Source organism: Variovorax sp. CF079, from assembly GCF_900101545.1.
Lineage (GTDB): Bacteria > Pseudomonadota > Gammaproteobacteria > Burkholderiales > Burkholderiaceae_C > Variovorax.
Map to the genome: position 1 here is coordinate 1 of NZ_FMZU01000002.1, position 56,876 is coordinate 56,876.

At 65.8% G+C, this 56,876-nt stretch carries 46 protein-coding genes and 7 pseudogenes (1 of these 53 running past the window's edge); 34 read left to right on the forward strand and 19 right to left on the reverse strand.

The window, feature by feature from the left end; genetic code table 11:
* Positions 1–329 precede the first annotated feature (329 nt).
* Positions 330–752 (reverse strand): hypothetical protein, encoded by a 423-nt coding sequence (locus BLS74_RS02405; RefSeq protein ID WP_093102695.1) that lies wholly within the window; start codon positions 750–752, stop codon positions 330–332.
* A 516-nt stretch (positions 753–1,268) separates the two neighbouring features.
* Between BLS74_RS02405 and BLS74_RS02410 the strand changes: the two are divergent.
* The 3 genes and pseudogenes from BLS74_RS02410 (at position 1,269) to BLS74_RS02420 (ending at position 5,982) form a co-directional block, all read left to right on the forward strand.
* A pseudogene (locus BLS74_RS02410) lies at positions 1,269–2,689 on the forward strand (IS1182 family transposase).
* Between the two features lie 479 nt (positions 2,690–3,168).
* Positions 3,169–4,587 carry an FAD-binding oxidoreductase gene (locus BLS74_RS02415; protein WP_093102696.1) on the forward strand — a complete coding sequence of 473 codons (1,419 nt, stop codon included), beginning with the start codon at positions 3,169–3,171 and terminating at the stop codon, positions 4,585–4,587.
* Between the two features lie 753 nt (positions 4,588–5,340).
* Positions 5,341–5,982 (forward strand): MarR family winged helix-turn-helix transcriptional regulator, encoded by a 642-nt coding sequence (locus BLS74_RS02420; protein ID WP_212733611.1) that lies wholly within the window; start codon positions 5,341–5,343, stop codon positions 5,980–5,982.
* A gap of 474 nt (positions 5,983–6,456) precedes the next feature.
* Here the strand turns inward: BLS74_RS02420 and BLS74_RS33615 are convergent, their stop codons facing one another.
* Positions 6,457–8,163 carry a cyclic nucleotide-binding and patatin-like phospholipase domain-containing protein gene (locus tag BLS74_RS33615; RefSeq protein WP_170855475.1) on the reverse strand — a complete coding sequence of 569 codons (1,707 nt, stop codon included), beginning with the start codon at positions 8,161–8,163 and terminating at the stop codon, positions 6,457–6,459.
* The gene (locus tag BLS74_RS34255) at positions 8,160–8,411 is read right to left on the reverse strand and encodes a hypothetical protein (protein WP_170855476.1); all 252 of its coding nucleotides are present in this window, start codon (positions 8,409–8,411) and stop codon (positions 8,160–8,162) included. Before BLS74_RS34255 ends, BLS74_RS33615 begins: the two co-directional genes overlap by 4 nt.
* A 74-nt stretch (positions 8,412–8,485) precedes the next feature.
* Between BLS74_RS34255 and BLS74_RS02435 the strand changes: the two genes are divergently transcribed.
* Entirely contained in the window at positions 8,486–9,970 is a 1,485-nt protein-coding gene (locus BLS74_RS02435; protein WP_093102701.1) for a cyclic nucleotide-binding domain-containing protein, read from the forward strand.
* 36 nt (positions 9,971–10,006) lie between these two features.
* Here BLS74_RS02435 and BLS74_RS02440 read toward each other — a convergent pair whose 3' ends face one another.
* Positions 10,007–11,572, reverse strand: a complete 1,566-nt coding sequence (locus BLS74_RS02440; protein WP_170855477.1) for a phospholipase D-like domain-containing protein — start codon at positions 11,570–11,572, stop codon at positions 10,007–10,009.
* Between the two features lie 219 nt (positions 11,573–11,791).
* Between BLS74_RS02440 and BLS74_RS34260 the strand changes: the two genes are divergently transcribed.
* Positions 11,792–12,400 carry a HAMP domain-containing protein gene (locus BLS74_RS34260; RefSeq protein ID WP_170855478.1) on the forward strand — a complete coding sequence of 203 codons (609 nt, stop codon included), beginning with the start codon at positions 11,792–11,794 and terminating at the stop codon, positions 12,398–12,400.
* A 21-nt stretch (positions 12,401–12,421) separates the two neighbouring features.
* Here BLS74_RS34260 and BLS74_RS02450 read toward each other — a convergent pair whose 3' ends face one another.
* Positions 12,422–13,396 (reverse strand): Bug family tripartite tricarboxylate transporter substrate binding protein, encoded by a 975-nt coding sequence (locus BLS74_RS02450; protein WP_244503723.1) that lies wholly within the window; start codon positions 13,394–13,396, stop codon positions 12,422–12,424.
* Positions 13,397–13,494: 98 nt separating this feature from the next.
* Here BLS74_RS02450 and BLS74_RS02455 point away from each other — a divergent pair, with 98 nt between their 5' ends.
* The 4 genes from BLS74_RS02455 (at position 13,495) to BLS74_RS02470 (ending at position 17,140) form a co-directional block, all read left to right on the forward strand.
* Complete coding sequence (locus tag BLS74_RS02455; protein ID WP_093102705.1) at positions 13,495–14,301, forward strand: IclR family transcriptional regulator; 807 nt, start codon at positions 13,495–13,497, stop codon at positions 14,299–14,301.
* A 92-nt stretch (positions 14,302–14,393) separates the two neighbouring features.
* Positions 14,394–15,608: an alpha-hydroxy acid oxidase gene (locus BLS74_RS02460; protein WP_093102707.1), complete on the forward strand. Its 1,215-nt coding sequence runs from the start codon at positions 14,394–14,396 to the stop codon at positions 15,606–15,608.
* Between the two features lie 219 nt (positions 15,609–15,827).
* Positions 15,828–16,034 (forward strand): hypothetical protein, encoded by a 207-nt coding sequence (locus tag BLS74_RS02465; RefSeq protein WP_244503724.1) that lies wholly within the window; start codon positions 15,828–15,830, stop codon positions 16,032–16,034.
* Between the two features lie 251 nt (positions 16,035–16,285).
* Positions 16,286–17,140, forward strand: a complete 855-nt coding sequence (locus BLS74_RS02470; protein WP_093102710.1) for a PA4780 family RIO1-like protein kinase — start codon at positions 16,286–16,288, stop codon at positions 17,138–17,140.
* A gap of 208 nt (positions 17,141–17,348) precedes the next feature.
* Here the strand turns inward: BLS74_RS02470 and BLS74_RS02475 are convergent, their stop codons facing one another.
* From BLS74_RS02475 to BLS74_RS02490, 5 genes and pseudogenes are all read right to left on the reverse strand, one after another.
* The gene (locus BLS74_RS02475) at positions 17,349–17,585 is read right to left on the reverse strand and encodes a hypothetical protein (RefSeq protein ID WP_093102711.1); all 237 of its coding nucleotides are present in this window, start codon (positions 17,583–17,585) and stop codon (positions 17,349–17,351) included.
* 338 nt (positions 17,586–17,923) lie between these two features.
* Positions 17,924–18,154 carry a hypothetical protein gene (locus tag BLS74_RS02480; protein WP_093102713.1) on the reverse strand — a complete coding sequence of 77 codons (231 nt, stop codon included), beginning with the start codon at positions 18,152–18,154 and terminating at the stop codon, positions 17,924–17,926.
* A gap of 287 nt (positions 18,155–18,441) precedes the next feature.
* Entirely contained in the window at positions 18,442–20,616 is a 2,175-nt protein-coding gene (gene katG / locus BLS74_RS02485; RefSeq protein WP_093103238.1) for a catalase/peroxidase HPI, read from the reverse strand.
* 253 nt (positions 20,617–20,869) lie between these two features.
* A pseudogene (locus BLS74_RS34265) lies at positions 20,870–20,983 on the reverse strand (IS6 family transposase); the annotation flags it as partial.
* Between the two features lie 665 nt (positions 20,984–21,648).
* Positions 21,649–22,569: an MBL fold metallo-hydrolase gene (locus tag BLS74_RS02490; RefSeq protein ID WP_093102715.1), complete on the reverse strand. Its 921-nt coding sequence runs from the start codon at positions 22,567–22,569 to the stop codon at positions 21,649–21,651.
* A gap of 726 nt (positions 22,570–23,295) precedes the next feature.
* On the opposite strand from BLS74_RS02490, the gene BLS74_RS02500 reads away from it, so the two are divergent.
* Positions 23,296–23,841 (forward strand): hypothetical protein, encoded by a 546-nt coding sequence (locus tag BLS74_RS02500; protein ID WP_093102718.1) that lies wholly within the window; start codon positions 23,296–23,298, stop codon positions 23,839–23,841.
* 350 nt (positions 23,842–24,191) lie between these two features.
* Here the strand turns inward: BLS74_RS02500 and BLS74_RS02505 are convergent, their stop codons facing one another.
* Both BLS74_RS02505 and BLS74_RS02510 read right to left on the reverse strand, forming a co-directional pair.
* Positions 24,192–25,217 carry a dienelactone hydrolase family protein gene (locus BLS74_RS02505; protein ID WP_093102720.1) on the reverse strand — a complete coding sequence of 342 codons (1,026 nt, stop codon included), beginning with the start codon at positions 25,215–25,217 and terminating at the stop codon, positions 24,192–24,194.
* Positions 25,214–27,178, reverse strand: coding sequence for an adenylate/guanylate cyclase domain-containing protein (locus BLS74_RS02510; protein ID WP_093102721.1), 1,965 nt, complete (start codon positions 27,176–27,178; stop codon positions 25,214–25,216). Before BLS74_RS02510 ends, BLS74_RS02505 begins: the two co-directional genes overlap by 4 nt.
* Positions 27,179–27,668: 490 nt before the next feature.
* On the opposite strand from BLS74_RS02510, the gene BLS74_RS02515 reads away from it, so the two are divergent.
* From BLS74_RS02515 to BLS74_RS34945, 9 genes and pseudogenes are all read left to right on the forward strand, one after another.
* On the forward strand, positions 27,669–28,136 hold the full coding sequence (locus tag BLS74_RS02515; RefSeq protein ID WP_093102723.1) for a ferritin-like domain-containing protein: 468 nt from the start codon (positions 27,669–27,671) through the stop codon (positions 28,134–28,136).
* Positions 28,137–28,536: 400 nt separating this feature from the next.
* Positions 28,537–29,595 (forward strand): DUF3500 domain-containing protein, encoded by a 1,059-nt coding sequence (locus BLS74_RS02520; RefSeq protein WP_093102724.1) that lies wholly within the window; start codon positions 28,537–28,539, stop codon positions 29,593–29,595.
* 104 nt (positions 29,596–29,699) lie between these two features.
* Positions 29,700–29,888, forward strand: coding sequence for a LysR family transcriptional regulator (locus BLS74_RS34930; RefSeq protein WP_244503725.1), 189 nt, complete (start codon positions 29,700–29,702; stop codon positions 29,886–29,888).
* A pseudogene (locus tag BLS74_RS35495) lies at positions 29,852–30,166 on the forward strand (LysR substrate-binding domain-containing protein); the annotation flags it as partial. The gene BLS74_RS34930 and the pseudogene BLS74_RS35495, both read left to right, overlap by 37 nt.
* A 28-nt stretch (positions 30,167–30,194) precedes the next feature.
* Positions 30,195–30,632 (forward strand): LysR substrate-binding domain-containing protein, encoded by a 438-nt coding sequence (locus tag BLS74_RS35500; RefSeq protein WP_280142601.1) that lies wholly within the window; start codon positions 30,195–30,197, stop codon positions 30,630–30,632.
* Between the two features lie 226 nt (positions 30,633–30,858).
* Positions 30,859–31,284 (forward strand): annotated as a pseudogene (locus tag BLS74_RS35635) (LysR substrate-binding domain-containing protein).
* 42 nt (positions 31,285–31,326) lie between these two features.
* Complete coding sequence (locus BLS74_RS02535) at positions 31,327–31,533, forward strand: hypothetical protein (protein ID WP_093102726.1); 207 nt, start codon at positions 31,327–31,329, stop codon at positions 31,531–31,533.
* A gap of 248 nt (positions 31,534–31,781) precedes the next feature.
* Positions 31,782–32,252: a DM13 domain-containing protein gene (locus BLS74_RS02540; RefSeq protein WP_093102727.1), complete on the forward strand. Its 471-nt coding sequence runs from the start codon at positions 31,782–31,784 to the stop codon at positions 32,250–32,252.
* A 204-nt stretch (positions 32,253–32,456) separates the two neighbouring features.
* A pseudogene (locus BLS74_RS34945) lies at positions 32,457–32,609 on the forward strand (MFS transporter); the annotation flags it as partial.
* A gap of 938 nt (positions 32,610–33,547) precedes the next feature.
* Here BLS74_RS34945 and BLS74_RS02555 read toward each other — a convergent pair.
* Positions 33,548–35,734, reverse strand: a complete 2,187-nt coding sequence (locus tag BLS74_RS02555) for a S8 family serine peptidase (protein ID WP_139191614.1) — start codon at positions 35,732–35,734, stop codon at positions 33,548–33,550.
* 670 nt (positions 35,735–36,404) lie between these two features.
* Between BLS74_RS02555 and BLS74_RS02560 the strand changes: the two genes are divergently transcribed.
* Together BLS74_RS02560 and BLS74_RS02565 are read left to right on the forward strand one after the other, a co-directional pair.
* Positions 36,405–38,486 (forward strand): LTA synthase family protein, encoded by a 2,082-nt coding sequence (locus BLS74_RS02560; RefSeq protein WP_170855480.1) that lies wholly within the window; start codon positions 36,405–36,407, stop codon positions 38,484–38,486.
* A gap of 22 nt (positions 38,487–38,508) precedes the next feature.
* Positions 38,509–38,730 (forward strand): annotated as a pseudogene (locus tag BLS74_RS02565) (ABC transporter substrate-binding protein); the annotation flags it as partial.
* 70 nt (positions 38,731–38,800) lie between these two features.
* On the opposite strand, the gene BLS74_RS02570 reads toward BLS74_RS02565, so the two are convergent.
* Positions 38,801–39,484: a GntR family transcriptional regulator gene (locus tag BLS74_RS02570; RefSeq protein ID WP_212733612.1), complete on the reverse strand. Its 684-nt coding sequence runs from the start codon at positions 39,482–39,484 to the stop codon at positions 38,801–38,803.
* Between the two features lie 144 nt (positions 39,485–39,628).
* Here BLS74_RS02570 and BLS74_RS02575 point away from each other — a divergent pair, with 144 nt between their 5' ends.
* The 9 genes from BLS74_RS02575 (at position 39,629) to BLS74_RS02615 (ending at position 48,413) form a co-directional block, all read left to right on the forward strand.
* Entirely contained in the window at positions 39,629–41,044 is a 1,416-nt protein-coding gene (locus tag BLS74_RS02575) for an FAD-binding oxidoreductase (protein WP_093102735.1), read from the forward strand.
* Between the two features lie 2 nt (positions 41,045–41,046).
* Positions 41,047–41,592 carry a TRAP transporter small permease gene (locus BLS74_RS02580; protein WP_093102736.1) on the forward strand — a complete coding sequence of 182 codons (546 nt, stop codon included), beginning with the start codon at positions 41,047–41,049 and terminating at the stop codon, positions 41,590–41,592.
* On the forward strand, positions 41,589–42,866 hold the full coding sequence (locus BLS74_RS02585) for a TRAP transporter large permease (protein ID WP_093102738.1): 1,278 nt from the start codon (positions 41,589–41,591) through the stop codon (positions 42,864–42,866). The genes BLS74_RS02580 and BLS74_RS02585 overlap by 4 nt, the downstream gene beginning before the upstream one ends.
* A gap of 26 nt (positions 42,867–42,892) precedes the next feature.
* Positions 42,893–43,912 carry a TRAP transporter substrate-binding protein gene (locus tag BLS74_RS02590; RefSeq protein ID WP_093102739.1) on the forward strand — a complete coding sequence of 340 codons (1,020 nt, stop codon included), beginning with the start codon at positions 42,893–42,895 and terminating at the stop codon, positions 43,910–43,912.
* Positions 43,913–43,928: 16 nt separating this feature from the next.
* Entirely contained in the window at positions 43,929–44,708 is a 780-nt protein-coding gene (locus tag BLS74_RS02595; RefSeq protein WP_093102741.1) for an SDR family oxidoreductase, read from the forward strand.
* The gene (locus tag BLS74_RS02600) at positions 44,705–45,505 is read left to right on the forward strand and encodes an SDR family NAD(P)-dependent oxidoreductase (protein WP_093102742.1); all 801 of its coding nucleotides are present in this window, start codon (positions 44,705–44,707) and stop codon (positions 45,503–45,505) included. The genes BLS74_RS02595 and BLS74_RS02600 overlap by 4 nt, the downstream gene beginning before the upstream one ends.
* A gap of 1 nt (position 45,506) precedes the next feature.
* The gene (locus tag BLS74_RS02605) at positions 45,507–46,370 is read left to right on the forward strand and encodes an isocitrate lyase/PEP mutase family protein (protein ID WP_093102744.1); all 864 of its coding nucleotides are present in this window, start codon (positions 45,507–45,509) and stop codon (positions 46,368–46,370) included.
* A 200-nt stretch (positions 46,371–46,570) separates the two neighbouring features.
* Positions 46,571–47,488, forward strand: a complete 918-nt coding sequence (locus BLS74_RS02610) for a dihydrodipicolinate synthase family protein (RefSeq protein ID WP_093102745.1) — start codon at positions 46,571–46,573, stop codon at positions 47,486–47,488.
* 4 nt (positions 47,489–47,492) lie between these two features.
* Positions 47,493–48,413, forward strand: a complete 921-nt coding sequence (locus tag BLS74_RS02615) for a ribokinase (protein ID WP_093102747.1) — start codon at positions 47,493–47,495, stop codon at positions 48,411–48,413.
* A gap of 44 nt (positions 48,414–48,457) precedes the next feature.
* Here BLS74_RS02615 and BLS74_RS02620 read toward each other — a convergent pair.
* Positions 48,458–48,563, reverse strand: a pseudogene (locus BLS74_RS02620) (DUF4440 domain-containing protein); the annotation flags it as partial.
* 68 nt (positions 48,564–48,631) lie between these two features.
* Entirely contained in the window at positions 48,632–49,624 is a 993-nt protein-coding gene (locus tag BLS74_RS02625; protein ID WP_093102748.1) for a GlxA family transcriptional regulator, read from the reverse strand.
* A 147-nt stretch (positions 49,625–49,771) separates the two neighbouring features.
* Between BLS74_RS02625 and BLS74_RS02630 the strand changes: the two genes are divergently transcribed.
* The 4 genes from BLS74_RS02630 to BLS74_RS02645 are packed head-to-tail and all read left to right on the forward strand — an operon-like array spanning position 49,772 to position 52,720.
* Complete coding sequence (locus BLS74_RS02630) at positions 49,772–50,545, forward strand: enoyl-CoA hydratase/isomerase family protein (RefSeq protein ID WP_093102750.1); 774 nt, start codon at positions 49,772–49,774, stop codon at positions 50,543–50,545.
* Positions 50,546–50,554: 9 nt separating this feature from the next.
* Positions 50,555–51,238 (forward strand): glutathione S-transferase N-terminal domain-containing protein, encoded by a 684-nt coding sequence (locus tag BLS74_RS02635; protein ID WP_093102751.1) that lies wholly within the window; start codon positions 50,555–50,557, stop codon positions 51,236–51,238.
* Between the two features lie 2 nt (positions 51,239–51,240).
* A complete protein-coding gene (locus tag BLS74_RS02640; RefSeq protein WP_093102753.1) occupies positions 51,241–51,861 on the forward strand; it encodes a DsbA family protein in 621 nt (206 codons plus the stop codon).
* Position 51,862: 1 nt separating this feature from the next.
* Positions 51,863–52,720, forward strand: a complete 858-nt coding sequence (locus BLS74_RS02645; protein ID WP_093102755.1) for an amidohydrolase family protein — start codon at positions 51,863–51,865, stop codon at positions 52,718–52,720.
* Positions 52,721–52,741: 21 nt separating this feature from the next.
* On the opposite strand, the gene BLS74_RS02650 is transcribed toward BLS74_RS02645, so the two are convergent.
* The 3 genes in view from BLS74_RS02650 to BLS74_RS02660 are tightly spaced (at most 29 nt apart) and all read right to left on the reverse strand, a layout consistent with a single transcriptional unit that may run on beyond the window.
* Entirely contained in the window at positions 52,742–53,731 is a 990-nt protein-coding gene (locus tag BLS74_RS02650) for an alpha/beta hydrolase (protein ID WP_093103239.1), read from the reverse strand.
* Between the two features lie 29 nt (positions 53,732–53,760).
* Complete coding sequence (locus BLS74_RS02655; RefSeq protein WP_093102756.1) at positions 53,761–56,178, reverse strand: efflux RND transporter permease subunit; 2,418 nt, start codon at positions 56,176–56,178, stop codon at positions 53,761–53,763.
* 23 nt (positions 56,179–56,201) lie between these two features.
* A protein-coding gene (locus tag BLS74_RS02660; protein WP_093102758.1) for a WD40/YVTN/BNR-like repeat-containing protein crosses the window boundary here: on the reverse strand, positions 56,202–56,876 show its 3' portion. 414 nt of this gene lie beyond the right edge of the window; only the last 675 of its 1,089 coding nucleotides appear in the window; its start codon lies beyond the right edge, outside the window; it ends in the stop codon at positions 56,202–56,204.

Genomic DNA, 56,876 nt, shown 5'->3' on the forward strand with positions numbered 1-56,876 from the left:
TCCTTGACCTGTGGGGCTGTCTGGGTTGTCGACATTTCCATCTCCTTTGCCAAGAGGTTGAGGAAATCCCGTTTTAGCTAAGCGGGTCTCGCTCGGGTAGTCCCACATAGCATCTTTATGGCATCCACATGAACGGCTGGTGATGGCCGACTCCCGTCTTATAGCGGTCGAAGGGAATCGCGAACTCTGGCATATACGGGAGCGAACTCGGCGCTGCATTCAGCGAGATACGAGAAGGTCAACGTGCTCTAACAGCACCTTGAGGCTCGCCGTCGACAAAGTAGCGGCGAGTGCCGGCCGGCCCGCACAGTTCGAGCCCAGAGGCGCGCTCAATCGTCCTCGTCGTCTTCCAGCGCTACCGCCTCCTCCGGCACGCACTTCTCGTAAGTGAAGGCGTTGCCGTTCGCGTAGCGCGCGATCAGGTAGATGCGTTCGATCTTCTCTTCGCCGAACTCCAGAAGGCAGTCGCAGAACGCCATGCCCTGGCGCTGCACGGAGGCCAGCAGCTTCTGGCCCGGCTCCTTCTTCTTGCGCCGGCTGATCGTCGAATCCGCCAGCAGCGGTAGGTAGTGGTGCACGCCCGCTTGGCTCTTGAAGGTGACGGTGAGGTCCAACTCCGACACCAGGCCGCCGCCCAACTTCCTCATGTCCTTGATGAGCTGGCTGTAGGCGTTCTGAATGAGCGCCAGCAGCTCGCCCGACGGGGCCTGGAGTTTCGGGTCGAGCTTTTTCGGGGTCGCAGGCTGCTTCATGGTGATCTTTCAGTGGCGGACGGGGCTCGATGCTGCGGATCGGCTTGGGTCGCTGCTGCCGCGGGCGCTGTCCTGGGTCAATACAAGGGCCGCGTCGCATCGGGAATCACTGCTGTGGCGGCGGATTTCACCTAGCCGGGAGGGCGCCCGCTCCTCCGAGCTGGGGAGGGTGGCGTGCGGGCTCGGGGCCGTGCATCCATTATTGATGCCGGCCGGGCCGGAAAGCGCTTGGGCCTGTGGATAAGGCTGTGAACAAGCTGAGGAAAAGTGGGGCTTTTTGAGGCTGCTTTCGTCAGTTTCGAATCGCGTTGTTCGGGTGGTAACGGAGCGCTACAAGGCCTTGACGGGCGCCGAAACCAGGGGGTCCGCGCCGTTGGTAGGACCCATGCGGTTGGCATATCTGGGATGGCGCACAAGTTCTTGCGAGCTTGTGAGCGTCCGGTCATGGCCGAGGCTGTGTGGAAACATCTTTGATGGTCGCCTATATAGAGCCAACCCGTCTGAGCGAGGTGGCCCATGAAGCGATTCATCGAAGGCGAGGACCGTCAGCAGGTCACTCTGCTGCCAGAGTGCCTTGACGACTATATCGGTGAAGATAACCCGGTGCGAGTCGTCGATGCTTTCGTCGAGGAGTTGGATCTCTATGCACTGGGCTTCGAAGGCGTCGATCCCGCGGCAACCGGTCGCCCTTCGTACCACCCAGCCGTCCTTCTGAAGCTGTACATCTACGGCTACCTCAATCGCATCCAGTCGAGCCGGCGCCTTGAGCGCGAAGCGCAACGCAACGTTGAACTGATGTGGCTGACGGGCCGGCTGGCGCCGGACTTCAAGACCATCGCCGACTTCCGCCACGACAACGCAACAGGCATCCGCAACGTCTGCCGACGCTTCATCGGCATGTGCCGCGAACTCAAGCTGTTCTCTCAAGCCATCGTGGCCGTCGATGGGAGCAAATTCAAGGCCGTCAACAGTCGCGATCGCAACTTCACGGCTGGCAAGATCGACAGGCGCAAGCAGCAGATCGAGCAGAGTATCCAGCGCTACCTCGACGCCATGGAGACCGCCGATCGCACGCAGGCCGCAGAGGTCGAGGCTAAGACCGAGCGACTGACGGACAAGATCAAGAAGCTGCGCGAGCAGATGCGCCAGCTCGACAAAACCAAGGAACAGCTGAAGCACGAGCCCGACGAGCAGCTCTCGACCACCGATCCCGACGCGCGCTCGATGAACTCCCAGGCCAAGGGCTCGGGCCTGGTGGCTACAACGTGCAGACGGCGGTCGATGCCAAGCACCACCTGATCGTCTCGCACGAAGTGACGAACGCTGGCAACGACCGTGCTCAGTTGAGCAAGATGGCGAAGGCCGCGCGCGAGGCGATGGGCAAGGACAAGCTGAAAGCCTTCGCCGACCGCGGCTACTTCAGCGGCCCGGAGCTCAAGGTGTGCGAGGACGCCGGCATCACGACCTTCGTGCCCAAGCCGATGACATCGAACGCCAAGGCTGAGGGCCGATTCGACAAGAGCGACTTCATCTATATCGCGAAGGATGACGAGTACCAGTGCCCGGCGGGCGAGCGGGCGATCCACCGCTTCGAGACGATCGAGGACAAGCTCGATGTGCATGTTTATTGGAGCAGCAACTGTCCCCGGTGCACGCTGAAGGACCAATGCACGACCAGCAAGTACCGGCGCATCCGCCGATGGGAGCATGAAGCTGTGCTGGAGCGCGTTCAGCAACGTCTGGATCGCAACCCTGACGCAATGACGCTGCGAAGAAGCACCGTGGAGCACGTGTTCGGCACGCTCAAGCACTGGATGGGATCAACCCACTTCCTGACCAAGACGCTGACGCACGTCAGCACCGAGATGAGCCTGCACGTCAGTGCGCTCGCGCGCATGCAGCATGAGGTGCAGGGCTTGCACGCCCTGCACGGATAGAAGTTCGTCCGAGCACTGGCTCGAACGCTCGCCATACCCCGACCTTGGATCAGGATGCATCACCCATGCCACGCCACTGCCTCACCCGCTCAGCAACACGCAGGTGCCGCCATGAACTACCGCCCATCGATTCGTTGATCAAAAAGGCTTGACAAACAAGTCCTCATAGAAGCAGCCGCTCGACGCCGCCCACGACCCAGAGCAGCCTCAAGGTTCAGCGCCCGAAAGCTGACCGTGGACGACTTGCCCGCTGCTGTGCCTTCACGCGCGCTGCATCACCTGCAGCTCGACGATCGCAGCAATGATCTTCAACTCGCCGCCGTAGTCCACCGCAGCGCCGGCGCACCATGAAGTCATCGTCGCCGAGTTCGTCGGCTCAGGGGGCATCGGATTGAAGGGCTTGCCCATTGCTTTGCGTACCGGTAAGTTGGGAACCCCGCCGCACACAAGCGGCATTTGATCATGTCAGGACCAACACCATGGCAGAAGATCCACTAGCTGGCCTCAAAGCCACGCTCCGCGGAGCGCTGATCACACGGGACGACAAGGACGCTTTCACCGCTGCGCGCTTGCGCGGGTGGAACCGGGACCTGAACTCGCGAGCGAACCCGCTGGGCTTCGCCGTCGTCTCGGGTGTGCGGGACATCGTGACGACGGTTGACTACTGTCGCTCGAACAAGATCCCGATCGCGGTGCGAGGAAAGGGCGCGCATTCGCCCTACGGCATGGCCAACGACGCCGTGGTGATCGACCTGATGAAGATGACCGCCGTCAGGGTCGACCCCGAGAAGAAGCTGGCGTTCATCCAGGCGGGTGCCGATGGGGGCGACATCGATCATGAGACGGCCCTGCACAACCTGGTATGTGTGACCGGCTCGGTCTCCCACACCGGATTCGCGGGGGTCGCGCTCGGAGGCGGCCTGGGTCACCTGAGCCGCTGGTTGGGGCCGGTCGTCGACAGCATCGTCGGCTACGAGATGGTCACCGCCGCGGGACAGGTCGTCCGCGTGAACGCGGCCACGCACCCGGAGCTGTTCTGGGGCATGCGCGGCAACGGAGCCAGCTTCGGCATCGTCACCGAATTCGTCGTCCAGCTGCGCGACATGCCCAATGGCGGAATCATCCGCAGCGCCCCGATCTTGTGGCCGGTGGACCGGGCGAGGGACGTGATGGCGTCATGGATGGGGCGGATCGCCCGGGCCGACCGCAAGGACACGGAAACGCTTCAGTTCGTGTTGATGCACGCCCCTGATGGTCAACCGGTGTGCGGTGTGGTCCCGCTGATCGTCGGCGAGACCGAAGACGCGGCCAAGGCCGCATGCGACGAGTTGGCGGCGTTCGGCGGCGGGGCCCTGGTGCGGCAGGACGCGCAGCTGCCCTACACGGCCCTTCAGGCGGCGCTGGACGGATGCTTCCCCTTCAACGCCAACTACTGGGACAAGGGCGTGTTCATCGACTGGGATCCCCGCGACTCCGGCGCGTTGAACAGCATCGTGGATGGGGTCGTGAAGCACTGGAGCGAACAGCCCGAGTTTGCCTCGAAGCTTTCCACGTTCATCCTCTTCATGGAGGTCAATGGAGCGGTGGGCAGGGCTGATCCGGCCTCCACTTCATTTGCAGGTCGCCAGGGGCGCCTCTGGTGCTCCTGCATCACCAGCTGGGCGGACGACGACGTCTCGAAACGAGCGGCGAGCAAGAAGTGGTGCGACGCGTTCGTGGCGAAGCTGAGCCGCTTTCATGTGACCACGTATTTGAACAACGCCATGCCGGAGAGCGAAGCGGAAATGCTGGGCGTGTTCCCGCAGGACACCATGAAACGGTTGCGGGCTCTGAAGGAAAAGCACGATCCCGACAACGTCTTCAAGGTGGGTGCATGGCAGTATGAAGCCAACAAGTAGCTGGCACTCGGCAGCACCACGAGTCGAGCCGGTCTTGCCGGGTATGCGTAGTTGAGCTGCCTGCCAAATTCTGGACGACTTCTGAACCGCTAAGTTTCGACCTTCCCGGGCCACCTCCGGGAGGGGAGAGATGGCAGTGAAGAAGTCGAAGTTCTCGGAGACCCAAGTCGCGGCGGCCCTACGCGAGCGCGAGCGGGCCCGTCGGGCAGGTCAGCTGGGCCGCAAGCGCAGGTCCTCGTCGATGCGCTCAATCGCCGGGGCATCGAAGATGGCGGCGATCATCCCTTGTCGGTCGCCAAGCCGTCGGTCGCGACCGGCAGTTGGTGGCCGTCAGTAACTTTGACGAAGGTCAGCTTCTCTTGATACTGAAAGACCGCAACGGGCCCGGACTGCCACTTCCGCGGCCTGACGAGCGGACGCTCGATCGGCCTTCGATAGCGGGATCGCGCTGCCACTTGAGCGCCCTCGACCGTCTATGTCTGCACCGCTTCGGAACCGGTCGCCGATTCTGAAATTTCGGCGGCACCTGAATGACTGAAATCGGCATCACAGCGTGAGTTCGCCTAGCGGCCGCGAGAGACAGGAACCGCTGCAGATCGGCCATCGCTTCGAATTAGCTTAGCTTAGCTTAGCTATTAATAGTTGATCGTTCATATCAGACTGTTGATGAAGCTGCCTACAGCCAGGCGATCCTGCTCATGCCGGCGCGGTTTCGAGAGTGCTGAGACCGCGATCTCCGCTACAAAACACGCCATGCCGCACAAGGATGAAGCATCGAATCGACGTCCGCCTCAAGGCGATGCGACGCATCGCGACGATTTGGTCGCTTTGCGCCAAACGGACCCTGAGATGGTGGCGGAGGGCGGCGACCTGGTGGAGCGCGGCATTCGGCAGTGGCAGCGCGAGAGGCCAGATATCGACAGCAGCGGCAAGGCCGTGGTTGGACGGTTGCTGCGGCTGGAAGAAGTGGTGCTGCGCACGCTCAATCTCGTGCTGGAGCCTTTTGGTCTGAAGTACCAGGAGTACGCGGTGCTGGCCACGCTGCGCGTGGCGGGTGCGCCCTACAGGCTGTCGCCCTCGCGCCTGCAGGCCACATTGCTGTTCACCTCGGGCGGGCTGTCAAACCTCTTGAAACGGCTGGAGAGGGAGGGCTGGATCAAGCGGTCGATCGATCCGAACGACGGCCGCGGAGTTCTGGTCAAGCTCACGCCCAAGGGGGTTCGTCTGGCCGACGAAGCGATGCCTCGGCATGCCGCGGCGGAGTTGCATCTGTTGCGGATGTTCGATGCGTCGCAGCGCGATACGCTATCGAAGCTGCTCAGCCAGATGATGACCGGCAATGCGCCAGAGTTGGGTCCTGAACCCGGCGCCCCGACCTTCCGCCGATCGCCTTGAATCCGAGCTGCGTCCGCCGCGACAGAGAGCGAGCCACGAGGAACTTCGGCAGTCTCGTCGCTCCTGAAGAGCGCTTGGCAGACCTGAGAGGCTCCCAATTGGCACCGAGCTTCGCATCCTGAAGAGAGGGAATCAGAACGAACCCGAGTGACTCGGCAAGATGTCACGAATTGCGGCACCCACTTGACGGTTCGATCAGGCAGGAGCCTCAACGTAGCGGCGTGTCCATGCTCGTACTTCGTTGGATCGACTCTGAACAGCTTCCCGTCGTGATCGGACGCGGCAGTGATGTCGCCTGCGTTCGCAGGGTAGCTACAGACGACCTATGGACGCTCACTGCCGTCGGGCTACTGTTTGCTCCGGCTTGCCTGCCGGCGATCAAGGCAACTTTGCCCGGAAGCTTTGTTGAGGTTGACCGGTCTATGGCGCAGGTCAACTACTGGGTGCTGGTGACCCACGCCCGGCTGCGTATTGTCAAGGCACCCCTGGCGCCAGCACCTGCTGCATCGCCAGGCGGATCTGCGGCAGACGCTCCAGCGCCGTGCGTCGGCCACAATCGACCATGGCTTCGGCCGCCGCAAAGTTGAAGCCTTCGCCGACCGGGATCGGAACGGTCAGCGACAGGTCGGCGCGATCGGCCTGGGCGGCGGCGTCCCACCAGCCCTGCAAGCGCCAGGCACCGCCCATCGCGGCGCGCAGGCCGAACGGGCGACGCAGTCGCTGTTCGAAGCGATCGGCGGCGCGCGCAGCATCGGGGGGCGCCTCGGGATAGGTGGGTCGGACCAGCGCGGCGAGCCTGAAGCCGCAGCCGCGCGCGGCGAGCAGGTCGACCGGCAGGCGCGACACGACCGCACCGTCGACGAGTACCGAGTCGCCGAGCCGGACCGCGGCGAACACCCCCGGGATCGCCGCCGTGGCCCGTGCCGCCGGCGCCACGGCGCCGCTGTCGAGCACGGCACGCTTGCCCATCGTCAGGTCGGCCGCGACGACCGCGACCGGCAACCGCAACTGCGCAAACGTGGCATCGCCATACAGCTCGCGGGTGAGCGTCGTCATGCGCGATGCGGAGATGAGCGAGGCGCGTGGCAGCCATTGCATGCCCCTGGCGCGCGCGAAGTCCGCGACCACGCGCAGGACGTTCTCGGTCGCCGCGCGCGCGCTGCCGAATCGGGCAAAGGCCAGTGCCACGGCACCCCCCATGCTCGAGCCGCAAAGGAAGTCGATCGGCAGCCCGTCGCTTTCCAGGACCTCGAGCACCCCCAGGTGCGCCAGCCCGGCAGCCGCGCCCACGCTCATGGCCACGCCCACCTCCCGGCCGCAAAGCCGCCGCACGAGGTGATCGAGCGCCGGCTGGCGCGCCCGCGACCACTCGCCGCCCGATGCCGCAGCGTCGATCTCGTCGCGCGGCACCGCGTGGCACCAGCGCTGCAGTGCCGCCGCCCCGGAGAGCGCACCCGGGCGCCAGACGACAGGGGCGGCGTGCGTATCCGGGAGGCGGCGCAGATCGTCTGCGGTGACCAGCAACGCGTCATCGGCATCGAGCTCCGCCAGCAACGCCGCGCTGCCGGCCTGGCCGGTACCGAGCAGCAGCACTGCGTCGCTCGGCCCAACGTCCCGCCAGCGGCGAATGCGCTGCGCGCCGCTTGCCGCGTCGTCGTGCGACTCGTCGTGCTCGGAGCCGGGCGCGTAGTGCTGCAAACCGCGGGCAAGCGCCGCCAGCAGGATCGGGGCGCCTTCCTCCTCCGTCGGCACCAGCACGACGCGCGGCCGCGCCGCCGGCGCACGGCGCGTCCGCTCGCGAAGGCGCAGCCCCAGCAAGGTCGCGACGTTGCGGAAGAACGCGACCTCCTGCGCCATCGCCTCTAAGAGAACGGGGGCCGAGAGGACCCAGGTTCGCACATCGCGCTGGGCGACGACGTTGGCCGAGACCGGATCGCCGGTCAGCGCCGACAGCTCGCCGAAGCACTGGGGCGGCAACAGCAGTAGCCGCCGGCCACCCCCGGCCAGCTCGACGCGCACAGCGCCGTCGATCAGCCCGAACAGCTCGGCCGACGGCACGCCGGCGCGCAGGATGATGTCGCCCGCTTCGAAGCGACGCGTTTGCAGGTATCGTTCAAGGGAGGCGAGCGCCTCGGACGAAATGCCGGCGAACAGCGGGTGCAGGGCGAGCGCAGGCGTCATCGCGCCAGGCCGGGCACCAGGGCGTCCCGGCGCGCGACGTTCTCGATCGGCAGGGCAATCGGCGCGGCGAGCACGCCGAGCAGCAGGAACCCGCAACCTTCGGCGAGGACTGCGAGCGCCTCGGCCGGAAGCGTCCGGCGGCTGCAAAGGGGCGGCGGTTCGGCGAGCATGGCCGCCAGTATGCCGCGGCGCGAGGGCGCCTCGGTGATCGGGTCGGGCGTGCCGTGGGGCAAAATCGTTCGTCCCATCCGCCACGCGTGCAACCCGCCGGCCTTCGGATTCCCGGCGGTTCGACGGGTGGTCCGCAGCGCGCCCGACACCCATGCCGAAGATCGCCAAATCCGCCATCGTCGTCCCGACCAAGCTCGACCCCGCCGCGCGGCAAGAGTTCATCGATGCGCTCTACAAGGTCCATTGCGAGGTGTTTGACGGCGTCAGCCGCGACTCGTTCGCGAAGTACGTGGTCGAGTCCCCGGCCGAGCACACCTGGATCAACGTGCACCGCAACCACGCAGGCGAGATCGTCGGCTACTTCGCGCTGCACATCTTCGAGCGTGAACTGGCCGGCAAGGCGAGCGCCATCTTTCGTGCCGAGGCCGGTATGCTGCGCGCTTACCGGGGTGGCAATACCAACACACGCTTCGGCCTCAAGCTCGGCGTGCCTTACCTGCTGCGCTACCCCGGGCGGCGCGTCTACTACCTCGGCTCGCTGGTGCACCCTTCGAGCTATTGCCTGTTTGCCAAGCACTTCGACGTGATCTGGCCGAGCACCCGGCATCCGCCGCCGCCGGCCGTGGTCGACGTCATGGACGAGTTGGCGAACTCGTTCGGCCTCGAGCGCGTGACCTCCGACAACCCGCTTACTCGCCAGGTGCACTGGATCACGCGCGACTCCGAGGTCGAGCGCTACTACTGGCGCCAATGCGACAAGCCCGCGGCGCGCTTCTTCATCGAGGCCAACCCCGGCTACGGCAAAGGCGACGGACTCGTCACCCTCGTCAGGATCGACCCGCACAACCTCTGGCACATGATCTCGACCTTCTTCGCCGAGCGCTACGCGCGGCGCAGGGAGGGATTGACGGCGATGCTGTACCGCCTGCCCATCGGCGGCCAGTTGCTGCGCCCGGCCGAGGTCGTCCGGCGCCTCGAGGCGACCGCACTGTTCGGCTCATTCGACGCATCCAGCCTGGCCACGCTGGCACGCAGCGCGCAAATCGTTGCGCTTCCCGCGGGAAGGACCGTCTTTCGTGCCGGCGACCCCGGCGACGAGCTCTACGTGATTGCGCGCGGCGCCGTCTATGTGCTGGCCGATCGCGAGGGCGCAGGCGAAGGCGAAGACGCCATCATCGACGAGCTGGCCAGCGGCGACATGTTCGGCGAGATCGCCATGCTCAGCGGCGAACGGCGCAGTGCCACGCTGCGCACCGCCACCGCCACGCTGCTCATCCAGATTTCGCGCGCGGCGTTGTTCTCCATCCTCGAAGCGCACCCGAAACTGAGCGAGATCCTCTGGAAGAACTTCGCGGCGCGGCGCTTCGACGACTGCGTGCGTGGCCTGCCGACGTGGAAGACGATGGAGCGCGCGGCGCGGCTGGCGGTCGTCGACGCGGGGCAGCACCGGCCGCTGGCCGCCGGCGAGCGCGCCGAGGTGAGCGCCGGCGAGCTCTTGCTCGTGCTGCTGGGCACCGTGCAGGTCGAGCAGGTTGGCACATCGACCGTCGTGCGCGCGCCCGCCCTCTTCGATACGAAGCAGGCGATGGCAGTGACGGCCATTGGCGCGGCGCGCATCGTGCGCATCGCGCGTTGATGAACCTCGGATTCAAGGGACCCTGGCCGGGGCCGGCTACAAGTCGTTCTCGGACACGAACAACGATTGCAGCCACAGCGAAATGCCTTGCCATAGGCTCGCGTGCGGCTCGTCGTGCCGCACCTGCGTCTTGCCGCTGTCGTCGCGCAGATGCCATTCGACCGTCTGGCCGTCTTCACCAAGCTGGAGCCGGTACATGCTGGCGAAGGCATCGGCGCGCAGCAGGCCGAGCGCCTGACGCGTGAGCGCCGCGCAGTCGATGGTGACGCCCAACTCGGTGTTCAGCACCGCCGAGCGAAGATCGAGGTTGACCGAGCCCACCACCATCCAGCGCCGGTCCACGCCCACCACCTTGGCGTGCAGGCGCGGCGTGGATTTGCCGAAGACCCCGAAGGTGTTCGACCGCTGGACCAGTTCGGGACCGAACTCGTACAGCTGCACGCCCAGCCGCAGCATGTCGGCGCGGTAGCGTGAGTAGGCGCGGTACACCAGGGGCTCGTCGGTGGAGCCGAGCGAGTTGGTGACGATCAGCACACGCGTGCCGCGCTTTTGGGCCTCGCCCATCATGCGCAGGCCGACCGGGCCGGGCAGGAAGTAAGGATTGACGACGACCACTTCCTCGCGCGCGGCGGCGATCACGTCGAGCTTGGCGCGCATCGCCGGGCTGGCCTTGTTCGTGTCCACGGGTTGGAGCACCTTGTCGGGCGGGTCGTCGTGCACGCGGGCACTGCCGGCCAGCAGTTGCAACCGACCCTGCGCGAGCTGCACGCGGACCGTGCTCTGGCGCAGGTAGTCCAGCGGTGGCACGACCGGCGGTGGGCCGGCGAATTCTTTCAGCCGCAGGTCGAAGTCGGCGCGCCGCTCGGCGGGTTTCGAGGCGCGTTCCAAAGCGTGCAGCCTCTGCTCCAGCGCCCACACCTGTTCGCTGTTCCAGTAGCGGTCGAAGCTCGCCGAGAGGTCGCGCACGACGGCGCCTGCGGAGAGGACGTCGAGGTCGATGAAGTTGGCCTCGCCGTGGCGCGTGAAATATTCGTCGGCGATGTTGCGCCCGCCATAGACGGCGAACTGGTTGTCGGCGACGAAGAGCTTGTTGTGCATGCGACGGTTGACGCGCGTGAACTCGTGCAGCGACAGCAGCAAGCGACGGATCGGCGTGCCGTAGCGCTCCGGCAGCGGGTTGAAGAGGCGCACTTCGACGTTCGGGAACGCGGCCAGCCCTCGCAGCGCGGGGTACAGATCGCCAGCGTGGTAGTCGTCCACCAGCAGCCGCACGCGCACGCCGCGCACCGCGGCATCGCGCAGCGCCGCCAGAAACGCTGCGCCGGCGGTATCGGCATGGATGTGGTAGTACTGCGCGTCGATCGAGCGTGTGGCCGCCTCGGCCAGCGCGAGGCGCGCATCGAAGGCCATTTCGCCGCTGGGCAACAGCCTGAAGCCCGAGCTGCCGCCGGGTGCGTCAGCCAGGCTCGTCGCAGCAATGCGCCCGAGGGGCGTGCCGCCGCCATCGGCGATGGCGCTGCTGGTCGGCGGCGCGATGCGCGGCGGCAGCGTTGTGCAGCCGGCGAGCAGCAGCACGAAGAGGGCGGTCAACCAGCGTCTCATGGCTTCGGTTCCGAACCGCATCGCCTGGAAGCGAGCGTTCGCCGCAATTCTGACGCCATCCACAGGGCAGCGGAAGGTCCTGCTTGTCCAAGCAGCCCGCACGCACCCCATGCCGCCCGCGATCTCGAACCCGCGCGCGTCGATTGCCGCACCCATCCTGCGCCTGGCAGCGGCCGCAGAATTGCTGCGGCGCCAAACCGGTGCCGGATCCGCCAAACCATGTTCTCCTCAACCTTGACCCGCGGTGCCCGCATTCGGAGCTTGGCCGTGCTCGGCACGTTCGTTGCCGCGATCGTCTTCTTTGGCAGCGAACGCCTGATGCGCGACGAACTGCCGCGCCTGATTCCAGGAGGCGAACTGAGCGCTGTGCGCGCGCCGCGGATGCGTGTGCGCACGCGCATGCTCGTGGCATTCCAGCTGCTCGGGTTGCTGCCGCTGGCGGTGCTGTCGATGGCAGCGCTGACGCGCGCCGACGCGCTACGGACCGCCGACGCGGCGACAGCGGCGGCGATCATCCACAACCTCAATCTTGTGATCATCGTGCTCGCACTTGGCGGGGTCGTGGTTTCGGTCGCCTTGGCCCTGCTGGTCGCGGCAAGCGTGGCACGACCGCTGAGCGAGGTGCAGGCAGCCATGGCGCAAGTGCAGCGCGGTGGGCTGGACGCGCGCTGCGGGGTGGTCTCAAACGACGAGATCGGCGCCGTTGCCGAAGGTTTCAACGCCATGGTCCGGGGCCTGCGCGAACGCGAGGGGCGATCCGCGAGACATTTGGCATTTGAACTTGCTGCTGCGGAACGACACTGGACCTTCGTGGAACGCGGCACTTAACTTTCGGGCGCCACCGCTTCTTCAGTTCAGTTCGATGCGGGCGTCCTTGATCACCTTGTCCCAGATGACCGATTCCTTGCGCACGAGGTTGCGCAGTTCTTCAGGCGACGCCAGTGCGATGTCCACGCCCTGCTCGTCGAAGCGATGGGCCAGCGTGGGATTGCGCGCCGCAATCTGCATGGCTTCGTACAGCTTGGCGATAGGGGCTGCAGGGGTGCGCGCGGGCGCAAAGATGGCATTCCAGGTGCTGTAGGTGAAGCCCGGGACGGTCTGGGAAATCAGAGGCAGGCCCTTCAGCGGGCTGGCCTTGCTCGGTGCGGTGATGCCGATGGCTCGTATCCCCCCACGCGAAATCAAGCCGGTGAACGAAGGCATGGTGCCGAAGATCGCCTGGATCTGGCCCGACATCAGGTCGGTGTTGACCTGCGCTGCCCCCTTGTACGGAATGTGCGTAACCTTGATGCCGGCCATCCTGGCGAACAGTTCGGTGCCCAGGTGGGCGAGGCCCCCAACCCCGGCAGAGGCGAAGTTCAGCTCGCCCGGGTGGGCCTTGGCATAGGCGATCAGGTCCGCGACCGATTTGAAGGGCGCGTTGCCGTTCACCACGAGCACATGCGGCGCGGATGCGACCAAGCCAACCGGCGCCACCTGGCTCAGGATGTCGACGCGGTTCTTGCTCAGCAGGGGCTGCGCCGTGATGTTGCCGGACGCGCAGAACATCACGGTGTAGCCATCGGGTGCAGCGCGCGCCACCGTGTTGAGCGCCGGCACGCCCGCGCCGCCGCCCATGTTCTCGATGACGAAGGACTGGCCCAGGCTTTGCGTCATCGCTTGGCCCAGATCGCGTCCCAGGACATCGGTTGCGCCGCCAGCGGCGAACGGGATGATCATCCGGATCGGTTTGCTCGGATAGCTTGCCTGCGCCCTGGCGGCCAGGGGCAGCAGTGCGGCCGCGCTGAGCACGCGGCGTCGGCTGAAATGCATGGGAATGTTCACGGCCTCGTCTCTGTCTGGAGTTGTCAGGGCCGGGATGATGGTGCGAGTTGCAAGCCGGGACAACGTGTTACGACAGGCGTAACAGCTACCATCCGGCCATGGCCCAAAGTACCCGCAGTCGTAACTCCCCAGCCGCGCCAGCTGTCCGCCCGCCGTCGAAGAGCCTGGCCGGCACCGGGCAAGCGCCGGGACGCGACCACATCCAGGCGGTGATCCGTGCCATGTCATTGCTCCAGGCCTTTGATAGCGCGGACGAGGTGTTCCTGACCTTGACCGAGATGGCGCGACGTACCGGCATGCACAAACCCACCGCGCTGCGGCTCGCGCGAACGCTGGCACTGACGCGCTTTTTGGTGCAGCGCGAGGACAGCGCCTGGCGATTGGGGCCGTTCGCTGGCTGGATCGGATCGCGCTATCAGGCGCAGTTCGACGTGGGCTCGGTCATCGAGCCCATCCTGCTCCGGCTGGCAGCGGAAACCGGCGAAAGCTCTTCGTTCTACGTGCACGAAGGCAATCTGCGCAGCTGCCTCATGCGCTGCGACGGACCGAACGCAAGGCCGGACCACCCGCGCTCGGGCGAACTGCTGCCTTTGGAATTGGGTGCACCGGGCCGCGCCATCTTGGCCGCCCTGGGCGAGCCAGGCGATCTGTACGAACGCATCCGGCGGCGTGGGTTCCATTACGCTCGAGCAGAGCGCTCCACGGGCGCAGCGGCCGTGGCGGCAGCGGTCCGGGGTGCCCACGGTGTGGTGCTGGGTGCGGTCAGCACTTCCGGGCCGGTGGAGCGGCTGACCACGCCGGTGCTGCGCCGGCTGGCGCCCATCACGATGGCCGCGGCACGGCAGCTGGGCATTGCGCTGGGAGGCGTTTCCGCGACCTCGCTGCGCGCCACATGGCACCCCTGACGTTACGCTCTGCGTAACAGATTGCCGGCAGGGGCCGACTGGATTCCAATCCGGGCGCTTCCTGCACGATTGCAGGTCCTCGACGGAATCCCATGACGACAAACCCACCGCGGAAACAACTCGGCCCCGCGCCCAATGCGCGCCGCCACCTGCCACTCAGGCTACGCAGCATTCTTTCCCTTGGCGATCTGGAGCCGGCCGCGCGCCGCATCCTGCCCCGCCCCATCTTCGGCTACCTGCAAGGCGGCGTTGAAGACAACGTGACCCTCCAGGCAAACGCTGCGGCGTTCCGCAAGTGGATGTTCCGCACCAATGTGCTGGTGGACGTATCCGAACGCGAGCAGAGCCGTCAGCTGATGGGCCAGACGTACAAGGCGCCGTTCGGCATCGCGCCCATGGGCCTGTGCGCGCTGTTCGCCTTCGACGGCGATGTCGTGATGGCGCGCGCGGCCGAGGCGGCCGGCATTCCCTACGTGCTTAGCGGCGCATCACTGACACGCATGGAACGCGTCGCTCAGGCGGCCCCCACCTGCGGCTGGTTCCAGGCCTACACCCCTGGCGAGCCCGAGCACATCGAAGGCCTGCTGGAGCGCGTCGACAAGGCAGGGTTCAAGACCCTGGTCGTGACGGTCGACACGGCCACGCTGGCCAATCGCGAGAACAACGTGCGGGTCGGCTTCTCCACGCCGCTGCGCCCCAGCCTGCGCCTGGCGTGGGACGGGATGACGCGGCCGCACTGGCTACTGGGCACCTTGGCCCGCACCTTGGCGCAGCACGGCATGCCGCACTTCGAGAACGCCGGTGCCGGGCGTGGTGTCCCCATCATCTCGCGCAGCGTGGTGCGGCAGTTCGGCCTGCGCGATCACCTGAGCTGGCAACATCTGGCATTGATCCGCCAACGCTGGCGCGGCAAGTTGGTGATCAAGGGGCTGATCTCCGCGACCGATGTGAAGCGCGCGGAACAGGCGGGCGCGGACGGCGTGATCCTGTCCAACCACGGCGGCCGGCAACTCGACGGCACCGCACCTCCCTTGCTGGTGTTGCCGGAGGCGGCCAAAGCCAAGGGCGCCATGGCGCTGATGCTGGATAGCGGCGTGCGGCGCGGCACTGATGTGCTCAAGGCACTCGCCCTGGGGGCGGACCATGTGTTCGTGGGGCGGCCCATGGCCTATGCAGCGGCCATAGGTGGGCAGGCCGGTGTCGCGCATGCTGTCGGGCTGCTGCGCGACGAAGTGCACCGCGACATGGCGCTGCTCGGCGTGCAGAGGCTGGCGGATCTGAACATGGAGCAATTGGTCGCCGTGTAGCGTAGACACTGCTTCGACCGCCTCATTCGCGCGGGCAACGAAACCGACGAGACCGGCTTTTGGCGGCTCGCCTGCGCACATGGGCAAGTCGAAACGGTATCCCGACTTGTCGGCTGCTCGCACCGCAGCCGGGGACGACGAAGCCAGCATCGCAGCGCAGATGTACATTGGTCGCCCGATGCACAACTAGCGGAACTCATGGCACGACCGAACGAGTGGGTGAAAAAGGTCCTGGTGCTGCTGCAGGCCGGCAACACTACGGCGGCGATCGCTCAAATCAAGGTGGCGCCGAGCGCGAAGGACGTGCGCGCGCTGCAGTCCGCGCTGGAGGCCGGCAACCTGTCGGCGCGATGGCGCGACGTCAACGAGGCGATCCAGAACAGTTTCGACGCGCTCTCCGCGCCACGCCTGCACCGATCGCCTTAGCGGCACAGCCGGGGCCTGACAGCGACCGGGGGCCAAGCCATGGGGCGGTCGCAAGGTTGCCGCGCAGAGCGCGCGAAACGCGACTTTAGGGTTCCTCTATACAGGGGCCGCGTGTAGCAAGTGGGCAGGGGACAATGCACCATGAACTTCAAGAGGTCCCTGTTTAACGTGATCGAAGCCGACGCCGCGCTGTGCGACGGTCGCCGTCACCTACGGCCCGATGCTGGGCCGGTGCGCGCGGTGGCCGGCCGGTGAGAACGCCGGCACGACTGCAGCCACTGGTTGACGAAGGCCTCGTCGACACGGTGGTGCGCCAGCTGATGAGCGGCAAGGAAGCCATGGTCTACGTGGTGCGCTGTGGCGACGAGACGCGCTGCGCGAAGATCTACAAGGAAGCCAGCAAGCGCAGCTTCCGTCAGGCGGTCGATTACACCGAGAACCGCCGGGTCCGGAACTCGCGCGAGACGCGAGCGATGGCGAAAGGCACCCGCTTCGGCCGCGAAGTGACCGAAGCGGCCTGGCAAAGTGCCGAGGTCGATGCACTCTATCGCCTTGCCGCCGCCGGTGTGCGTGTGCCGGTGCCCCACAACTTCTGCGACGGCGTGTTGCTGATGGAACTGGTCACCGATGCCGACGGTGATGCGGCGCCGCGGCTGAACGACGTCGCCTTCACACCCGAACAGGCGCGCCTCCATCACGCGACCCTCCTGAAGGAAGTGATCCGCATGCTTTGCGCCGGTATCGTGCACGGTGACCTGTCGGAGTTCAATGTGCTGATGGCGGCCGACGGCCCGGTGATCATCGACCTGCCGCAGGCGGTGGACGCCGCGGGAAACAACCACGCCAAGCGCATGCTGCTGCGAGACGTCGACAACCTGCGCGGCTTCTTCGGGCAGTTCGCGACGGAACTGCTGGGCACGCACTACGGCGAAGAGATGTGGGCGCTCTACGCAAGCGGCGGACTGCGTCCCGAGTCGATGTTGACCGGCACCTACGTGAGTGCGAGCGGAGCCGTCGACCTGGGAAATGTCATGCGCGAGATCGACGATGCGCGGGCGGAGGAGGCGGCGCGCCGGCTTCGACTTTCCTCGGAGACCCGGGCCTAACAACCCTGCGGGCGGCGCGGCCGGGCTGCTGAACTGCGGGAGACTGCGCCGAATTTGGATGGCCTTAGCGCCGGCCTCAACTCCTTCGGTCTCGACGAGCACGTCGAACTCGCGCTCGGCTACACGCATGTTGAAGGGGCGACGTCGTGCATCCGTCCAAGCCGCGATGACCATGCACGGTGTGCGCGAGCTGCGGACGCCGTCAGAACTAGCCTCGACCATCGCCGGTGCGGTCGTGCACCCAGCGCACGGCCTGCTGTTCGGCATGCCGCCACGCCTCGGGCGCCGAGGCATACGGATCTGAGTCTTCCGGCAGTGCGATCTGCTCGGTGCCCGGCAGCCCTGTCAGATAGAGCGAAGAGTTCCGGATGCCTGGCGCAGCGCCCTGCGCGTCGATGGTCAAGAGATGGTGGGGCACATCGGTCTTCGCTGAAAGCTTGACCATCCCACCTCGAAACGGCCTTGGGCGGGGGGCGAGGCGTCGACTTGTGCAGGACGAGGGCGCATTTCGAGCAGTCTGGGGACATTTGCTTGCAGACGGCTGTCGCGGGCGGGTGCTCTCCGTTCGTCCTGCCTTGCATGCGGTCGGACCGGTTGGTTGCTTCGGCAGTCGCTTCGAATGTGAGCCGAAGAGCTCGCTGATTGCGAGCCGGAAGGATTCGGATTCCAACCCGCTACAGGTAGCTTTGATACTCGTCTCGCGCCTCAGTCTGGCCCGCATTCCGACCTTTGCCCCGCATCATTCCCGGACGTTGGTCCGCTTGAGTCGAGCACTCGGGATGTCTAGATCAATGCCCGCAGTCGGCGCTGGGCGCGGTCGAGTCCGACGACTAAGCGATTCTCGATACTTTCCGCCTCCGTGATTCGCTCGTCGAGCCATGCTGCATCCGTGCATCCGACTTGGGACATCTTCTGCATCATGACGCCGATGAGGGCGTTTTGATCCGTGATCAACCCATCCCAGAGGTCAATATCCGCCTGGGCGCCTTGTATTTCTACGTAGCTGGCCGTCATCGTTGTCTCCTGCGCGCTTGGCTGCATAGGCGTAGCGGCGTTAACTTGCGAATAGGCCGTGTCCGGACATACGGGGCAAGACCATCTTGCTCGTGAAAATCGCGACCAGACATAGCTTTCGCCTGGCGATCGGCAGGCCGCGTTTGAGGAGGCCATCGTTCGTTGGCCTCCTGCAAGGTCCAGTTGGCGAAGGGCCAGCACCACGGCGTTGCATGCGATGGCGTCGCCGGGCGCTCGCAACGGCGACTGCCTTGAAGCTACGTCGAATCGGCAACCATGAGGATTGTCTAGACCATGTCGAACCGGCCAAGGTTCATCACCTTGGTCCACGCCGCGATGAAGTCCTTCACGAACTTCTCCTGCGCGTCCGAACTGCCGTAGACCTCGGCCAGGGCGCGCAGCACTGAATTGGAGCCGATCGCCAGGTCCACGCGAGTCGCGGTTCCCTTGCGCTCGCCTGTCTTGCGTTCAACTCCCTCGTACAGGTTGTACTCGCCGGGCACAGCCTTCCAGGTCGTGTTCAGGTCGAGCAGGCGCACGAAGAACTCGTTGGTCAACGCGTGCTCCTTCTGGCTGAAGATGCCGTGCTTGGTGGCACCGACGTTGGCGCCCAGCGCGCGCATGCCGCCCACCAGCACCGTCATCTCGGGCGCTGTCAGCGTCAGCAGTTGGGCCTTGTCGATCAGTAGCGCGTCGGCGGGAACCGCATAGTCCTTCTTCAGGTAGTTGCGGAAGCCGTCGGCCACCGGCTCGAGCACCGCCATGGCTTGCACATCGGTCTGCTCCTGCGACGCGTCCATGCGGCCCGGGGTGAAGGGCACCGTCACGTTGTGACCGGTGTTCTTGGCCCCCTGCTCGACGCCGGCGCAGCCGGCCAGGACGATAAGGTCGGCCATCGAGACCTTCTTGCCGCCCGATTGTGCCTTGTTGAACTCGCCCTGGATTCCTTCCAGCGTCTTGAGCACCTTGGCCAGCTTGGTCGGCTCGTTGACTTCCCAGTCCTTTTGAGGCGCGAGGCGGATGCGGCCGCCGTCGGAGCCGCCCCGCATGTCGGAGCCGCGGAAGGTGGAGGCCGAGGCCCAGGCCGTCAACACCAGGTCGGACACCGACAGGCCCGAGGCCAGCACCTTGGCCTTGAGCGCCGCGATGTCCTTGTCGTCGATAAGGGGATGGTCGACCTTCGGAATCGGGTCTTGCCAGATCAGCTCTTCGGCGGGCACTTCCGGGCCGAGGTAGCGCGAGCGCGGGCCCATGTCGCGATGCGTCAGCTTGAACCAGGCACGCGCAAACGCGTCGGCAAGCTGCTCGGGGTGCTCGAGGAAGCGCCGCGAGATCTTTTCGTAGGCAGGGTCGATGCGCAGTGAAAGATCGGTGGTCAGCATGGTGGGCACGCGCTTCTTCGACTTGTCGTGGGCATCCGGAATGTCCGCCGCAGCGCCCTTGGCCTGCCACTGTCCCGCGCCGGCCGGGCTCTTGACCGGTTCCCACTCGAACTTGAACAGGTTCTCGAAGAAGTGGTTGCTCCACTGCGTCGGCGTCTGTGACCAGGTGACTTCCAGGCCGCTGCTGATCGCATCGCCGGCGATGCCGCTGGCGTGAGTGCTCTTCCAGCCCATGCCCATCTCCTCCAGGTCGGCCGCTTCCGGGGTCGAGCCGACGAGGTCTGCTGGGCCGGCGCCGTGGGTCTTGCCGAAGGTGTGGCCGCCGGCGATCAGGGCGACGGTTTCCTCGTCGTTCATCGCCATGCGGGCGAAGGTTTCGCGGATGTCCCTGGCCGCCGAGAGCGGGTCCGCGTTGCCGTTCGGGCCTTCCGGGTTGACGTAGATCAGGCCCATCTGCACTGCAGCGAGCGGGTTTTCCAGGTCGCGGTCGCCGGTGTAGCGCTTGTCCTCCAGCCACGTCGTCTCTTTGCCCCAGTAGACGTCCTGGTCGGGCTCCCAGGTGTCCGGACGGCCGCCGCCGAAGCCGAAGGTCTTGAAGCCCATCGATTCCAGGGCCACGTTGCCGGTCAGGATCATCAGGTCGGCCCACGAGATCTTGCGCCCGTACTTCTGTTTGATCGGCCACAACAGACGCCGAGCCTTATCGAGGTTGACGTTGTCGGGCCAGCTATTGAGGGGCGCAAAGCGTTGCTGGCCCCGGCCGCCGCCACCACGCCCGTCGCCGGTACGGTAGGTACCGGCGCTATGCCAGGCCATACGGATGAACAGAGGCCCGTAGTGGCCGAAGTCCGCCGGCCACCAGTCCTGTGAGTCCGTCATCAGCGCACGCAGATCCTTCTTCAGCGACTCGTAGTCGAGGCTCTTGAACTCCTTCGCGTAGTCGAAGTCCTTGCCCATCGGATCGGACTTGGAGGAATGTTGGTGAAGCAGGTCCACCCGCAACTGGTTGGGCCACCAGTCACGATTAACATTGCCGCGGCCCACCGCATGGTGGAAGGGGCACTTGGCTTCCGCTTGTATCTCGCTCATGGTGAATCTCCAGTTCTTTGATTCAGAACTACACATTCTGGATCCGCACGGACGAATAGGGCAAACGCTTTGCCTATGACGGTGATAGCGCATTGCCACGTTGACGGACCGCGGTCGCAACCATGGCAGGTAGGCGGGGTGGGGACTCAGAAGGCGGTGGACGGATTTTGGGCGCTGGCGGTGAAATCACGTCTGTCGCAACGAGGAGGTTGTAACGAGCGAAGGCGGCTGCGAGGCACTGGGCTCAAAACGCCAGGCTGTAGAACTGGTGGGCAGCGGCCGTGACTTGGCCTTTGGGATACGCCAACTGCCCCATGTTGACCATGTGCATGTCTTCGATGCCGGCGATGTCGATTCTCGGCAATCGCTGCATAGCCGCTGAGAGAAGCGCCCGCTTCGCTTCCACGCGTCCTTCTGTTCAATGCCATCAGCACCACTCCGTCGAAGCAGGGGGCGCGCTTCGGATCTCGAACGCGCAGCAGGCGGGCGGGTGCGGCCGGCTGGCCGCGAGCGCCCTGCGCCTTGGAAATCCAGGGCGGCGGAGCCTTTGCCATTCCGGCTGTGGAGGCTGGGGGCTCGATCTTGGCAGCGCCTGGGGCCTCCAGGGCAGGCGGGGCGAGATGGCGGTTGCACGGTGCCTCGCACGGGCGGCGCTGCGGGCTTGATATGCCTCATCGATCTCAAGGCCCTCAGCGATGCATGGCCTAGGTACCCACCAAGGAGCCGGCAGCTGCGTACACGGAGGTCCAGCCCTCCCACGTCAGGACACTGGCTACAAGGCTGATGGCCACGATGAAGAGGAACGCCAGCAGCCGTGTCCTCGAGCTGCGCGACTGAACAACTTCTGCCGAGGCCTGCCGACCGATCGGTTGCATCCGGTGCAGTAGGTGCCAAAGAAGGTTGTCTGGTCGGTCCGTGCGCGCCTCGGCGATGGGGCATGAATTTGTCGAGGGTGCTGTTCTTTCCCCGGGGGGCGAAGCTCCCTAAAGCAGGCCCCTTTCGGCCTATTTCCTTGACAAGCGGTCAGAAATCCCAGTTGACGGGTACCCAACGAAAGACGTCGCCGGCGACCGCCACCCGGCCGACGGACGGGAACGACAGGTGAGCGGCCACCAGCGGCTCGCGGGTCGCCGCCAGCTCCCGCAAGAGACGGACCCGGACGCGGACCGCCTCCTCGGGGTCGTGGTCGAAAGCGTTGTACCAGTCGGGTCGGTCGAAATGGTCCGGGAACACGGCATCGCCGAGGAACGTCAGCCGGTCGTCGCCGGACGCGAGGCGGACCACGCTGTGCCCGGGGGTGTGGCCGCCGGTGCGACAGACGACCACCCCCGGCGCCACCTCGTACTCCGCCTCGAACGGCCGCAGCTGGCTGCGGTACTCGTCCATGACCCGCCCGGCGGCCGACCGAAGCACGTCCGGCATCCGCGGCGGAAAAGAGTTGCGGGAGAAATCGGGCGACGCCCAGAACTCGGCCTCGGCGGCCGCCAGGTGGATCGGCACGTCCGGACGCAGCCTGCCCTTCAGCCCGTCGGCGAGCAGCCCGCCAACGTGGTCCACGTGCAGGTGGGTAAGCACCACGTCGGTCACGGATGCGGGATCGATGCCGGCGGCCTCCAGTCGCATGGCCAGACGCCCCCCGGCCCGCGGCAAGTCCGGGTACTCCGCCCCCATCCCAGCGTCGATGAGTACGGTCCGGCCGCCGCTACGCACCACGACCACGTTCAGCGGCCACTTGTACACGTCCGACGGCTGGAGCCTGTCGTCCAGCCAGGCCGCCAGGTCGGCCGGGGCGGCATTGGTGGCCAACGTCGTGGCTGGCAGCGGAAACACCCCATCGCTGATCACCAGCACGTCAATCTCGCCGACCCGCAGCGCGTAACGGGACGGAACCAGCTCGTCGCGCCTCTGGCTACCGGGGCGCAAGGTGTCATCTACAGAAAACATAGTGAAATCTCCAATAGACGGCCCGATTGCCCGGGCCACACCAGTCGGACGACTGGCAGCAAGTCTCCGTTCAACACCTCAGGGTTGTCGGGCACGGATCACGGCAGAAGGCCGTATGTGTTCCATCGTAGATAGGGAGGGGGCACGAGCGGTAGGCCTGCAAGCGGGCGCACAGTGGTGCCTGAGACGCACCAATCAGCACCATGAAGGAGGACTGAGCCCGAAGGCCGCAGAGATCATCCACTTCACGCCGACCTACAGTTCCTGGCTCAACCAGGTTGAGCGATGGTTCGCGCTGGTCACCGAGCGCGCCATCCGACGCAACTCGTTTATGGCCAGACCCGCCGCTGCGTGTTGTTTGGGGTCCCAGGAGGAACCGACACGTCTGTCGCACGCTTCGCGCAGATAGCCGGAACCCACCGACGCCGAGAACGGGGTTGACGGCTGGCGGCGGTCACGAGGCCGCGGGCTGGATGAAACCTTTTCAGTCGTGAAGCAGGTGTCCAGCGAGGGATCAATGTGTTTGCCGAACGCCGTCGCAGGATTACCCGAAAACAGCCGTTGGCGAACTTCGGCTCCTGGCCGCATTCTGTCCTTCCCGCTGAACCGAAGGGGGAGTAGGCGGCCTCCCGAGAGGACCCATGCGTTGCAACGCCCAGTAGCGCCAGCCGATACTGCACAACTCGGACGATGGCAGGCTAGCCCGCCCTCAGTACATTGCGCGGCATGACATCGCATACCCCACGAGCTACCGAGGAAAAGGCCTTCCAACGCGCCGACGGCATTGACGAGGACCGTCATCACCGCAGCTCGCGACGACCGCCTGCCTGGTTCAAGCTCTTGGTGCTCGGGTTCCACGTGCTCGCAGCCCCTGTTCTGCGCGGCCGCAGTTACCGCCGTCGCGGTGCTGCCAGCAGGGTGGAGGCGCTGGACGAGCTCGATGAAGTGGACTGGGGCTGCGCGTCGGCTAGCAAAAGCGAGCGGCAGACGCCCGGTGATTGGGTCTTTCCGAGCTTCTTCCTGTGCATGGCGGTAACCGCTCTGCCGTTGATAGGCACTCGCTGGACCACGCCGGAGGGTATGGCGACATGGTCTTCCTTCGCGGACGCCCTGGTGTTTTCACTTCCAGTCATTGTCCCGCTGCCATTCCTCTTCCTGGGCTGCCTGGGAACGCTGGCCCTACAGCCCGCGTCGCGAACGCCGGCAGCGCTCGGCTTCCTTGGCGCGGCCATGCTCCTCGGGCTTGCGGGGATACACGCCTTGCTGGCGTAGATGTCGGTGCCTTCAGCCGCGATACCGAGTCCACCCAGCCTCAGGCGAACTTCCTCCAGCACCTCGTGAATGTCTTGGCGCCGCAACTGGCCTAACGAAGGGCCGGCTGGCGTCATCTCCGCCTAGCGGTGGTAACGACTGCATCTCTCGGGCCCTATCCGGTCGTTCGGGCTTTGAGCCTGCCTGTCCCAAACCTGACATACACAAACACATTTCCCGGCGCGCGGGCACATTGCCGGCGCCCCGCGAGCTCGCGCATCGTCGGCCCGGTCTGGGGCGAGAGCGCCGTGGCATGAAACATCTTCCGTTCCGACCGTTTCGTGGATGAAGGTGTTCATGCGGCGGTCCTGTCAATGCCGAAAGTTGGCGTCCAGGAAGTCGATCAAATCGAGCGTGACATTGGCTTTTTGAGTTACGTTCGTATAGCCAGATACACCATTCTTGATGCAGGACTTGCGCATCTCCACGAACAATGCGCGGGAGTCGGTTTCCGCAAATGTCTTGCCCCCGTAGATAGACCGTCCGTCGGGCTCGACCACCACGTTGCAGTTGACGAACGTCTCCGTTCGCGCGTAGCGGTACATCGTTCGATTCACCGGGTCCCCGTCGAAACCGCTGGTGGCCCCGGGATACACCTTGACCGTACTTTTGCCGCCGGCCGCGGCGTACTCGTTCGCTAGGTCTTGACATGGCTTGACGCCTGCGACTTGGTCTTTGTCGCCGATCGCCATGAACACATTTGCGCTCGGTTTCGGCTCCCGTGGGTGAAGAAAGCATGCCGCGCCGACGGCCATTGCAACGGCGAAGCGCTCTTCCTTCTCCTCCTGCATGAAGGTCCGGTCGGCAGCAAGCAGGGCAATGGTTCCGCCTCGGCCGGCTCCCATGATGGCCATGCGGTCGCCCGGATAGCCGAGGGAGGCCAGGTACCTCTTCGCTGCGAATGCGTCACGGGTCTGCTCATATGTGGTGATCGTCGTGTTATCGGTTGACGCACCCGTGACGCCTCGCGGACCGTACGTATCGACGGCCAGCACGGCGTAGCCGGCTGAACTGATGGACCTGGCGTAGTGGCCCTCTCGGACGTCGCTCCATCCGTCCGATGCATTGACGATCACCACTGCGCCCCTGGCTGCCCCGGTGGGTTTGAAGAGGACACCTTTGATCGCAAACTCGGGCGCACCTTCTCGAGGGGACTTGAAAGTCATCAACGCACCTCCCTGGGGCTGTGCGTAGGTAAGCGGCACCGGAACCGTCGGCCTCCCCCCCCCGAACGGCGGCGGTACGAGCTGCTCTATCTGCGCATGTCCGGCAGCCGCAAGGAGTGCCGTCACTGCCAGCGCGATCGTTCGGTAGAAAGTCGAATAGACCCTTGTCATTTGCTGTCCTCCGGAAGGCCTGCCCTTCGAAGACCTGCCACAAGCCGCTCGCGTTGTGCAAGGAAGCCTGGGTCTGTCGACGGGTAAGTTAGAACGACGTAATCGATATTGCTCAGGGGCACCAGTTGACGATGCTTGGCCATGTTGGCCGCGGCGGCGGCCTTCCGGCCGTGCAACGCATCGATCGCAGCGAGCATGAGGTAGGGCCGGCCGTTGTTCGGGAACTCGGCTGCCCAGTTCCGCAGGATCTCGTAGGCTTGGTCGTCGTGCCCCTGGGCAAACGCGGCATCGGCCCGGCTTTGGATGAGCCACTGCTGCGGGTGCGTCTGATAGGCCTGCAGGTCGTTGACTTTGTTGATGTGCTCCAGGGCTTCCGCCAAGCGTCCCTGTCGGATCAGTGCACTCGCCATGCGCAGATGGCCGATCTGATAGTCGGGGTTGATCTCGAACGCTCTTCGCCAGACCCAGAACGCCTCCTCGGGCTTTTGTCGAAGAATCAGCATTTCTGCCCAGGCCGAGAGATTCTGAGCATTGCCCGGCCCGAGATCGAGCGCTCTCTTCAGCACCTTCTCGGTGATGTCCAGCTTATCGCGGGGCGACTCGCTGTAGAAGTAGTAGAACTCCATCATGTGCGCCACGCCCAGGCCAACAGACGCGTCGACCGAATTCGGATCGGCTTTCGCCGCGAACTCAAATCGGTGGCGGGCCCGCTCCAGATCCTCTTTTGTGTTCCCTCGGTTCAGGTCGCGCCAAGCCAGCACGATGGCGTCCACGGGATCCTTTTCGTGGCCGGGGAGCCTTGCCCGAACGGTCTCTATCTCGTAGTAGCGCGCCGTCAAGGCGATCGCCACCTGATGCCCATAGTTCGACCGAGTGGCGTCGTCGTCGCTCTTGAACTCGGCCTCGTGCAGCCGATAGACAGCGCCGGAAGCAATTTCCGTCAGGTAGGTGGTCACCCGGACTGCGTCGCGGTCGCGGATCACCCGCCCACCCAGCACGAACCGGACAGCTTGCTCCCGACCGATTCGCTCGAACTCCGGTGCCGCTGGATCTTGCCGGACGGTAGCGCCGCGCTCGATCACTCGCACGCCGCCGCGCACGAGTTGGGCGCCGATGCTGTCCGCCAGGTCATCGCCGAGCGATGACCCCGCGGCCTTGCCCCGCTTGTCATTGAGGGCGAGCACGGCGAGCGCTCGCCGATTTATCACCTCCTCGTCGATATTCAGCGTGGGGGTCGCATGCCACTGCCAGGCGGCACCGGCGGCAAGGAAGGTGACGACAACCAGAGCGCCGGAACCCACCCAGCGCCAACGGCGCGCGCGCCGGGATGTCCGAACGGTCACGTCCACTGCGTTTGGCGCGAAATGTCGGTGGGTGATTCTTGCCTGCTCCACCAACGGAGCCCTCGCCAGTTCGTCAGTCCTAGTCACCCGGGGTGCCCGCAGCAGGCGCAACGCGCTGATGGACTTTGCGATGTTCTTTACCTTCTGTTGGCCGATGTCCTCGAAGGCAGCGCCTGTGCGGTCCGAGGCGAACTCCTGCACAGCGTGGGAGACGACAACGCCTCCCGGCTCCGCCACCGCCTGCAGGCGCGACGCGATGTTGACGCCATCGCCATAGACCGTGCCATCCGGCTTCTCGATCAGGTCGCCGACGTGGATGCCGATGCGAAACAGCAATCGAAGGTGCTCGGGCGCAGCGTCGGCCCGTGTCGCGAGATCTTCCTGGATCTCAACGGCCGCCCGCACTGCGCCAATCGCCGTGTCGAACACAGCCAGCACCGAATCCCCGGATGTGTCGACCACTCGTCCGCTGGCCGCCTCGACATGGCTTCGAAAGACCTGGCGGGCCTCATCCAGCGCGCTCAACGTGCCCAAGTCGTCGAAAGACATCGATCGCGAATAGCCGACCGCATCCGCTGCCAGGATCGCCAGGAGTCGATGTCGGATGCCGTTTTGCATGGCAGCTTGCGTCTAAGCAACCCTTACTGCGTCTGCGCCATTGTCAAGCCCGAGCGCCGAAACGCCAAATGAGCACCGTGGCTTTAGGCTTTAGCGCCGCCCTGCATGGTCGTCGAAGACATGATGATCATCCCGCTCGCGCTTGTGATGGCGGACAGCGGCGGCGCAGGCTGGGGCAAGTGATACCGCATCCTGATGAAGTCGCATTGGCAGTTGGGATGCAATCTGATCATTCTGGCCAGGGCCGCATGCTGCTTTGGCGCTCGGAATGGATGAGATTGCTAAATACACGCACAACCGTGTCGACAAGCTTCTATGGGCGACAAATGATCCCCCGTGCTTCTTGGTCGACGGAACGTGATGCGGGTCGGACTCGTCAAGACGCCGTTGGATCCGTTGTCTTTCGCCGTGATCGTGCCGCGACTACGCTCACCTCGCAGCAGTGCGGCGCGCGGCGCATAATTTGCTCCCCCTCACCGGAAGCGCTGACATGGAACAGTTCGATCAAGCGAAGGTCGTCTCCGTGCTCAACCGGCTACTTGAAGCCGAGCTGGCCGGCGTGGTGCGCTACACGCACTACTCCTTCTTAGTGTTCGGCTTCGGCCGCATTCCCATCGTCTCGTGGCTGCGCGAACAGGCCAACGAATCGCTGCTGCACGCGCAGCAGGTCGGCGAGTGGATCACCACGCTCGGCGACTACCCCTCGCTCGCGATCGGGCCACTGCTCGATTCGCACCAACACGACATCGCCGCCATGCTGCGCGAATCGCTTGACACCGAGGCGCGCGCGCTGGCCCTGTACCGCGAGCTGCTGTCGCATGTGGAAGGCCGCTCGGTGGCGCTGGAGGAGTTCGCGCGGCAGATGATCCACGCCGAGGAGTTGCACGCCGCGGACGTCGACAAGATGCTGCGCAAGCCAGGCGACGTGGCGGCGTTCTCGTCGAAGCCGGTGCCCTGAGCGTTCTGCCGCCCGCAGTCGGCATCATGAATGGCGTACTGGCCCCGCGCCGGAGCCGAAGCAGGCGCGACCCTCCCCAGCGTTTCGGCCGGTGGACTGCCTTGCGAAACGCTTGGGCCATCCTGGCGTGTGCAAGAAGCTCATCCGTTCATCGAGCCCGAGTATGTGGGTGACCGCATCGAGCGCATCCAGCACATGAAGGCAAGCATCATGGCGAGCACAGAGAAGGGTTCGCGGTGGCTATCTCAATGACAGCCTCCCGCTGCATATCGGATCCTCACCGCCGCACCCGCCCTTGTGCCGCGTGAGTCGCAAGTGCTATGACCCCCAACTCGACTCGCCACCCCAACTCAGGCATTCTTGCACCTGTTCATTGGTCATTTCAGGTAGAAGACCAACCATGCTGCTGCGCACTCTCTCCGCCTGGATGACCTGCTGGACCTTGCTCACCGTGGTGCCCCTTGCCGCCGCCGCAGCCGACACCGGCCGCGCGGCTCAGGCGATGACGGCCGCGGCGCGGGCGCTGTTGGAGGCGACGCCGGCGGGGCAGCAGCCAGAGCTGCTGCGGCCGTTCACGCTGGAGGCGCGCGGCGATTGGAACTACACGCCGCGTAGCCGGCCCGGCATTGCGTTCAAGACCATGGAGGATGCACAGCGCCAGGCAGCGCAGCAGTTGCTGGCCGCGGCCTTGTCGGAGCCGGGGCTGGTCAAGGTGCAGGCCATCATCGCCTTGGAGATCGCGCTGCGCGAGATCGAATCCTTCGGCCTCTCGCGCGATCCGGAGAACTACGCCATCGCGTTGTTCGGCACGCCGGACTCCACTTCGCCCTGGGGCTGGCGTATTGAAGGGCACCATCTCTCGCTGCACTTCACGCTGGCCGACGGCCAGGTAGTGGCCACGCTGCCGCAGTTTTTGGGTGCCAATCCGGCGCAGGTGCCGCGCGACATCGCCAACAAGGGCCCGCGCAAGGGCCAGCGCGCGCTGGGCGAGGAGGAAGACCGCGCCTTTGCGCTGCTGGCCGCGCTCTCGCCGGCGCAGCGCCAGCAGGCCATCTTCAGTGCCCGGCCGTTCGGTGACATCGTCACGCGCAATGCCGCCCAGCCGGACCCGTTGGCACCTGCGGGTGTGGCCTTCAGCGCCATGGACGCAGCGCAGCAAGCCTTGCTGCTGCGCATCATCGAGTCGCAGGCCTCGGTGGCCGAATCGTCGTTGGCGCAGCAACGACTGGAACGCGTGCGTGCGGGCGGCCTGGACGGCATCCGCTTCGGATGGGCCGGCGCCACCGAGCGCGGCCAGCCGCACTACTGGCGCGTCCAGGGCGCGCGCTTTTTGATCGAATGGGACAACTCGGGCGGCAACCACATCCACAGCGTGTGGCGCGACTTCCAGGGTGACTGGGGGCGCGACGTGCTCGGCGAACACTACCGCCGCGCGCGTGCAAGCAGCCACCGGCACTGAATGTCGCGTTCTGCCAAGGTTCACTTGGCTTGCCTTCGTTGGGCGCGGCTTGGCGGCAGCTGTGCTGAATCCACAATTTGGGGCACATCCTGCGGCATTGCGCTATGCCAGCGCGCAAGCTCAACACCACCCAGTCGGCCATCTCCAAGCGCGTGCAGGAGCTGGAGTCCTCGCTCGGCGCGCCGTTGTTCGACCGCGCCCAGCGGAATGCCAAGCTGTCGGAAAAGGGCGCCGAAGTGCTGCATCTGGCCAGCGGTTGCTCGAGCAGCACGATGCCGCAGTCGAGCAACTGAGCAATCCGGCCGTCATCTCGCGCCGCGTACGCATCGGCGTCACCGAACTGACGGCCATCACCTGGCTGCCTCGCTTCGTCCAGCTGCTTCGCAAGAACTACCCGAAGGTCTTGATCGAACCCGACGTGGATGCGAGCGCGAGCCTGCGCGACAGGCTGCTGGCCGACGAGATGGATCTCATCATCGTTCCCGAGGCGGTGGCACAGCCCCGACTGTCAAAGTTGCATCTGGGCACGGTGCAGGTCGTCTGGATGTGCAAGCCCGGCCTCCTGCCAAGCTCGCGACTGGTGACGCAGGACGAGCTGGCTGCCACCACCACGATCCTTACACAGGGGCGGAACGTCCGGCACCGCGATCCTCTTCGAACCCTGGCTGCGCCCATTGGCCCTCGCGCAGGCGAGGACCATCAACAGCAACAACATGCTCGCACTCATCGGATTCACGGTGGCAGGCATCGGCGTCAGCTACCTGCCGCGCGCCTGTCTGAAGCCTCTCATCGATCGACGTGCGCTGGCGGTTCTGAAGACATCGCCCGCCTTGCCCCTGGTGAACTACGTGGCGCTGTACCGAAGCGGCGGCCAGAGCTCGTTGATGTCGTCGATTGCCGAGCTGGCGCAGGAGGTCTGCGACTTCTCGAATCTGTTTCAAACCAGCGCGTTCGACGCGAAGTCGAATGATCTCGGCAGCGCGCTGTTCGGGGGCCTCGGGGTTCCACAGACTCGCGGGCGAACCGGAGTTCCATGACCGCCGGGCGGCAACAGACCCCTTATCCTCCTTCAACCTCCATCTGAACTTCCGCTCCACAGCGGGAGCGCGTTGCTTGCAAAATGCGGAACTCCTTCTGCGCCACATCACCCAAGCGATCCACCAGGGCCACGTTCCTCGGAAAGTCTCTGGTGAAAACCGAGGGTACTTCCGGCGCACATCGTTCGGCTCCAGCTGGTCGAGGCTGCGGACCTTGCCGGACAGCATGCCGCGCGCGAGCGGAGTCGAGCGCTGCGATGTCGGCTTCGTAATTCTTCCAATGAGCCACTCGAGCACGCACGGCGAGCGGCCGATCTCGACTCGAATGGTCTGCGTGATGCCGAGCGATCACCCGCTCGCGAAACGAAAGCGGATCCGGCCGGCGGACCTGGCAGGCGAGTGATTCGTCTCGCAACCATATCCGCTCGAGTCGCGGTTGCATATCGACGCGCTCTTCGCTTCCTACGGCATCGAACGCAGGCTGCAGGTCGAAACGCAGGTGTCGGTCGGCGTCTGCGCCATGGTGGCCACCGGCCTCGGCGTGTCGCTGGTCGATCCCATCACCGCTCTGGAGCATCGCGGCGGGGGCCTGACCTTCCTGCCGTTCGAACCCGGCATGGTCATGGACCATGGGAGCGGGAGAAGCGAATAGGCCGCTGCTTCATACTGTGACTCCAACTGCAGGAGGCACGACATGGCGGACACGAGCTTCGAACACCACGGGCACCAGGTCGAGATCAAAGTCTGGCAAACTGAATCGCGTTGGGGGTGGTCGTTCCAGATCGATGATCGGTTGCCGGTTGAGAATGTTCAAACCGGTACGCACTCGGAGGAACAGGCGCTCATCGAGGCCAGGCACGAGGCAATCGCGGCGATCAAGGCGCTTGACGCAGCACCCTAGTCTGGCGAAGGGGATGGGGCGTTGCTTCATTTCACGCTGGCTTGTGTCAGCGCATGCGTTGGAACGGACGTGGAGTCGATGCACCCAAGGCGGCAACGCGCTGGAACTTCGCGCAAGGCGGCAATCGCTATCTTTTCGAGAGCGCCATGGCGGATCAGAATGGGCTGACCCTAGCGACGCCTTGGGCGCGCGCCCCATGTCGGCGTCTTTCTCAAACCCGTGAACTGCGACGCATTCGAAGGAGACTCATGAAGAAGATCCTCCTGCTCATTGTTTCGCACGCTCTCGTGGCCGCTACGGGCTTCGGCGCGGGTATCTATGCCTTACCCATTCTCACGGCGCCGCCCGGGCCCGCGCAGGCCGAAGTCACGGCATTGGCCGCGCAAGCGCAGTTCACCGGCCGGTTCAGGCGCGACCTGACAGACAGCGATGCCCTGCACTGGGGTGAGGGCACGGTGGCGGTGAGCCGCAGCGCGGTATCGTTGCAAGGCAAGATCGCGCCCGGGCCTGACTACAAGCTCTATCTCGCTCCGGAGTTCGTTCAGACCGAAGCCGACTTCCTGCGGCTGAAGCCGAAGATGCTGCGCGTAGGCGATGTGAAAACCTTCGAGAACTTCATCGTGCCGATGCCGGCATCTGCCGATCCGACGGCCTACAACACAGTCATCGTCTGGTGCGAATCGTTCGGCCAGTTCATCACTGCGGCCCAGTACCGATGACGCGGATGCGCCAACGCGAGAGAGTGGCGTGAAGGCCGCCTGTCTGAAAGTCCGACGAATCCGTCGCCGCTGCATGCATGGACACCGTAAGCGTCGTGGCGCCGGGTCTTTCGCCAACAGGCTCTCCAGCACATCGACGTGCGGCGGTCTCGAGTTCATGACGCTGCGTAATGCGGTGTTGGCGCCGTCATTCGCTTGCGCGGCCGGGCGCTGCAGGCGACCGGCGTGGGCTTCGCGCTGGCAGTATCCGTTGCGGCCCTGGTGGGACCGGCGCAGGTAGCGGGGCGCGTGCTGGAGTTCAGCGTGTTGCAGCGTTTCCATGCGCTGCTGTCGGCGCGGTTGGCCGCGATCGCGCATTCCATTGGCGCTGCGGCATGCTGCTGTCCCGGTCGAACCCAAGCGGGAGGACTTGGCCGAACCAAGGCGTCTCACCCTTGAGACGCGCCTGCGCGCTCCCACAAGAAGGGGGATCGATGATGAGCGGCTTCTGAGCTGGCGCCGGGGGTGCTCAGCCAGCGCTGACATGCTTGGCCTGGCATTTCCGCTTCAATTTCAGCGGACGATCGAAAAAGGCCGCGGTCGTTTCGGGTCGGGGCAAGAGCCCTGTTGATTGGCGTTTTTTTTCGGGCTCCCGCTGCTCTGACCCACTGCCTACGGTGAACTGGGCGGTGATATTTGACGCCCGATCATTCTCAAAGGATCTCAGATGAAACTGCAGCAACGGTCCATTGCACCTGCTCTCATTGCCCTTGTCCTTGGCGCCAGCATCGCGCCCTCGATCTACGCAGCCGGGGGCGGAGGTGGAGGCGGGGGTGGCGCCGGCGGCGGGGCCGGCGGCGGTGGAGGCTCTGGCGGGGGCGCATCTGGCGGCGGGTCTGGAGCGGCCTCGGCCTCCGGAAGCGGCCCCGGCAACTCATCGACCTCCAATGCGAGTGCCACCGGATCAGCCAACGCGGCGACACCGGCCACGCCCGCCACCCCCAGCGACCCCGGCGACTCCTGCGACTCCTGCGACTCCTGCGACGGCAACTTCCCCAGCTGCACCCGCCACCCCTGCGACACCGGCAACGCCGGCAACCCCCTCAGCTGCATCAACGAAGAAATAGCTGCGGCGCACCCGCAAAGACAGCCGTTGGCGCGATGCAAGGCGGATCGGCGGAAATGGGCGCCAGGCCCGCACAAGGCGCTTCGCAGGGTAGGGCAGGGCAGCGTCGAGAAAAAGGCCCGCGCGAGGCGGGCTTTGAAGGGGGATAGTGGAACGGCGTGGTTCGGGCCGTAGCCGGGATTCGCGAACTTTAGCGTCGACCCAGGACAACCTGTGACGCCTCGGCGAATCGATCGATGACGAAGTCGATTCCGCGCACCTCCCATGCCACACCGAACCACACGTTGTCGGTCCCCGACCAGCGCCGAATTCGGATTTCGTAGGTCTCGCCACGTCGCGCCGCGAACTCGGCGATCTCATAGCTGTTGTCCCACGTATCGCTCGAGGCCACCGTCGCGCCGGTTGAATCCCGCACGTGCAGATCAAGGTCGACCGCCAGGACCGATGCGATCGGCAATTTGATGCCAAGGATGCTGAGCATCGTGATCTTCGAATCCCATGCCAGTGCGACCTTGACGGTGGGCGACAGCAGCACGCGGGGCACGCTGATGCGGTAAACATAGGTCAGGAAGCCGTCGGCGCCGACATCAGCCGACACGACCGTGCCGACGTCAAAGCCGCGGCGCGCCGGCGTATTGTTGCGGCCGCGGCGGGCGCGAGCGATCTGCACAGCGGCGTTCGTGTCGATGGCTCCGGCGCCGTCGGACGCGTCGACGCCAGCCACCACATCGTTTCGCCACGTGCTCCCGGCCGGGTTGCGCCAGGCGGCGGCCATCATGATGGCGCGGCAGCCTTCGGGCCACGAGCGCAGGGTCGCGTTCGCTTGCTGAATCAGTGCCACGCCGCCGGCCACGGCCGGGGCTGCCATGCTCGTGCCGCCGAGGGTCAGCTCTACGGCAGTGACACCGGTGCCGTTGGCGGCGATCTCGGGCAACTCGCGGTCACCGTGCGAAGAACCGGGGTTGCGGAACACCGAATCCGAGGCCATTCCGCCGGCCGCGTCGTTGTGGTTACCCACGGCCAGGCGGTTGAAGCCTTTGTGGTTGACGAACTCGGTGTCCGCGCCGTTGCCAGCCGCTTCGCAAATGGTCGGATAGGGCCAGTGGAGCGCCAGATGGTCCTTGTAGACGTCATCGAACGACAGGCCGGCAGAAGTCTGCTCGTCGGGACGATGGAAGCTCTGGCTGATCACCGTGCACTCGCGGTCCTGCACTGCCCAGCGGAGCGCGTCAATGTCGCGGCTGTTGGCGGAATGCAGGTTGCAGTCGGGTGCGTGGCCATGGGGCGCGTTGCGCTCGACGTTCTTGATGATGCCGTGTGTATGTCGCGAATGCTGGCTCGTCGCCGGGCTGCTGTCGAATTGATCGGTGATATCCAGGAGGCTGGTGTCGTCGGGGCCCAGCTCGTAGACGGCCACGTTGATGCCGGTGCCGGTGAAGCCCAAGGCATGCGCATCGTCGGCGTTGGCGATGCCTATGGAAGTACCGAGGTCATCAATACCTTCTGTCTGGTGCAGGAACACCGCGGCCACCTCGGGCAAAGTAGCGAGCTCGGCCACGCGGTCGGCGGCGACGGTACCGAAGACCACCGGCGCAGCGCTGTCGATGCGGTCTATCTTCATGCCTTGTCGCTCCGCTACCTTCGTGAAGCGGGCAGCCGCAGCCTGCCCTTCCTCTAGTGCCTTGGCCTCTGCAGGGAGGCGGCGGCGGACCACGCCCCGCGCTGGCTTGTCCGGAAGTTCGGCCTCCGGACTGTCCAGCCAAACCGCCACGGGTACTTTGCGTGCTGGCTGAGCCTCGATGCGCGCGTGCAGTGCGGGGTGCAGCTTGCCGTAGACCTTGTGCTGACGCCGTGCAAGCTCGGCAAACTCGCGGTCGATGTCGATGCGCTTGCCTTGTGCATCGAAGGCCAGTTGCGCGGGCTTGCGCGACTTGCGGTCCTCGGACTTGAAGACTTCGACCATGCCCGCCGCACAGGGGCCGATCAGTGGGCTGCGGCTGACCTTGAGATCGTCAAAGCGCAGACGTACCGCATGGCGGATCACGGTGTCGCGCGGCAGCGGGGCGCTTGTGTCGACCACGACAAATGGGATCTCGGAGTCCGGCAAGCTCTTGCCTGAGCGTTTGGACCACAGTTCCTCCACCCGCAGCATGTGCGAGCCTGGCGTGAGTGTCGACGTGTCGATCGCTGCACCGCGGCCGTCGGCCTGCGCTTTGACGTTGACACGTTGGCCTGCTACCGCGATGCCGCGCCAAGCCTCGGGCGAGACTGCAGCGTCAGCGCTAATCACGATCGCTCGTCCGCGCGGCACCACCTCGCCAGCTTGAAGTTCGACGGCATAGCCGGGTCTGCGATTGACCGTGTCAGTCTTGGACATGGGATCCCTTTCGAGAATGCGGACCGGCGCATCGTACATAGGGGTCGGTGATCTCGACATCCCCAGTAAGCAATAGACCGTGACCTATGCATGTCGAACAAGTTGGCGGAGCCCGCCCAGCGGCAGAAGGTCGGAGGGAGCCGTCCTGATGAGCGACTCTGTGAAAGTTTGGAATAGGTATGCAGCGAGGTTGGGGGAGACTCCTTGATGGTCGCCTATTGACCTCTGGCTGCAGCCCCGGTCGCGCATCTCCGGAGTGACTTCGAACAATCGGGTAAGAAATTCAGACGGGCTTGCGCTGGCCTCGTGCGCGCCAACCGCCGGCTTCAGCAAGCCCTGGGGTTCCATAGGGATGTGGCTGCTGATCCGGATCTCGGCGAGTTCGCGTGCTGAATCGGTGGACCTTAAGACTGCATCCGGCGGGAGTACGATGCGGAACCAACGGGAACTAAAGTTGTCCTCCCCAAAGACTCCGGCGCTGACGCGTCGCAGGCGTCGAACTCCAGCACCGAACAGGCATTCCGGCGGGGTGTCCGATGCGCATCGCGATCGACACACAGTCCCGGCGGGCGGGCCACTCGGAACGGCTGGCAAAGGTCCCTGGCAAGTCGCTTGGGTGTTGCTCGTTCCCTTGGCACTTTGGTTGGGTCTCGCCAAGACCGCATTGGTCATGGATGCGCTGCTCGCGGCGCCGGAAGATGGCGCCGGATGGGTGGCGCTGTTGAAATGGCTCTGGTGGTTCGTTTCCCTGCGCTTCCTGCTCGCGTTGCTCGCGGGCTATGCGATCCAGAGACTGGTGATGCCGCGACACCGATGGGTGTTCTTGCCGATCGCCGCCGCTATCTCGGTCACACTCGCGCTCGCGTTTCCGCAAACAAGTCCCGACGAGACCCTGGACCGGACGTTGCGCGTGTGGGCAATCATCGCGGCCGGCCAGGTGACGGGCCTGGCCGCCTGCTTGTGGCGCGACGCCATCTCCATCGGCTTGACGGCGCTCGCGATGGGGCTGGTGCTCGCACTCACGCCGAGGCGGGCTCAGCGCGGCATCGTGCACTTGCTGCAGTTGCTCGTGCTGCTGCTGTGCGCTTTGGTCGGCATCGACCTGGCCTATCAGCTCGCCACCGGGCAGCCCGGCAGTTTGAGGGTTCTGTTGTTCGCCGTCTTGAACGCCAAGGAACTGGCGCCGCTTGTTGCGTCGGAAACGACTCCCTTCCGGGTGCTGGCCATCGCGGGCGGCATCCTCGTCGCCGCGGCCTGGGCTTGGCGCCAACGTGCGCTGGCCAGCACGCCCTTGTTTGGTGGGCCGCGCGTGTTCTTGGGTGGTGCGGTAGCGCTGGCGCTCTCGTTGGCGATCGTGCTGCCGACCCCGGCCCATGGCGTGCTGCCGCTGCTGCGGCACACCGAGGGCACGCTCATCACGCTGGCCATGACCGCCGCCCCTACGCTCGCCCATGATGTTCAAGTGAAAGTGGCACAAGAGTTCGAACGGACGCACAAGCCGCGCTGGCACAGCGCCCACATGGCGCTCAAGGAGACCGAGAAGACGAATCGCCGGAACGTTGTGATCGTGATGCTGGAGTCTGTGCGCGCGGAGTCGACCACTCTGCACATGCCGGCGCTGCAGACGACGCCGTTTCTATCGAACCTGGCCAACAAGAGCCTCGTGGTCGAGGACATGACCGCAGTCATTCCGCGCACCGCGGCGGCGTGGATGGCTGTGCTCGGCGGCCAGTATCCGTTGGCCAACGAGGGCACCCAAAGCTGGGCCAAGGAGAACCACAAGCAACCTCGCATCCGCTCGCTGCCCTCCGTCCTACGCGACGCGGGCTATGCGACCAGCTTCTTCACCCCCACGGATTTGCGATTCCAGAACGACCTCGACGTCATCGATACCTTCAACTTCGAGCTCATCCAGACCGAGCAGGAGCTCGCTCACCCCGAGGCCGAACGCGTCACCTATTTCGGCATCGCGGACGAGTGGATGGTCCAGCCCATCCTTGACTGGACAGCTGCTCAATCCAGGGCCAAGCGTCCGTTCTTTACCGCCATCATGACCAACGTGGGCCACCACAACTTCGAGACGCCCTCGACGTGGCTGAAGATCAGGTTCGAAGGTGTTTCCAATCCCAAGCTGGAGGCCTATTACAACTGCCTGCGTTATATCGATGGCGTGCTCTCGACCCTCATCGAGGGCTACCGGCGCCTGGGAGTGCTCGACGACACCATCCTCATCATCGTAGGCGATCACGGACAGATGTTCGACGAACATGGCGCCAGGCAGATTCACAACGCCATTTATCAAGAGGGCCTGCATGTCCCGGCGCTGATCTACGCGCCCGGGATGGCACTGCAGCCTGGTACGGTACGTGGTCCCCGCCAGCAGATCGACATCCTCCCGACCATCGTCGAGCTGCTCGGTTATCGCGTTGAAGGCGCCGAACTGCCTGGCCAGTCGCTTCTGCATGCGGTCGATGCGAGTCGGAAGCTTTTTTACACAAGCAGCATCGACTGGTCGTTTCTCAGTGCCCGACGCGGTCAGCGCAAATACATCTACAGCTTCGACCGCCAGCCGATGGAGGTGTTCGACCTCGACAAGGATCCCAAGGAACTGGTCGCGCTCGCCGATATCGACGCTCAAGAGTTGGCGAGCACGAAGCAGGACATGCTCGAGTGGCGCATGCATGCGGAACTGTCGATGCTTGCCCGTCCCAGCGATGGCGCCGATCCGTTGAGTCCTTGGCTTCGCCAATGATGGATTGGTCCTGGGCGGCTTGAGACCGCTTGAGTCAGACTGCCGCAAGCACGCCGGACTCCGTCTACTGCCCGGTCGCTTCATGGTGATCCAGCAAGCCATGGGGGTGCCGAAAACAAGAGGAGCGGGCGCCGCACGTGCACTTCACGCTTTCGTCGAAGAGATGAAGGACAGCGGGTTCGTCGCCGACGCATTGCAACGTCACGGCATTGAGGGCGCCGCAGTCGCGCCGAATGAGGCATAGGGCCCCGCTTCAAAGAGGGGGGAAGGCAGCGCTGGGGTCAAGGCTTGCCGTCTGCGGCGTCATGTTGCCTTCACGCGGCGGCGCGCGCCTTGAGGTTGGCGACGTAGCTGTTGCGCGTGCCGGTGACGTGGGCGCGCATCAGCGCTTCGAAGGCGGCGAAGTCGCCGGCACGAAACAGCGCCAGCAGATTCGAGTGCTGCTCGAAGCCGGCCGTGTGCAGCACGTCGGCCGGCGCCGACAGGTGCGTGCGCAGCGCCGCGATCTTGGTCGCGGCGGTGGCGTAGGCGGCCTGCATGTACGGGTTGCCGCAATGCTCGAAGAAGGCCTCGTGCAGCCGCGTGTCAGCGCGGCCGTAGCGCACTGCGTCGCGCGCGGCGCGCGCCTCCTCCATCTCGTCGATCGCCGCCTGCAGCGCCGCGGCGGTGGCTTCGCGCCCGTTCTGGTAGGCGAGCTCGGCCGCGCGCGGCTCCAGCAGGCAACGGAATTCGCAGATCGCGGCGATGTCGGCCTCGCTCGGCTCGAACACATAGCTGCCACGTTGCGGCCGGATCACCACCAGGCCGGCCAGCTGCAGTTGATTCAGCGCTTCGCGCACCGGGGTGCGGCTGACGCCGAAGGAGCTCGCCAGCGACTCCTCCGGAATCATCTCCCCGAGCGCGAACTCGCCGTCGATGATGGCTTCGCGCAGGCGCTGTGCCACGAGGGCCGCGAGTGATTTGGGAGCTTCGATCTTGAATCGGTTGGATGCAGACACGGTGCGATGGAGGCTGATGAAGTCGGGCAGGGCACCCAGGGGCTTATAGCCGACCTGCGGGCGCAGGGAGTAGCCCGGGGAAATACTAATGCCCTAGTGCCTTACATACAAGATGATGCGCTCATCTCTTTCGAACGGATGCCCATGACGCTCACGCTTTCGACCGCCGTGCCGCCGTCCTTGCTCGCGCTGCGCGAGGTGCTCGGCGCCTCCGCCGTGCTCTTTGGCGACGAGGTGCCGCAGCGCAACCGCAACGACTGGAGCACCCAGCCGCCGACGCGCCCGCTGGCGGTGGTGCGGCCGGTGGATGCGGCGGGCGTCTCGGCTGCCCTGGTCGCCTGCCGCGAAGCCGGCGTGCCGGTGGTGCCGCAAGGCGGCCTGACTGGCCTGTGCGGCGGTGCGCGGCCGGAAGACGGCTGGGTGGCACTGTCGCTGGAGCGCATGGTCGGCGTCGAGGAGATCGACCCCGCGAGCGCCACCATGACGGTGTGGGCCGGAACGCCGCTCGAGCTGGTGCAGCGCGCAGCCGCCGAAGCCGGCTTCTATTTCGCGCTCGACCTCGGCGCGCGCGGCTCCTGCGCCATCGGCGGCAACCTGTCGACCAACGCGGGCGGCAACCGCGTGATCCGCTACGGCATGGCACGCGAGCTGGTGCTCGGCCTGGAGGTGGTGCTGCCCGACGGCACGGTGATGACCAGCCTCAACAAGATGCTGAAGAACAACGCCGGCTACGACCTCAAGCACCTGTTCATCGGCAGCGAGGGAACGCTGGGCATCATCACCCGCATCGTGCTGCGGCTGCACCCGCAGCCGGGCTGCACGCTGTCGGCGCTGTGCGCCGTGCCTGACTACGACAGCGTGGTGCGCCTGCTGGGCGCCGCGCGCGGCGGACTGGGGCCGTTGCTTTCGGCCTTCGAGGTCATGTGGCCCGACTACTGGCAGGTGGTGACCGAGCGGGTGGGCGTGCGCGATCCGCTGACCGGCGGCGCACCGCACGGACACTATGTGCTGGTGGAGGCCCAGGGCACCGACGAGGCGATCGACGGCCCGCGTTTCCAGCGCTGGCTCGAGCGCCTGATGGAAGAGGGCGTGCTGGCCGACGCGGTGGTTGCGCAGTCGATGGCCGATACGCAGTCGTTCTGGGCGCTGCGCGATGCCTGCGCCGAGTTCTTCCCCACCTTGGGCCCGCACGTCTCCTACGACGTCGGCCTGGCGGTGAAGTCGATGGATGCCTACGTGCGTGCCTGCAAGGCGGCGCTGGCCGCGCGCATCCCCGGCTGCGAGAGCGTCTATTACGGGCACATCGGCGACGGCAACCTGCACCTGGTGGCGTGGGTTCGCGGCCTGTCGATCGAGCAGCAGCCCAAGGATGCGATGGACGAGGTGATCTACGGCCTGGTGCGCGAGTTCGGCGGCACGGTATCGGCCGAGCATGGCATCGGCACGGCGAAGAAGCGCTGGCTCGGCCATGCGCGCAGCGCCGAGGAGATCGCGCTGATGAAGACGCTGAAGGCGGCCCTCGACCCCGCGGGCCTGCTCAACCCCGGCAAGGTGGTGTGAGCATGGGCCGCGTCTGGGTCGACCGCCTGTTCAAGGGCATCGAGGCGGTGCTTGCGGCCTTGCTGCTGGGCATGGTGCTGATGGTGTTCGGCAACGTGGTGCTGCGCTACGCGTTCAACTCCGGCATCCAGGTGTCCGAGGAGCTGTCGCGCTTCTTCTTCGTCTGGCTCACCTTCATCGGCGCCATCGTCGCGATGCGCGACGGCGCCCACCTGGGCATGGACGGCTTCGTCAGCCGCCTGTCGCGGCGCGGCAAGCTGGCCTGCCTGGCGGCCAGCCAGGCGATCGTGCTGATTTGCTGCGTGATGCTGTTCTGGGGCACCTGGCAGCAGCACGAGGTCAATGCCACCACCAAGGCGCCGGTCACCGAGATCTCGATGATCTGGGTCTTCGGCGTCGGCTACCTGACCAGCGTGGCGATTGGCGCCCACGCGCTGCACGCGCTGTGGCGCATCGCCACCGGCCGACTGCGCGACGACGAACTGGTGCAGGTGACGGAGAGCGAGGAAATCCCGCACGAGGTCGCTCATCCGGGAGCCCGGCCATGACGATCGCCGTCTTCACCATCTCGCTGCTCGGCGCCATGATGCTGGGCGCGCCGATTGCCTTCGCGCTGCTGATCTGCGGCGGCGCCCTGATGGTCGCCCAGGGCCAGATCGACACCACCATCCTGTCGCAGAAGCTGGTGGAGGGCGCGGACAGTTTCCCGCTGCTGGCGATCCCCTTCTTCATACTGGCCGGCGAGCTGATGAACGCCGGCGGCATCTCGCGGCGCATCGTCAACTTCGCGCTGGCCTGGGTCGGCCACCTGCGCGGCGGCCTCGGGCTGGTGGCGATCTTCGCCTCGGTGGTGATGGCGGCGATCTCCGGCAGCGCCGCCGCCGACGCCGCGGCCATCGGGGCGATGCTGATTCCGATGATGCGACAGGCCGGCTACGACGTGCCGCGCTCGGCCGGGCTGATCGCCGCCGGCGGCGTGATCGCGCCGGTGATTCCGCCGTCGATCGGACTGATCGTGTTCGGCGTCATCGCCAACGTGTCGATCGGCAAGCTGTTCCTCGCCGGCATCGTGCCGGGGCTGATGATGGGCCTGTCGCTGGTCATCGCCTGGCAGTGGGTGGCGCGGCGCGACAAGGTGGCGGTGCAGCCGCGCCAGTCGATGGCCGCGCGCGGCCGCGCCGCGGTCGACGGCATCTGGGCGCTGCTGATGCCGCTGGGGATCATCGGGGGGCTCAAGTTCGGCATCTTCACGCCCACCGAAGCCGGCGTGGCGGCCTGCGTCTACGCCTTCGTGCTCGGCGCCTTTGTCTATCGCGAGCTGAGCGCGCGCCAGTGCTACGGCCTGCTCGTGGCGGCCGCGAAGAGCACCGCCGTGGTGGTGTTCCTGATCGCAGCGGCGCTGGTGTCGGCCTGGCTGATCACCACCTCCGAGGTGCCGGCGCAGGTGGCAGCGATGCTCGAACCCTTCATGGGCAACAAGATCCTCCTGATGCTGGTGATCATGGTCATCGTGGTGATCGTCGGCACCGCGCTCGACTTCGCGCCCACGCTGATGATCCTCACGCCCGTGCTGATGCCGGTGGTCAAGCAGGCGGGCATCGATCCGGTGTACTTCGGCGTGCTGTTCATCATGAACAACGCCATCGGCCTGATCACGCCGCCGGTGGGCATCGTGCTCAACGTGATGTGCGGCGTGGCCAAGATCTCGATGCGGGACCTGATGCGCGGCCTGTGGCCCTTCCTCTGGGCCGAACTCATCGTGCTGCTGCTGCTGGTGCTGTTTCCGGCGCTGGTGCTGGTGCCGCTCAAGTGGCTGAGCTGATTTTTCACACATAAAGGAGACATACGATGACGATCCGTTCTTCCCGCCTTTCCCGATTCGTTGCCTTGGCCTTGGCCGCCGGTGTTGCAGCCGGGGCCGCACAGGCCCAGTTCAAGGAGCGCAACTTCCGCGTCTCCAACGGCGTGAGCAAGGAGCACCCGATGGGCAACGGCCTCGCCAAGATGGGCGCCTGCACGCTCGAGAAGAGCGGCGGCAAGATGAAGATCCAGCCCTTCTGGGACGGCGCATTGGGCAACGACCTCACCGGCACGCAGAGCGTGCGCACGGGCTCGCTCGAGATGGTGATCACCTCGACCGCGCCGGTGGTCTCGATCGTGCCGGAGCTGGGCGTGTTCGATCTGCCCTTCCTCTTCAACACTTCCAGCGAGGCCGACAAGGTGCTCGACGGCAAGGTCGGCGACTGGTTCGCCGCCAAGCTGCCGGCGGTCGGCCTGGTCAATCTCGCCTGGTGGGAGAACGGCTTTCGCCACACGACCAACTCGAAGCGGCCGATCAACAAGGTCGAGGATTTCGACGGCGTGAAGATGCGCGTGATGCAGAACACCATCTTCCTCGACACCTTCAAGACCCTGGGCAGCAACGCGGTGCCGATGGCCTTCACCGAGGTCTACTCGGCGCTCGAGACCAAGACGGTGGACGGCCAGGAGAACCCCTTCACCAACATCGAGAACATGAAGTTCTACGAGGTGCAGAAGTACCTCACGCTGACCAAGCACGCGTACAGCCCGACGCTGGTGCTGTTCTCCCGCAAGATCTGGGACACGCTCTCGCCGCAGGAGCAGACCACGCTGCGCGAATGCGCGCTGCAAGGCCGCGACGAGCAGCGCCGCGCCAACCGCGCCATGGAAGCGCGCAGCGTGGACAACCTCAAGGCGAAGGGCATGGCGGTCAACGAGATCGCGCCGGCCGAGATGCAGCGCATCCGCGATCGCTCGAGCGTGATCTACGAGCGCCACGCCAAGGCCATCGGAGGCGAGGCGATCACCATGGTCACCTCCGAGCTCAAGCGCATCCGCGGCAACTGAGGCGAGGGTGTCGACGATGAGTCTTTCCGGAAAGGTCGCCTGGGTCACGGGCGGCGGCAGCGGCATCGGATGGGCCGGCGCGACCGAACTGGCCGTTGCCGGTTGCCGGGTCGTCATCTCCGGGCGCGAGGCGCCCAAGCTCGACGCGGGCATCGAGGTCGCCGAGCGCCTCGGCGCGCCACGTGGCGCCATCACGGCCGCGCCGCTGGACGTGGCGGATGCGACGGCCGTCGCGGTGGTGGCGCGGACGATCGAGGCCGAGCTAGGCCGCATCGACATCCTCGTCAACAGCGCCGGCATCAACTTCCCCAAGCGCTACTGGTGCGAAACCGACGCGGCCACCTTCGAGCAGGTGGTCGCCGTCAACCTGAACGGCGCCACCTACTGCACGCTGGCGGTGGCCAAGGGCATGCGGGCGCGCCGCGAGGGCACGGTGATCAACGTCGCCTCCTTCGCGGGCTGGCACTACGAGTACCTGACCGGACCGGCCTACACCGCCAGCAAGGCCGCGTTGATGGCGCTCACGCATTCCTTCAACATCGAGGAGTGCGTCAACGGCCTGCGCGCCACCGCGCTGTGCCCGGGCGAAGTCGCCACGCCGATCCTGAAGAAGCGGCCGGTGCAGCCGACCGACGCGGAGAAGGCGCGCATGCTCCAGGAGGCGGACCTGGGGCGCACGATCCGCTTCATCGCCGAGATGCCGCCGCACGTCTGCATCAACGAGCTGGTGATCTCTCCGGTGTGGAACCGCACCTACGTTGCCGGCGAAGCGCTGCAGCGCAAGACGGCGCCATGACGCAGGCCGCAAGCGCAGGGCCGGTGGTGGCCATCACCGGCGCAGGGCAGGGCATCGGCCGCGCGCTGGCGCGGGCTTTCGCAGGACAGGGCGCGCGGGTGGTCGTCTCCGACATCGATGCCGCCTCCTGCGCGGAGGCAGCCAGCGAGCTGCAGGCCCTCGGCGTGCCGGCCGACGTGACGCGTGCCGAGGATTGCGCGGCACTGGTCGGGCGCACGGTCGACGCATTCGGCCGCCTCGACGTGATGGTCTGTAACGCCGGCATCATGCAGCTCAAGCCGCTGCTCGAACTGGATGGCAGCGACTGGGACCGCATGCTCGGCGTCAACGTGAAGGGCAGCTTCCTCACGCTGCAGGCGGCGGCGCGGCAGATGCTGGCGCAGCCGCCGCTGGCCGAAGGCCGGCCGCGCGGCAAGATCCTGCTGATGGCGTCGATCGCCGGCCGCAGCGGCGCCGGCGCGATCGCGGCGGTGATCCCGCATTACCGCGCCAGCAAGGCGGCGGTGATCAGCCTCACCCAGTCGGCGGCCATCGCCTTCGCGCCGCAGATCACCGTCAACGCGATCTGCCCCGGGCTGGTGGAGACCGACATGTGGCAGCGCATGGACCGCGACTGGACCGCGCTGCAGGGCGTGCCCCGGGGCCAGGCGTGGCAGCAGCGCGTGGCGGCCGTGCCCATGGGCCGGGCGCAGACCCCCGAGGATGTGGCCGACCTGGCGCTGTTTCTCGCTTCGCAGGCAGCCGACTACATGACGGGCCAGTCGATCAACATCGACGGCGGCCTGATGATGAATTGAGATGACCCCACATCCCGCACTGTCCCTCAAGGCGCTGCTTGCCGGCGGCTCCATCGTCCAGGCGCCCGGCGCCTACGACGCGCTGAGCGCGCGGCAGATCGAGCGCGCCGGCTTCCCGGCCATCTACATGACCGGCTTCGGCGCCACCGCGTCGCGGCTGGGCCAGCCCGACATCGGCCTCTTGACCCAGACCGAAATGACCGGCCACGCGCGCGACATGGTGCGCGCCGTCGGCGTGCCGGTGATCGCCGATGCCGACACCGGATACGGCGGCCCGTCGAACATCGAGCGCACGGTGCGCGAGTACGTCCAGTCCGGCGTGGCCGCCATCCACCTCGAGGACCAGTTGGCGCCGAAGCGCTGCGGCCAGATGGCCGGCATCCGCCTGATCGATGCGCGCGAGAACGAGCGTCGGCTGCGCTGCGCGGTCGCTGCACGCGGCAGCGATCCCATGCTGATCATCGGGCGCACCGATGCGCTGCCCGCCGCCGGCATCGACGAAGCGCTGGCGCGCGCCCGGCGCTGGCAGGACGCGGGCGTCGACCTGGTCTTCGTCGACGGCATCAAGAAGATCGCCGAGGTGGAGGCCGTGGCGCGGCAGCTGCCCGGGCCGAAGATCGTCTCCATCGTCGACGGCAACGAGACCACTGCGCTGAGCGCGTCCGATCTGCAGGCCATGGGCTTTGCCGTGGTGCTGTACGCCGTGACCGCGCTCTTCAGCGCGGCGCTGGCCGTCGAGCAGGCGCTGGCCCGCCTGCGGCAGGACGGCACGCCGCGCGATGTTCCCTCGCTGGCCTATGCCGACTTCACTCGCATCGTCGGCCTGCCGGCCCACCAGCGGCTCGACGAGCAGTTCGGTGCATGAATGACGCTCTCCCCCAGGCTTGCCCACATCGTGTGGCCGCCACCCCCCTCACTGGGGGCAACACCAGCGGCCCGGCAAAGCCGGTTCCGCGGTGTTCCCCGAACGGGCCTCGCATCGCCGGCCGGGTGTCATGCGCCTTGGACTATTGAGATGCATCGCTTCCCTGACCCCTTCTATTTCTTCTTGAGAAAGTCCCGACCGTGAACATCGTCTCTCCCGTTCCCTATGCCGGCATCTGGCCCGCGCTGCTGACCCCGCTCGATGCGAAGCTCGACATCGACATTCCGCGTTTCGCCTCGCACGCACTGCGCCTGATCGACGCCGGCTGCACCGGCGTCACGCCCTTCGGCACCACCGGCGAAGGGCCTTCCTTCAGCGTGGCCGAGCGCATGGATGCATTGGCTGGCCTGGTGGCGCGGGGCGTACCGGCGGGGCGCATCCTGGTCTCCACCAGCTGCGCCGCACTGCCGGATGCGCTGGCGCTGACCCGGCACGCGGTCGAGCTGGGTGCCTACGGCTGCCTGCTGCTGCCGCCCTTCTTTCTGAAGGGCGTGTCCGACCAGGGTGTGATCGACGCCTACCGTTGGATCATCGACGGCGTCGGCGATGCACGGCTGCGCATCGTGCTCTATCACATCCCGCAAGTATCGGGCGTGGGGTTGAGCCACCACGTGATCCGCACGCTGAAGACGCTGTACCCGGACACGATCGTGGGTCTCAAGGACAGCGGCTGCCGGCGCGAGGATTCGCTGGCCTACGCCGAGGCGTTCATGCCGCCGATGCAGGTGTGGGTGGGCAACGAGCCCGATCTCCAGACCCTGGCCGCACGCGGCAGCGTCGGCGCCGTCAGCGGCATTGCCAATGTCATGCCGCGCCTCGTGCAACGCCTGGTGAAGGGCTCCGGCGAGCCGGCCGCCGATCAGCAGCGCGTGCTCGCGCTGCTCCAGATCCTCGGCGGCTACGGCCTGACGGCGGCCTTCAAGGGTGTGATGGCGCTGCAGGGCGATGCGCCGGGCTGGATGCGCGTGCGTGCGCCGCTGGTGGCACTGGACGCGGCCGAATACGAGCGGCTGGCGGCGCAGCTGCGCGCCTTCGGCATCGACCGCGACCGGGACTGAGCGCATGGCTGCCACGGTAGTCTGCATCGCGAGCTGGAATGCCGACCTCGTGTCGCGCATCCCGCGGCCGCTGGCGCGCGGCGAGACGCTGATGGCGGACAGCTTCGAGATCAGCCCCGGCGGCAAGGGCTCGAACGCCGCGGTCGCGGCGGCGCGCCAGGGCGCTGCCGTGGCCATCGTGGCCCGCATCGGCGAAGACGATTTCGGCCGCATGGCGCTCGAGCTGTGGCAGGCCGAGGGCATCGACGTGCGTCACGTGGAGCGCGCCGCCGGCGAGCGCAGTGGTGTCGCGCAGATCCACGTGTTCGACGACGGCGACAACGCGATCTCCGTGTTTCGCGGCGCCGGTGCCGGCCTCGGCGCGGCGCATGCACGGGCCGCGGCCGGCACCATGGCGGTCTGCCGGGTGGTGATGGCCTCGTGCGAGGTGCCGCTCGGCTGCACGCTCCAGGCCTTCCGGCAGGCGCGCGGCCTCGGTGCGCTGACGCTGCTCAATCCGGCGCCGGCCATGCCCTTGCCCGACGAACTGCTGCCGCTGGTCGACGTGCTCACGCCCAATGAAGGCGAGCTGGCCGCGCTGGCCGGTCCGGCCGCGGCCTCCGTCGACGAGGCGGCGGCGCTGCTGCTGGCACGCGGCGTGGGCGCCATCGTGGTCACGCTCGGCGGCGCCGGCTGCCGTCTCTATCGGCGTGGCGAGTCCCCGCAGCAGGAGCCGGGGCATCGCGTGCCGGTGGTGGACACCATCGGCGCGGGCGACACCTTCACCGGGGCATTGGCCGCCGCGCTGGCGCGCGGCGAGCTGCTGCCCTCGGCGATGCGACTTGCCAACGCTGCGGCGGCGCAATCGGTAAGTGGCCGTGGAGCGATCGATGGCATGCCTCGGCGGCACGAATCGGACGCACTGCTGGCCAGGCGCATTGCGTAGAAGCGTATGCGCGAACCGGGATTGCCGAGCGATCGAAGGGCTGCCTACTTGTTGCGCGCGATCACTTCGGGCATCGCCGAAGAGTGGTGGTGGGCGATCAGCCATTGGCCGTTCTGCCACTCGTAGACGAGCACGCGCCGGAGCATGAACAACAGATGAACGAGAGGTCGGGACATCCGTCCCTGACTCGAGATTTCCCACTCGTGAGGGTTGGCAGTTCAATGCCCTGGATCCGGCTGGAAGCGGTCTCTATAAGCGCCCGGGCTCATGCCGATGCGCTGCTTGAAAAGCCTGGAGAACGAACTTGTGTCGCCGTACCCGACCTGGCCGGCGACATCCTCCACGTTGAGGGCGCTGGTTTCAAGCAACGCGCGCGCGGATTCGAGGCGAAGATCCTGCAGGTACGCGAGCGGAGTCTGATCGAGTGCCGATCTGAACCGTCGGATCAGCGTCCTGTCGCTGATTCCGAGCGCCTCCGCCAGGTCCGAGATTCGCAGATCTCTGTCCATGTTGCGCTGCAGCCATTGTTGGGCGCGGTGTACGAGCGAGTCGGAATGGCTTCGCTGAACCAGGAGGGGAATGTAGGGAATCTGACTCGTCTGGCTCACGTCGATCAACATGCTTTTCGCGCATCGCGAAGACACGGCTGGTCCGATGAATCGCTCAACCACACGGAGCGCCTGCAGCAGGTAGGAGGCCGAGGCGCCCGCGCAGATCAGCCGGTCAGCCTCGGTCAGGACCGGACGCAGTTGCAGGTCCACATTCGGGAACTTGGCCCTGAATTGCCGCTCGAGCCACCAGGTGGTCGTGGCTGCGCGGCCGTCGAGCAAGCCAGTCTGCGCAAGAAGGAACGTGCCGGTGCAATTGGCCGCTATCCATGAACCCGCGCGCCACTGGCGGACAAGCCACGCGCAGGCGTCCGATTGCCTTTCCAGGAGCCGATCGAACTCGCGATGCCCCCGGTAGTGAATGCTCGGGACGAAGATCACGTCGAATCGCTGCCGCTGCTTGATTTGCTGCGTCTGAAGCGACAGGCCATTGCTTGCCATCGCTGGCGCGCCGGACGGCGAGACGAATTGCCACTCGAAGAGCGCAGCGGCGCAACCGTCCTGGCGTCGCAGGTGCGCATTCGCGATCTGAAGAATGTCAGCGAAGCCTCCAACGCTGGACGCGTAGCAGTCATCGAAAGCCAGAATGGCAGCGCTTGGCATGATTGGCGGAAGTCGCACAGTTATAGTCAGTTTCGCCAATGTACACCCGGTGTCGGGTTTCCTAAAGTGGGGGGCAGGCGGCGTTCGGCCTGGATACGAAGTTCAGGACCGGCAATCCGCCGCCGGTCGCTCAACAAAGGAGACTTCATGGCTTGGAATATCGAGGTGGTGGATGGATGCGCCGTCGTGCGCATGAACACCAACAAGGTCAACGTGCAGAATGATCAGTTCTTTGCCGACCTGCACGGCGCCTTCGATCGGCTCGAACGCGAGTTCGGCGATCTGCCGGTCGTGCTCACCGGCCAGGGCGATGTCTTCTCTGCAGGTATCGACTTCCAGTACAGCTTCGAGATTTTCGGCAGCGGAAGCGAGGAGAAGGTTCGCGACTGGTATCGGGCATACCGGCAAACCAACCTGCGGATCTTCCAGTATCCGAGGCCTACGGTCGCGGCGGTGAACGGACATGCCATCGCCGGAGGGCTGATCACCGCGCTGGACTGCGACTTCCGGATCGCCGCGCGAAAGCCGGCACGCTTCGGGCTGAACGAAGTGCCCATCGGCATCCCGATGCCTGCGGCCTACGTCGAGATCATCAAGTACGCCCTGGGCGATCAGGTCGGGGCTCTGGCAACTTTGCGTGGAAAGCTCTATGGGCTCGAAGAAGCGCAGCGCCTCGGGTTCTTTCACGAGGTCGTGGAACCCGATCAACTGCTTGCGACGGCGATCGACTACGCCAAGTGCATCACGCCTGACTGCAACACGGCCTACGCCATGTCCAAGAAGGCGCTGCAGGATGGCGTGATGAGGCAGATTGCAGAGCGAACGGTGAGCCTGGACGAGCGCCTGCCTGCCGGCATGAGCGACGAAGGCAATCGTCGCGCGCAAGATCGCCGGCGCCAAGAGATCATGCGCAAGCGGTAGACGCGCCAAGTGATCGACCTCTACAGCTGGCCGGCTCCGAATGGGCACAAGGCGCACATCGTGGTTGAAGAGTTGGGGATTCCCTACCGGATCATTCCCATCGACATCACCAGTGGCGCTCAGCACGAAGAAAACTACCGTGCAATCAATCCGAACGGCAAGATCCCGGCCATCGTGGATCACGCGCCGCTGGACGGCGGGGAGCCCGTCACGGTCTTCGAGACCGGGGCCATCCTGCTGTACCTGGCGGAAAAGGAAGGCCGCTTCATTCCTTCGGACCTGCGGCAGCGCAGCGAAGTGATCCAGTGGCTGTTCTGGCAAGTCGGCGGACTGGGTCCGATGATGGGCCAGGCCCAGCACTTCTTTCGTTATGCGTCGGAGTCCGTGCCCTATGGGGTGAGCAGGTACCAGAACGAGACGCGGCGACTTCTGAAGGTCATGGATGACCGGCTGGAGGGCCGGGAGTATCTCTGCGGTACTTACTCCATTGCCGACATGGCTTGCTTTCCCTGGATCCGCATTCACAAGATGACCGGGGTCGCGCTGTCTGACTTCCCCCGCATAGAGGCTTGGTACGGGCGAGTGCGCAGCAGGCCGGCGGTAGGGCGTGCGATGGACCTGCTGAGAGACCGCTGGGTGGATGTCACCAAGTCCGCAGAAGCCAAGCGAAATCTCTTCCGCGCACCTGACTGATCATGAACGAGCACAACGAGCAGGTCGTCGATGCATTCGTCGACCTGCGCAGTCCCTACACCTACCTGGCGCTGCAGCCCGCGCGGACCCTGGCGCAGCAAAGCGGGGTGGCCTTCGAGTGGTGGCCGTTCATCACCGACTTTCGATCGGCGTACGGCGGAGAAGTCGAACAACGCTCGAGCCGTGATGTCGCGAAGCTGAAATACCTCTACATGGACTGCCGCCGATTGGCCGAAAGGCAGGGCCTCACGATCCGTTCCACAACCAAACTGTGGGACGCGACGCTTGCAAGCCAGGCTCTGCTGTTCGCCAAGAGCAAGCGCCGTCTTTGGGAATTCTGTGATCCGCTTTTGGCGGCGTTCTGGCGCAGAGAGTTCGATCTGGAGTCGCCAGCGCAGATAGAAGCAGCACTTGTCCATGCCGGGCTGGAGCCGCGCGAATGGCATGAATACCTGGAGGTACGCGCAATGCGTGACATGACAGCGGCGACGCAGCGAGCCGAAGCGCTTTGTGTTTTCGGCGCCCCTACCTTTGTCTATCGAGGTGAGCTGTTCTGGGGCGGGGATCGGCTGGATCTTCTAGCCAACGCCCTGAGTTCTCGCGAGAACAAGCTAGGCAACTGAAATGTTGCCGCAGGAATCTTTTCGGCCGCCGGAAATCGTCGATGCGTGGATGCAGTTCCCAAACGAGGGGTACCTTCTGGATCCCATGTTCGACTCCCTGCGCAGATGGCCTACTGCGTGGAAGATGCTGGCGCAGGACAACCCCGGAGTGACTCACGAGGAGGCGCTGGGCACATTCCGCTCCCAAGGGGTCTCGCAGGTTATCGCCAGCGCCTGGTGGGGGCCTGGTGGTCCGATGATCACGAACGACGAGGTCGCGCGCGCGGTCCGGGCAAATCCCGAATACGTCGTCGGAGTGGCATCCGTCGACATAGGCAAGCCGATGGCTGCGGTGCGGGAGTTGCGCCGCTGCGTGAAGGAACTGGGCTTCAAAGGCCTCCGCGTTCTGCCTTGGTTATGGGGGCTGCCGCCGGACGATCGCAGGTACTACTCCCTGTATGCCGAGTGCATCGAGTTGGACATCACGTTCTGCCTTCAAGTCGGTCATGCGGGGCCAATGAAACCTTCGGAGCCCGGACGGCCCATCCCGTACCTGGACAACGTTGCGCACGACTTCCCGGAGTTGCGCATCGTTGGAGGACACATTGGGTTCCCTTGGGTCGCCGAGATGATCTCGGTCATGATGAAGCACCCGAACGTGTATGTCGACACGTCCGCGTACAAGGCGTCTCGCTTCCCCCCGGAATTGGTCGCGTACATGCGTGGTCCGGGCAAGCACAAGGTGTTGTTCGGCACGAACTACCCCATGCTCACGCCCGCCGAATGCCTCGCCGGCATCGATGCGCTTCAGTTGGGAGATGAAGTGCTGCCTTTGTTCCTGTCAGGCAACGCGCGACGGGCGTTCAAGCTGCAAGCTTGATATTTGCATGACAGTCTCACTTCAGTGACTGGGGTGGGCGTGGGGCGATAGTTGCGAGCGCAACCATGCGGCCAGGTCGGCCATCACCTGGGTGCCCAGCGTCGATACCGCGGTGAAGTGAATGCACGCGTGGATGGCACCAGGGTAGTGGCGGTGCTCGGTCGGCACGCCGGCCTGCGCGATGCGCAGCGCCAGCGCATGGCCTTCGTCACGCAGCGGGTCGTGGCCCATGGTGGCCAGCCAGGTGGGCGGCAGCGTGTCCAGTGCCTGCGAGTGCAACAAGGCGAAATCGGGGTGTCGCGCCAGCTCTTGGCGCCCGCCGAGGTAGCAGTCGACAAACCATTGCATGACACCGGTGGTGAGGAACTTGCCCTCGCCATTCTCGACCATCGAAGGGCTCGGTTCGCTGTAGTGCTGGGCGACGGGATAGATGAGGCCCAGCGCACGCGGCGCGATCGCGCCGGCCGCACGCAGCGCCGCCACGGTGGCGAGCTGCGCGCCCGCGCTGTCGCCGGCCAGCGCGATGCGCGACGGATCGGCGCCGAGCTCGCGCGCGTGCGCGGCCACCCAACGCAGCGCACAGGCCACGTCGTCCACCGCCGCTGGAAAGGGATGCTCGGGCGCCAGCCGGTAGTCCACCGCCACCACCACGGCGGCCACGTCATGGCACAAGGTGCGGCAAACCTTGTCGTGGGTTTCGAGGTCGCCGATCACGAAGCCGCCACCGTGCACGTAGAGCAGCAAGGGAAGCGGCCCCTCCGCGTCGGGCTGGTAGATGCGCAGCATCAAAAGGCTGCAGGGTCCGTCGATGGCACAGTCGTTCGCCGACGCGATGGTGGGTGCCTGCAGGCCCAACTGGGCGGCCAGGTCACGGTAGATCTGGCGTGCCACCAGCGGGGGCAGCGTCTCGAGTGGCGGGTTGCCTTGGGCGGCGGCTTGCGCCAGAAAGCCGGCCAGCGCCGGGTCGAGAGGCGCCGTGTCGAGCACGGTGGGGATGGAGGTGTGGGTCATTGCGATCGTCCAGGTGTTCATCTCGGTTCTCAAGCGGGCACGGATGCCGGTTCGGCCGCAGGCCGCACCACCGGTGCGGCGGGCCGCAACAGGAAATAGCCCAGCGCGGGCAACAGCACCAACGCGCCGACCATGTTCCACACGAACATGAAAGCCAGCAGGATGCCCATGTCGGCCTGGAACTTGATGGGCGAGAACGCCCAGGTGCCCACTGCCAGCGCCAGCGTGATGCCGGTGAGCATGACCACCCGGCCGGTGAAGCGCAGCGCGTGCGCATAGGCGTCGGCCAGGCTCGCGCCTTCGCGCATGCGCGTCAGCGTGACGCTGAGCACGTACAGCGCGTAGTCCACGCCGATGCCCACGCCCAGCGCGATCACCGGCAGCGTGGCGACTTTCACGCCCATGCCCAGGCCCACCATCAGTGCCTCGCACAGCACCGAGGTCAGCACCAGCGGCAGCACCGCCACCACCACGGCGCGCCAGGAACGGAACGTCACCCAGCACAGCAACACCACGGCGGCGTAAACCCACAGCAGCATTTCGCGCATCGCCTGGTGCACCACGATGTTGGTGGCCGCGGCAATGCCCGCGCTGCCGGCCGCCAGCTTGAAGGTGACCTCGGGCGTGTTGTTGGCGGCGGCAAAGCGCTCGACTTCGGCCGTCACCCGCGACAGCGTCTCGGCCTTGTGGTCCTTGAGATAGACGTACAGCGCCAGGAACGAGCAGTTCTGGTTGAACAGCTCGCGCGGCGCGCGCGTCTGAACGCCGCCCAGCGCGCCCTCGTTGGGCAGCAGGTCGAACCACTTGAGGTTGCCCTCGTTGTAGCCCACCATTGCCAGCTTGGACAGCGCCGCCATCGAGTTGGTGGACTCCACGCCAGGCAATTGCTCCAGCCGCCAGGCCAGTGCGTCCATTTTCGCCAGCGTGCCGTAACGCGTGCACTGGTCCACTGGCGTGGTGGCCATCACGGTGAGGATGTCGGTGCTGGCGGCATAGTGGCCGATCAGGTAGTCGTTGTCTAGGTTGTAGCGCGCCTCGCGCCGCAGCTCGGGCGCACCCGGATCCAGGTCACCGATGGACAGGTGCAGGCTCACCGCGAAACCGGCGGCGGCGAGCAGCCCTCCCACGGCGACTGCGCCAACGGCCCAGCGCCTCGTGGTGAAGCGCTCCAGCAGCGACCACAGGCGCGAGCGCTGCGCATCGGACGCGGTTTCCAGGCGCAAGCTGCGCGCGGCTGCCTTGGGGCTCACGCCCAGGTAGGACAGCAGCACCGGCAGCAGCACGAGATTGGTGAAGATCAGCGCGGCCACGCCGATGCTGGCGATCAAGGCGAGGTCCTGGATGACCTTGATGCGGATGATGACCAGCACCGCGAAGCCCACCGCGTCGCACAGCAGCGCGGTGAGGCCGGCCACGAACAGACGCCGGAAGGTGTAGCGTGCCGCCACCAGCCGATGCGTGCCGCGGCCCACGTCCTGCATGATGCCGTTCATCTTCTGCGCGCCGTGGCTCATGCCGATGGCGAACACCAGGAAAGGCACCAGCACCGAATAGGGATCGAGCTCGTAGCCCAGCAGCGCCAGCAGCCCGAACTGCCACACCACCGCCACCAGCGAGCAGGCCACCACCAGCGCCGTGCTGCGCGCGCAGCGCGTGTAGCCGTACAGCACGGCACTGCAGATCGCCAACGCCAGCAGGAAGAACAGCAGCACCTGATGCAGGCCTTCGATCAGGTCGCCCACCACCTTGGCGAACCCGGTCACGCGGATCTGCAGCGCATCGTTGCCGTATTTGCCGCGCAGCGCTTCGATTCGGCGCGACAGCTCGCCGTAGTCGAGCGCCTGGCCGGTCTGCGGATGACGGTCCAGCAGCGGCACGAACACGATGCTGGACTGGAAGTCGGCGGCCACCAGCTGGCCGATCTCACCCGAGCGTTCGACGTTGGCGCGCAGCTCGGCCAAGCTCGCGGGCGAGCCGTCGTAGGCGTTGGGAATCACCGGCCCGCCATCCAGGCCCTCTTCGGTCACCGCCACCCAGCGCGTGTTGGAAGTCCACAGCGACTTCATGAAGGGCCGGTCCACGCCCGGCATCAGGAAGATCTCGTCGTTGATCTTCTGCAGCGTGTCGAGGTAGACCTTGTCGAAGATGGTGCCCTGGCGGGCCTGCACGACCACGCGCATCGCATTGGCCTGGCCGCCCAGGTCGCCCTTGTGGGCCAGGTAGTTGACGATGTAGGGGTGGCCAGTGGGCAGCGTCTTTTCGAAGCTGGCATTGAGCTGCAGCTTGAGCGCCTGCCAGCCCAGCGCCACGGTGAGCAACAGGCACAGGGCCAGCACCCAAGGGCGGTGATTGAACAAGGCGCGTTCGACGGCCGAGCCGGAGCGCGCGTCGAAGTCTTCGATGCGCGCCACGACGGCCTGCGCGCTGGAGGGAGAGTCGGTATGCATGAGGCGTTAAAGCGGTTCTTTTTTCAGTCGAGCGGCGGCGCGGGCAGCCGGCGCATGCCGCGCAGGCTGGCCAGCACGAGGGCGCCGTCGGCGGCCACGGCGATACCGGCCACGGGCACGGGCTCGCGCGAGGGGATGCGGCGCAGGGTGGCCGTGTCCTGGCGCGCCAGCAGCAAATCGCCGGCCTGAGTCACCAGCGCGAAGCCGCCGCCCGGCAAGGCCGTGCCCGCGCCCACGGTCATGGGCGTGGTGCTGTCCAGCTTGTCCCAGTGCGCGCCATCGTCGCTGGAGCGAAAGGCCGAACCGCGCAGGCCGTAGGCCACCAGCACACCTCCACGCGTGCGCAGCAGGCCGAAGAAGCTGCCCTTATAGGGCGAAGGCAGTGGCGCGAAGGTGGCGCCGCCATCGACGGAGCGCAGCAGCAGGCCCTGCTCGCCCGCCACCACCAGCGTGCCGCCGGCCGCGCGCACGCCGTACAGGTGCAGGCTCTTGGGGTTGGGCAGCCGCCCGAGCCAGGGCTCCCAACTCTGGCCGCCGTCCGCCGTGGCGAACATCAGGCCGTACGCGCCGGTGGCGAAACCGCGCTCCGCGTCGGTGAATTCCAGGTCAAAGAAGGGCTTGTCCGCGCCCTCCGTCACCAGCTGCTGCGCATGCTTGATCGCGGTAGCGTCGCCCGTGCGCTGCGCCGCCGCGGCGAC

Coding starts and splice junctions, on each gene's coding strand:
- BLS74_RS02405 (WP_093102695.1), bottom strand. CDS start 752: ATGAAGCAGCCTGCGACCCCGAAAAAGCTCGACCCGAAACTCCAGGCC.
- BLS74_RS02415 (WP_093102696.1), top strand. CDS start 3,169: ATGGCAGAAGATCCACTAGCTGGCCTCAAAGCCACGCTCCGCGGAGCG.
- BLS74_RS02420 (WP_212733611.1), top strand. CDS start 5,341: ATGCCGCACAAGGATGAAGCATCGAATCGACGTCCGCCTCAAGGCGAT.
- BLS74_RS33615 (WP_170855475.1), bottom strand. CDS start 8,163: ATGACGCCTGCGCTCGCCCTGCACCCGCTGTTCGCCGGCATTTCGTCC.
- BLS74_RS34255 (WP_170855476.1), bottom strand. CDS start 8,411: ATGGGACGAACGATTTTGCCCCACGGCACGCCCGACCCGATCACCGAG.
- BLS74_RS02435 (WP_093102701.1), top strand. CDS start 8,486: ATGCCGAAGATCGCCAAATCCGCCATCGTCGTCCCGACCAAGCTCGAC.
- BLS74_RS02440 (WP_170855477.1), bottom strand. CDS start 11,572: ATGAGACGCTGGTTGACCGCCCTCTTCGTGCTGCTGCTCGCCGGCTGC.
- BLS74_RS34260 (WP_170855478.1), top strand. CDS start 11,792: ATGTTCTCCTCAACCTTGACCCGCGGTGCCCGCATTCGGAGCTTGGCC.
- BLS74_RS02455 (WP_093102705.1), top strand. CDS start 13,495: ATGGCCCAAAGTACCCGCAGTCGTAACTCCCCAGCCGCGCCAGCTGTC.
- BLS74_RS02460 (WP_093102707.1), top strand. CDS start 14,394: ATGACGACAAACCCACCGCGGAAACAACTCGGCCCCGCGCCCAATGCG.
- BLS74_RS02475 (WP_093102711.1), bottom strand. CDS start 17,585: ATGGTCAAGCTTTCAGCGAAGACCGATGTGCCCCACCATCTCTTGACC.
- BLS74_RS02480 (WP_093102713.1), bottom strand. CDS start 18,154: ATGACGGCCAGCTACGTAGAAATACAAGGCGCCCAGGCGGATATTGAC.
- BLS74_RS02490 (WP_093102715.1), bottom strand. CDS start 22,569: ATGTTTTCTGTAGATGACACCTTGCGCCCCGGTAGCCAGAGGCGCGAC.
- BLS74_RS02500 (WP_093102718.1), top strand. CDS start 23,296: ATGACATCGCATACCCCACGAGCTACCGAGGAAAAGGCCTTCCAACGC.
- BLS74_RS02505 (WP_093102720.1), bottom strand. CDS start 25,217: ATGACAAGGGTCTATTCGACTTTCTACCGAACGATCGCGCTGGCAGTG.
- BLS74_RS02510 (WP_093102721.1), bottom strand. CDS start 27,178: ATGCAAAACGGCATCCGACATCGACTCCTGGCGATCCTGGCAGCGGAT.
- BLS74_RS02515 (WP_093102723.1), top strand. CDS start 27,669: ATGGAACAGTTCGATCAAGCGAAGGTCGTCTCCGTGCTCAACCGGCTA.
- BLS74_RS02520 (WP_093102724.1), top strand. CDS start 28,537: ATGCTGCTGCGCACTCTCTCCGCCTGGATGACCTGCTGGACCTTGCTC.
- BLS74_RS34930 (WP_244503725.1), top strand. CDS start 29,700: ATGCCAGCGCGCAAGCTCAACACCACCCAGTCGGCCATCTCCAAGCGC.
- BLS74_RS02535 (WP_093102726.1), top strand. CDS start 31,327: ATGGCGGACACGAGCTTCGAACACCACGGGCACCAGGTCGAGATCAAA.
- BLS74_RS02540 (WP_093102727.1), top strand. CDS start 31,782: ATGAAGAAGATCCTCCTGCTCATTGTTTCGCACGCTCTCGTGGCCGCT.
- BLS74_RS02555 (WP_139191614.1), bottom strand. CDS start 35,734: ATGTCCAAGACTGACACGGTCAATCGCAGACCCGGCTATGCCGTCGAA.
- BLS74_RS02560 (WP_170855480.1), top strand. CDS start 36,405: ATGGATGCGCTGCTCGCGGCGCCGGAAGATGGCGCCGGATGGGTGGCG.
- BLS74_RS02575 (WP_093102735.1), top strand. CDS start 39,629: ATGACGCTCACGCTTTCGACCGCCGTGCCGCCGTCCTTGCTCGCGCTG.
- BLS74_RS02580 (WP_093102736.1), top strand. CDS start 41,047: ATGGGCCGCGTCTGGGTCGACCGCCTGTTCAAGGGCATCGAGGCGGTG.
- BLS74_RS02585 (WP_093102738.1), top strand. CDS start 41,589: ATGACGATCGCCGTCTTCACCATCTCGCTGCTCGGCGCCATGATGCTG.
- BLS74_RS02590 (WP_093102739.1), top strand. CDS start 42,893: ATGACGATCCGTTCTTCCCGCCTTTCCCGATTCGTTGCCTTGGCCTTG.
- BLS74_RS02595 (WP_093102741.1), top strand. CDS start 43,929: ATGAGTCTTTCCGGAAAGGTCGCCTGGGTCACGGGCGGCGGCAGCGGC.
- BLS74_RS02600 (WP_093102742.1), top strand. CDS start 44,705: ATGACGCAGGCCGCAAGCGCAGGGCCGGTGGTGGCCATCACCGGCGCA.
- BLS74_RS02605 (WP_093102744.1), top strand. CDS start 45,507: ATGACCCCACATCCCGCACTGTCCCTCAAGGCGCTGCTTGCCGGCGGC.
- BLS74_RS02615 (WP_093102747.1), top strand. CDS start 47,493: ATGGCTGCCACGGTAGTCTGCATCGCGAGCTGGAATGCCGACCTCGTG.
- BLS74_RS02625 (WP_093102748.1), bottom strand. CDS start 49,624: ATGCCAAGCGCTGCCATTCTGGCTTTCGATGACTGCTACGCGTCCAGC.
- BLS74_RS02630 (WP_093102750.1), top strand. CDS start 49,772: ATGGCTTGGAATATCGAGGTGGTGGATGGATGCGCCGTCGTGCGCATG.
- BLS74_RS02640 (WP_093102753.1), top strand. CDS start 51,241: ATGAACGAGCACAACGAGCAGGTCGTCGATGCATTCGTCGACCTGCGC.
- BLS74_RS02645 (WP_093102755.1), top strand. CDS start 51,863: ATGTTGCCGCAGGAATCTTTTCGGCCGCCGGAAATCGTCGATGCGTGG.
- BLS74_RS02650 (WP_093103239.1), bottom strand. CDS start 53,731: ATGACCCACACCTCCATCCCCACCGTGCTCGACACGGCGCCTCTCGAC.
- BLS74_RS02655 (WP_093102756.1), bottom strand. CDS start 56,178: ATGCATACCGACTCTCCCTCCAGCGCGCAGGCCGTCGTGGCGCGCATC.